Annotated in this window: 51 protein-coding genes and 1 pseudogene (1 of these 52 only partly in view); 33 read left to right on the plus strand and 19 right to left on the minus strand. The window is 48.2% G+C overall.

What is annotated here, in order from left to right; translation table 11 throughout:
* The 8 genes from OCV68_RS00855 to OCV68_RS00890 all read right to left on the minus strand — a co-directional run.
* The coding region (locus OCV68_RS00855; protein WP_262570153.1) for a cytidylate kinase-like family protein at positions 1-602 on the minus strand (602 nt) is incomplete at its 3' end.
* Positions 603-636: 34 nt separating this feature from the next.
* Entirely contained in the window at positions 637-1,347 is a 711-nt protein-coding gene (locus OCV68_RS00860; RefSeq protein ID WP_022475029.1) for an ABC transporter ATP-binding protein, read from the minus strand.
* A gap of 16 nt (positions 1,348-1,363) precedes the next feature.
* Complete coding sequence (locus OCV68_RS00865; protein ID WP_262570154.1) at positions 1,364-2,122, minus strand: ABC transporter ATP-binding protein; 759 nt, start codon at positions 2,120-2,122, stop codon at positions 1,364-1,366.
* The gene (locus tag OCV68_RS00870; RefSeq protein WP_394803483.1) at positions 2,119-3,216 is read right to left on the minus strand and encodes a branched-chain amino acid ABC transporter permease; all 1,098 of its coding nucleotides are present in this window, start codon (positions 3,214-3,216) and stop codon (positions 2,119-2,121) included. Before OCV68_RS00870 ends, OCV68_RS00865 begins: the two co-directional genes overlap by 4 nt.
* A 12-nt stretch (positions 3,217-3,228) precedes the next feature.
* Positions 3,229-4,113, minus strand: coding sequence for a branched-chain amino acid ABC transporter permease (locus tag OCV68_RS00875; protein WP_022475032.1), 885 nt, complete (start codon positions 4,111-4,113; stop codon positions 3,229-3,231).
* Positions 4,114-4,334: 221 nt separating this feature from the next.
* Complete coding sequence (locus OCV68_RS00880) at positions 4,335-5,522, minus strand: ABC transporter substrate-binding protein (RefSeq protein ID WP_262570158.1); 1,188 nt, start codon at positions 5,520-5,522, stop codon at positions 4,335-4,337.
* Positions 5,523-5,874: 352 nt separating this feature from the next.
* Positions 5,875-6,204 carry a branched-chain amino acid transporter permease gene (locus OCV68_RS00885; RefSeq protein ID WP_147622356.1) on the minus strand — a complete coding sequence of 110 codons (330 nt, stop codon included), beginning with the start codon at positions 6,202-6,204 and terminating at the stop codon, positions 5,875-5,877.
* Between the two features lie 15 nt (positions 6,205-6,219).
* Positions 6,220-6,942 (minus strand): AzlC family ABC transporter permease, encoded by a 723-nt coding sequence (locus OCV68_RS00890; RefSeq protein ID WP_262570159.1) that lies wholly within the window; start codon positions 6,940-6,942, stop codon positions 6,220-6,222.
* 253 nt (positions 6,943-7,195) lie between these two features.
* Between OCV68_RS00890 and OCV68_RS00895 the strand changes: the two genes are divergently transcribed.
* The 7 genes from OCV68_RS00895 to OCV68_RS00925 all read left to right on the plus strand — a co-directional run bounded on the left by OCV68_RS00895 (position 7,196) and on the right by OCV68_RS00925 (position 15,159).
* Positions 7,196-8,560, plus strand: a complete 1,365-nt coding sequence (locus tag OCV68_RS00895; RefSeq protein ID WP_262570161.1) for an MATE family efflux transporter — start codon at positions 7,196-7,198, stop codon at positions 8,558-8,560.
* Positions 8,557-9,351 (plus strand): glycosyltransferase family 8 protein, encoded by a 795-nt coding sequence (locus OCV68_RS00900; protein WP_022475037.1) that lies wholly within the window; start codon positions 8,557-8,559, stop codon positions 9,349-9,351. The genes OCV68_RS00895 and OCV68_RS00900 overlap by 4 nt, the downstream gene beginning before the upstream one ends.
* Positions 9,352-9,361: 10 nt before the next feature.
* Positions 9,362-10,189, plus strand: a complete 828-nt coding sequence (locus tag OCV68_RS00905) for a GNAT family N-acetyltransferase (protein WP_262570377.1) — start codon at positions 9,362-9,364, stop codon at positions 10,187-10,189.
* 23 nt (positions 10,190-10,212) lie between these two features.
* Complete coding sequence (trkA, locus tag OCV68_RS00910) at positions 10,213-11,568, plus strand: Trk system potassium transporter TrkA (protein ID WP_262570163.1); 1,356 nt, start codon at positions 10,213-10,215, stop codon at positions 11,566-11,568.
* Between the two features lie 42 nt (positions 11,569-11,610).
* Positions 11,611-13,044 carry a TrkH family potassium uptake protein gene (locus OCV68_RS00915; RefSeq protein WP_262570164.1) on the plus strand — a complete coding sequence of 478 codons (1,434 nt, stop codon included), beginning with the start codon at positions 11,611-11,613 and terminating at the stop codon, positions 13,042-13,044.
* 52 nt (positions 13,045-13,096) lie between these two features.
* On the plus strand, positions 13,097-13,399 hold the full coding sequence (locus OCV68_RS00920) for a hypothetical protein (RefSeq protein ID WP_262570165.1): 303 nt from the start codon (positions 13,097-13,099) through the stop codon (positions 13,397-13,399).
* Between the two features lie 485 nt (positions 13,400-13,884).
* Positions 13,885-15,159 (plus strand): adenylosuccinate synthase, encoded by a 1,275-nt coding sequence (locus OCV68_RS00925; protein ID WP_022475042.1) that lies wholly within the window; start codon positions 13,885-13,887, stop codon positions 15,157-15,159.
* A gap of 159 nt (positions 15,160-15,318) precedes the next feature.
* On the opposite strand, the gene htpG is transcribed toward OCV68_RS00925, so the two are convergent.
* Positions 15,319-17,223, minus strand: coding sequence for a molecular chaperone HtpG (gene htpG / locus OCV68_RS00930; protein WP_022475043.1), 1,905 nt, complete (start codon positions 17,221-17,223; stop codon positions 15,319-15,321).
* A 271-nt stretch (positions 17,224-17,494) separates the two neighbouring features.
* Between htpG and OCV68_RS00935 the strand changes: the two genes are divergently transcribed.
* The 13 genes and pseudogenes from OCV68_RS00935 (at position 17,495) to clpX (ending at position 29,973) form a co-directional block, all read left to right on the plus strand.
* Positions 17,495-18,298: an HAD family hydrolase gene (locus tag OCV68_RS00935; RefSeq protein ID WP_262570166.1), complete on the plus strand. Its 804-nt coding sequence runs from the start codon at positions 17,495-17,497 to the stop codon at positions 18,296-18,298.
* 27 nt (positions 18,299-18,325) lie between these two features.
* Positions 18,326-20,179: pseudogene (locus OCV68_RS00940) on the plus strand (TIGR03960 family B12-binding radical SAM protein); the annotation flags it as partial.
* A gap of 90 nt (positions 20,180-20,269) precedes the next feature.
* Complete coding sequence (locus OCV68_RS00945; protein WP_262570379.1) at positions 20,270-20,914, plus strand: TIGR03936 family radical SAM-associated protein; 645 nt, start codon at positions 20,270-20,272, stop codon at positions 20,912-20,914.
* 231 nt (positions 20,915-21,145) lie between these two features.
* Positions 21,146-21,490: a 50S ribosomal protein L19 gene (rplS, locus tag OCV68_RS00950; RefSeq protein ID WP_022475046.1), complete on the plus strand. Its 345-nt coding sequence runs from the start codon at positions 21,146-21,148 to the stop codon at positions 21,488-21,490.
* Between the two features lie 204 nt (positions 21,491-21,694).
* A complete protein-coding gene (lepB, locus tag OCV68_RS00955; protein WP_022475047.1) occupies positions 21,695-22,276 on the plus strand; it encodes a signal peptidase I in 582 nt (193 codons plus the stop codon).
* A gap of 100 nt (positions 22,277-22,376) precedes the next feature.
* On the plus strand, positions 22,377-23,291 hold the full coding sequence (ylqF, locus tag OCV68_RS00960; protein WP_262570167.1) for a ribosome biogenesis GTPase YlqF: 915 nt from the start codon (positions 22,377-22,379) through the stop codon (positions 23,289-23,291).
* A gap of 1 nt (position 23,292) precedes the next feature.
* Entirely contained in the window at positions 23,293-23,910 is a 618-nt protein-coding gene (locus OCV68_RS00965) for a ribonuclease HII (RefSeq protein ID WP_262570380.1), read from the plus strand.
* Positions 23,891-24,271 (plus strand): YraN family protein, encoded by a 381-nt coding sequence (locus tag OCV68_RS00970; protein ID WP_147622336.1) that lies wholly within the window; start codon positions 23,891-23,893, stop codon positions 24,269-24,271. The genes OCV68_RS00965 and OCV68_RS00970 overlap by 20 nt, the downstream gene beginning before the upstream one ends.
* 80 nt (positions 24,272-24,351) lie before the next feature.
* Entirely contained in the window at positions 24,352-25,845 is a 1,494-nt protein-coding gene (gene thrC, locus OCV68_RS00975) for a threonine synthase (RefSeq protein ID WP_262570168.1), read from the plus strand.
* A gap of 30 nt (positions 25,846-25,875) precedes the next feature.
* Positions 25,876-26,562, plus strand: coding sequence for a metallophosphoesterase (locus OCV68_RS00980; RefSeq protein WP_262570170.1), 687 nt, complete (start codon positions 25,876-25,878; stop codon positions 26,560-26,562).
* A 101-nt stretch (positions 26,563-26,663) separates the two neighbouring features.
* Positions 26,664-27,944, plus strand: a complete 1,281-nt coding sequence (gene tig, locus OCV68_RS00985) for a trigger factor (protein WP_022475053.1) — start codon at positions 26,664-26,666, stop codon at positions 27,942-27,944.
* 60 nt (positions 27,945-28,004) lie between these two features.
* Positions 28,005-28,595 (plus strand): ATP-dependent Clp endopeptidase proteolytic subunit ClpP, encoded by a 591-nt coding sequence (clpP, locus tag OCV68_RS00990; protein ID WP_022475054.1) that lies wholly within the window; start codon positions 28,005-28,007, stop codon positions 28,593-28,595.
* A 91-nt stretch (positions 28,596-28,686) separates the two neighbouring features.
* Positions 28,687-29,973: an ATP-dependent Clp protease ATP-binding subunit ClpX gene (gene clpX, locus OCV68_RS00995; protein WP_022475055.1), complete on the plus strand. Its 1,287-nt coding sequence runs from the start codon at positions 28,687-28,689 to the stop codon at positions 29,971-29,973.
* Between the two features lie 334 nt (positions 29,974-30,307).
* Here the strand turns inward: clpX and OCV68_RS01000 are convergent, their stop codons facing one another.
* The gene (locus OCV68_RS01000; protein WP_147622332.1) at positions 30,308-31,114 is read right to left on the minus strand and encodes an AraC family transcriptional regulator; all 807 of its coding nucleotides are present in this window, start codon (positions 31,112-31,114) and stop codon (positions 30,308-30,310) included.
* A 68-nt stretch (positions 31,115-31,182) separates the two neighbouring features.
* On the opposite strand from OCV68_RS01000, the gene OCV68_RS01005 reads away from it, so the two are divergent.
* Positions 31,183-34,647: a glycoside hydrolase family 2 TIM barrel-domain containing protein gene (locus OCV68_RS01005; protein ID WP_262570171.1), complete on the plus strand. Its 3,465-nt coding sequence runs from the start codon at positions 31,183-31,185 to the stop codon at positions 34,645-34,647.
* A gap of 159 nt (positions 34,648-34,806) precedes the next feature.
* Here the strand turns inward: OCV68_RS01005 and OCV68_RS01010 are convergent, their stop codons facing one another.
* The 3 genes from OCV68_RS01010 to OCV68_RS01020 form a co-directional block, all read right to left on the minus strand.
* Positions 34,807-35,547, minus strand: a complete 741-nt coding sequence (locus OCV68_RS01010; protein WP_022475059.1) for an N-acetylmuramoyl-L-alanine amidase — start codon at positions 35,545-35,547, stop codon at positions 34,807-34,809.
* 54 nt (positions 35,548-35,601) lie between these two features.
* Positions 35,602-37,956, minus strand: coding sequence for an ATP-dependent Clp protease ATP-binding subunit (locus OCV68_RS01015; protein WP_262570172.1), 2,355 nt, complete (start codon positions 37,954-37,956; stop codon positions 35,602-35,604).
* A gap of 97 nt (positions 37,957-38,053) precedes the next feature.
* Positions 38,054-38,200, minus strand: coding sequence for a hypothetical protein (locus OCV68_RS01020; protein WP_262570173.1), 147 nt, complete (start codon positions 38,198-38,200; stop codon positions 38,054-38,056).
* Between the two features lie 297 nt (positions 38,201-38,497).
* On the opposite strand from OCV68_RS01020, the gene eno reads away from it, so the two are divergent.
* Together eno and OCV68_RS01030 are read left to right on the plus strand one after the other, a co-directional pair.
* Positions 38,498-39,793 carry a phosphopyruvate hydratase gene (gene eno, locus OCV68_RS01025; protein ID WP_262570174.1) on the plus strand — a complete coding sequence of 432 codons (1,296 nt, stop codon included), beginning with the start codon at positions 38,498-38,500 and terminating at the stop codon, positions 39,791-39,793.
* A 99-nt stretch (positions 39,794-39,892) separates the two neighbouring features.
* Positions 39,893-40,273, plus strand: coding sequence for a metal-dependent transcriptional regulator (locus OCV68_RS01030; RefSeq protein WP_262570175.1), 381 nt, complete (start codon positions 39,893-39,895; stop codon positions 40,271-40,273).
* An 8-nt stretch (positions 40,274-40,281) separates the two neighbouring features.
* Here OCV68_RS01030 and OCV68_RS01035 read toward each other — a convergent pair whose 3' ends face one another.
* A complete protein-coding gene (locus OCV68_RS01035; RefSeq protein WP_262570177.1) occupies positions 40,282-40,464 on the minus strand; it encodes a hypothetical protein in 183 nt (60 codons plus the stop codon).
* A gap of 196 nt (positions 40,465-40,660) precedes the next feature.
* Here OCV68_RS01035 and OCV68_RS01040 point away from each other — a divergent pair, with 196 nt between their 5' ends.
* From OCV68_RS01040 to OCV68_RS01050, 3 genes are all read left to right on the plus strand, one after another.
* Positions 40,661-40,942: a DUF2325 domain-containing protein gene (locus tag OCV68_RS01040; protein ID WP_022475065.1), complete on the plus strand. Its 282-nt coding sequence runs from the start codon at positions 40,661-40,663 to the stop codon at positions 40,940-40,942.
* 63 nt (positions 40,943-41,005) lie between these two features.
* Positions 41,006-41,575: a DUF3793 family protein gene (locus tag OCV68_RS01045; RefSeq protein WP_147622322.1), complete on the plus strand. Its 570-nt coding sequence runs from the start codon at positions 41,006-41,008 to the stop codon at positions 41,573-41,575.
* Between the two features lie 17 nt (positions 41,576-41,592).
* A complete protein-coding gene (locus OCV68_RS01050) occupies positions 41,593-42,000 on the plus strand; it encodes a flavodoxin (RefSeq protein WP_022475067.1) in 408 nt (135 codons plus the stop codon).
* A gap of 325 nt (positions 42,001-42,325) precedes the next feature.
* Here OCV68_RS01050 and galT read toward each other — a convergent pair whose 3' ends face one another.
* Positions 42,326-43,822 carry a UDP-glucose--hexose-1-phosphate uridylyltransferase gene (gene galT / locus OCV68_RS01055; RefSeq protein WP_262570178.1) on the minus strand — a complete coding sequence of 499 codons (1,497 nt, stop codon included), beginning with the start codon at positions 43,820-43,822 and terminating at the stop codon, positions 42,326-42,328.
* A 112-nt stretch (positions 43,823-43,934) separates the two neighbouring features.
* A complete protein-coding gene (locus OCV68_RS01060; RefSeq protein WP_262570179.1) occupies positions 43,935-44,564 on the minus strand; it encodes an HAD family hydrolase in 630 nt (209 codons plus the stop codon).
* 256 nt (positions 44,565-44,820) lie between these two features.
* Here OCV68_RS01060 and OCV68_RS01065 point away from each other — a divergent pair, with 256 nt between their 5' ends.
* The 6 genes from OCV68_RS01065 (at position 44,821) to OCV68_RS01090 (ending at position 53,245) form a co-directional block, all read left to right on the plus strand.
* Positions 44,821-46,257 carry an ABC transporter substrate-binding protein gene (locus OCV68_RS01065; RefSeq protein WP_262570181.1) on the plus strand — a complete coding sequence of 479 codons (1,437 nt, stop codon included), beginning with the start codon at positions 44,821-44,823 and terminating at the stop codon, positions 46,255-46,257.
* 171 nt (positions 46,258-46,428) lie between these two features.
* A complete protein-coding gene (locus OCV68_RS01070; RefSeq protein WP_262570183.1) occupies positions 46,429-47,355 on the plus strand; it encodes a carbohydrate ABC transporter permease in 927 nt (308 codons plus the stop codon).
* A 16-nt stretch (positions 47,356-47,371) separates the two neighbouring features.
* Positions 47,372-48,304 carry a carbohydrate ABC transporter permease gene (locus OCV68_RS01075; protein WP_022475072.1) on the plus strand — a complete coding sequence of 311 codons (933 nt, stop codon included), beginning with the start codon at positions 47,372-47,374 and terminating at the stop codon, positions 48,302-48,304.
* A gap of 13 nt (positions 48,305-48,317) precedes the next feature.
* Positions 48,318-49,106 carry a sugar phosphate isomerase/epimerase family protein gene (locus OCV68_RS01080; RefSeq protein WP_262570184.1) on the plus strand — a complete coding sequence of 263 codons (789 nt, stop codon included), beginning with the start codon at positions 48,318-48,320 and terminating at the stop codon, positions 49,104-49,106.
* Positions 49,107-49,331: 225 nt separating this feature from the next.
* A complete protein-coding gene (locus OCV68_RS01085; RefSeq protein WP_262570186.1) occupies positions 49,332-51,959 on the plus strand; it encodes a putative bifunctional diguanylate cyclase/phosphodiesterase in 2,628 nt (875 codons plus the stop codon).
* A 257-nt stretch (positions 51,960-52,216) separates the two neighbouring features.
* Positions 52,217-53,245: a 3-deoxy-7-phosphoheptulonate synthase gene (locus tag OCV68_RS01090; protein ID WP_147622509.1), complete on the plus strand. Its 1,029-nt coding sequence runs from the start codon at positions 52,217-52,219 to the stop codon at positions 53,243-53,245.
* 120 nt (positions 53,246-53,365) lie between these two features.
* Here OCV68_RS01090 and OCV68_RS01095 read toward each other — a convergent pair whose 3' ends face one another.
* The 3 genes from OCV68_RS01095 to OCV68_RS01105 all read right to left on the minus strand — a co-directional run bounded on the left by OCV68_RS01095 (position 53,366) and on the right by OCV68_RS01105 (position 57,309).
* Positions 53,366-54,694: a sensor domain-containing diguanylate cyclase gene (locus OCV68_RS01095; RefSeq protein ID WP_262570188.1), complete on the minus strand. Its 1,329-nt coding sequence runs from the start codon at positions 54,692-54,694 to the stop codon at positions 53,366-53,368.
* Between the two features lie 238 nt (positions 54,695-54,932).
* The gene (locus OCV68_RS01100) at positions 54,933-56,318 is read right to left on the minus strand and encodes an MATE family efflux transporter (RefSeq protein ID WP_147622311.1); all 1,386 of its coding nucleotides are present in this window, start codon (positions 56,316-56,318) and stop codon (positions 54,933-54,935) included.
* 79 nt (positions 56,319-56,397) lie between these two features.
* Positions 56,398-57,309 carry an asparaginase gene (locus OCV68_RS01105; RefSeq protein WP_262570190.1) on the minus strand — a complete coding sequence of 304 codons (912 nt, stop codon included), beginning with the start codon at positions 57,307-57,309 and terminating at the stop codon, positions 56,398-56,400.
* A gap of 156 nt (positions 57,310-57,465) precedes the next feature.
* On the opposite strand from OCV68_RS01105, the gene OCV68_RS01110 reads away from it, so the two are divergent.
* A protein-coding gene (locus OCV68_RS01110) for a GTP pyrophosphokinase (protein WP_022475079.1) crosses the window boundary here: on the plus strand, positions 57,466-57,671 show its 5' end (the start). The gene runs 478 nt beyond the window's last position; only the first 206 of its 684 coding nucleotides appear in the window; it begins with the start codon at positions 57,466-57,468; its stop codon lies off the right edge, out of view.

Genomic DNA, 57,671 nt, shown 5'->3' on the forward strand with positions numbered 1-57,671 from the left:
TCAATGTAGCTCTCAATGATCTTGATACATCTGTCAAAGCCAAGCTGGCTGGTATTGAGGCACAGGTCGTAATTTCTCACGTCTGTCCACTCGTTGCCTGTGTGAGCCTTATAATAAGCGCTGCGCTCACGGTTAATCTTCTCAACCTGCTTTTCGGCTTCCTTGCGGTCATAGCCGCAGACCTTCATGGAATTGTTGATGCAGGTTTCCTTGTCAGCCCAGATGTAAATTCTCAGCACATTGGCTCTGTCAGCAAGGACAAAATCCGCACATCTTCCGATGATGATGCAGGGAGCTTTTTCATCTGCCAGGTTCTTTATGACCTTTGCCTGGAAGTTGAAAAGATTTTCCTGAGAGGTAAAATCGGATCTTTCCGGAGTGATAACATCACCGTCATAGACCTTTACCTTTTTGAAAAGTCCCGACTTTGCTTTTTCGTCAGCCAGACCGAAAAGAGCCTCGTTTATGCCGCTGTCCTCGGAGGCAAGCTTTATAAGATCCTTGTCATAATAGGGAATGGAAAGCTTTTCGCTGAGCGTTTTGCCGATGGAGCGTCCGCCGCTGCCGAATTCTCTTGCTATTGTAATTACAAGGTTGTCCATGATCCTTATCCTTTCTTTATAGGGTATCCCCATATTATTCGCCAAGATATGCTTTCTTTACGGAGTCGTTGTTCATAAGCTCGTGAGCGTCTCCCGAAAGAACTATCTTTCCTGTTTCAAGAACATATGCTCTGTTTGCGATGGAAAGTGCCTTTTTAGCGTTCTGCTCAACCAGAAGAACTGTTGTGCCCGATTCGTTTACCGAGCGGATAATATCAAATATCTCTGTTACATAAAGAGGGGAGAGACCCATTGAAGGCTCGTCCATAAGGATTATCTTAGGGTGGGACATAAGCGCTCTGCCCATTGCAAGCATCTGCTGCTCGCCGCCGGAAAGGGTTCCTGCGATCTGGGTGCGGCGCTCTTTAAGACGGGGGAAGCGCTCATAGACCAGTTCCAGAGTATCGGCGATCTCTTTCTTGTCCTTTCGGGTGTAAGCGCCCAGCTTAAGGTTCTCGAAAACCGTGAGCTGCTGGAAAATGCGTCGTCCCTCGGGAACGTGGGCGATGCCCATGCTTACGATCTTGTGTGCAGGAGTTTTGAGCAGATCCTTGTCCTCAAACTTTATGGAGCCTGATTTTGCGGGGACAAGACCTGTGATTGTGTTAAGGATAGTTGTTTTTCCTGCGCCGTTTGCGCCGATGAGTGCGATTATCTCGCCCTCGTTTACTTCAAAGGAAATGCCCTTGATAGCATTGATAACGCCGTAAAATACTTCAAGATTTTCGATAGTGAGCAATGACATTTTATGAGCCTCCTTATTATTCGCCAAGATATGCGGTGATAACTCTGGGATCGTTGAGAACGTCAGATGTCTTGCCATGAGCAAGCTCCTGACCAAAGTTCAGTACAGTGACTTCTTCGCAGATTCCCGAAACAAGCTTCATATCATGCTCGATAAGCAGGATAGTCATATCAAAATTTTCACGTACAAAGCGGATAGTGTCCATCAGCTCGGCAGTCTCGTTGGGGTTCATGCCTGCCGCAGGCTCGTCCAGAAGCAGGAGCTTGGGGGCGGTGGCAAGAGCACGGGCGATCTCCAGCTTACGCTGCTTTCCGTAGGGGAGGTTTGAAGCGATAACGTCTCTTTCCTCCTCAAGACCCATGACATTGAGAAGCTCCAGCGCTCTTTCTTCTATTTCCTTTTCTACCTTGAAGTATTTGGGGAGACGGAACACGCCCTCAAATGTGCTGTAGGAATGGTGATTGTGGAGACCGACCTTAACGTTGTCGATAACTGAAAGCTCCTTGAAAAGACGGATATTCTGGAATGTTCTTGCGATACCCGCAAGGTTTGCCTCAATGGTGCTCATCTTTGTGATGTTTGTGCCGTCAAGGATAATGGAGCCTGTGTCAGCCTTGTAAACGCCTGTCAGCATATTGAACACTGTGGTCTTTCCTGCGCCGTTGGGGCCGATAAGACCGTAAAGCTGACCTTTTTTGATAGTAAGATTAAATTCGCTTACGGCTTTAAGACCGCCGAAGGAAATGCTCAGATTTGATACCTCTAACATATTCATTCCGCAGCTTCCTCCTTATTCTTACCGAATTTGCTCTTGAATTTATAGGCGATTATCTGCTTATATTCTTGTGCCTTGGGAGCCCAGTTCATAAGCATTACGATGATAAGCACGATTGCATATACCAGCATTCTGTAGTCGCCGATGAAGCGGAGCTTTTCGGGGAGGATATACAGAACGATGGCTGCGATAACGGAGCCTCTGATGTTTCCGATTCCGCCGAGTACCACGTAAACCAGTATCATGATAGATGCGTTGTAGTTGAACTTGTCGCCTGCGGGGGTAAGTGTTGCGTAGTTGTGGGAGTAGAGCGCACCTGCTGCGCCTGCGAGAGAAGCGGAGATAGTGAATACCATGAGCTTGTACTTTGTGATGTTGATGCCCACGGATTCGGCAGCGATGCGGTTATCTCTTATCGCCATGATAGCACGGCCGTCTCTGGACTTGATAAGGTTCTGAACGATGAACAGTGTAAGGAGAACGAGGATAACGCCCACGGTGAAGTTTGCGTCCTTAGGTGTGCCCGAGATACCCTGAGCGCCCTTGATGATGACGTTTCCGTCAGCCTCAAGACCAAGCTCCATGGTGCTCTTGGTGGAGAAATGCCAGCCATTGGAGTCAACGCCGAAGTTGATGATGTTTACCACGTTCTTGATTATCTCGCCGAATGCCAGTGTTACGATAGCAAGGTAGTCGCCTTTAAGACGGAGAACGGGGATTCCGATCAGTATTCCGAAGACAGCTGCAAAAAATGCACCTACAAGAATTGCAAGAGTAAATCTCAGGGGAGCTGCTGTAATGGTGGATTCTGTAAGCTTTGAGAAGATCGCGCTGGTGTAGGCACCCACGCACATAAAGCCTGCGTGGCCAAGGCTCAGCTCGCCAAGGATTCCGACAACCAGATTAAGGGAAACTGCCATTATAACATAGATACAAACGGGAACGAGAAAGCCCTTCATGGAGCTTGAAAGATTGCCTGTTGCCTGCATTATCATCATTATTATGTAGAGCACGATAACGATGCCGTAGTTTATCAGGCTGTCCGTTGTGGACTTTGTAAGCTTTTTAGCAGGTTTTGTTTTAACGTTACTCATCATCAGCCCTCCTTATACCTTTTCCTGAATGTTCTTGCCGAGGATACCCGTAGGCTTTACCAGAAGAACGATAACGAGGATAGCGAACACGATAGCATCAGTGATCTGAGAGGAGATGTAAGCCTTGCCGATTATCTCGATAACGCCGATGAGCAGTCCGCCGATCATAGCGCCGGGGATAGAGCCGATTCCGCCGAATACCGCTGCAACGAATGCTTTGATACCGGGCATTGTGCCTGAATAAGGGGTAAGGTTGGGATATGCGGAGCACATGAGAGCGCCTGCAACTGCCGCAAGAGCGGAGCCGATAGCAAAGGTAAGGGTTATTGTGGCATTTACGTTGATGCCCATGAGCTGAGCCGCACCCTTGTCCTCGGAAACTGCCTGCATTGCCTTTCCTGCCTTTGTCTTGTTGACAAAGAGGGTAAGACCTACCATGATAACGATACAGGTGATGATAGTTACCACAGCTTCTCCCGTGATAGATACCTGACCGTCAAAAAGCTTTATGGGCTTGAGTGAAACTACCGATGTGAAGGACTTTGCGTCTGCGCCGAATATGAGCAGTGCAAGGTTCTGGAGCAGGTAGCTGACACCGATGGCTGTGATAAGCACCGCCAGCGAGGAGCTTACGTTTCTGAGAGGCTTATATGCCACCTTTTCGATAACAACGCCCAGGATCGTGCAGGCTATCATTGCGATAATGATGCTGACAATAGGGCTAAGGCCTGCGTTCTTCATGCAGAGGAACACCACATATGCACCTACCATGATAATGTCGCCGTGAGCGAAGTTCAGCATTTTTGCGATACCGTAAACCATTGTGTAGCCAAGAGCAATGATCGCATAAACGCTTCCCAGGCTGAGACCGTTGATCAAGTAATTCAGAAAGCTCATTTTCTCAATCCCCATTCTTATGTTTATTTTGTTTTGAGTTTTCGTTGAATCTTAAGTTTAAAAAACTCAAAAGCGGAAGGAAATATTCGGATTTCCTTCTGCTTTTCAGTTTTTTAAAGCTGAAAATACAAGTCCTTATAACCACATAAACCGCCGGTATCAAAATATCGACACCGACGGTAATATTATGCGGATAAAACTATCAGACTTTATAAGTCAGATCACATTGCCTTGTAGGAACCAGTGCCGTCCTCAGCAATGTCGATTACAACAGCCTTAGGAGCCTTGGAGGGCTCGCCGTCTGCACTCCATGTCATGCCTGTACCGGTAAGACCATCATATGTGATCTCGGTCATAGCAACCTTCATAGCATCGCAGATATCGGAAACGGACATATCTGGTGTTACGTTTGCCTTTTCGGCAGCAGCCTTGATGATGTACATTGCATCATATGTATCGGCAGCGAACTGGTTGGGAACCTCTCCGTACTTTTCCTGATAGGAGGTTACGAACTTCTGAGTAAGATCGTCCTGAGCATCAGCTGCGAAAGGAGTAAGAAGCATTACGCCCTTAGCAAGGCTGAGGTCGAAGTTTTCAACTGCAAGGATACCGTCAAGACCATCGCAGCCGAAGAACTTGGGAGAATAATCCATAGCAGCTACCTGCTGGAGGATAAGAGATGCTTCCTGATAGTAGATAGGAAGGAAGATAAGGTCAGCGCCTGCGTCCTTAGCCTTCTGGAGCTGAACGGTGAAGTCAGTCTTGGAGTCATCGGTGAATGCTTCTGCAGCAACTACCTCGAAGGGCTGATTTGCAGCTTCTGCAGCGAACTTCTCGTAAATACCGGAAGAGTAAACATCGGAGCTGTTGTAGATAACTGCTACCTTTTCAGCAAGGTTGTTCTGACCGATGTACTGAGCTGCGCCGACACCCTGGTTAGGATCGGAGAAGCATACTCTGAAAGCATTGTCATACTTGATACTCTCGATAGCGGAGCCGGAAGGAGTGAGCTGGAACATATTGTCGTTGTGGGACTCCTCAACTACTGCCTGGCAGGGAGTGGAGGTAACGGTACCCATGAGCATCTGCATACCCCAGTCCTTAAGGGTGTTGTATGCGTTTACGGACTTCTCTGCATCGTGAACATCGTCCTCGAACTTGAAGTCTATCTGGTAGCCGTTGATACCGCCTGCTGCGTTGATCTCCTCAACAGCCATCTCAGCAGCGTTCTTTACAGCCTGACCGTAAACAGCAGCGCCGCCTGTGATAGGACCGATACCGCCGATCTTGAAGGAAGCGCCTGTGGAAGCAGCATCGCCGCTTGTGGAATTATCGCCGCAAGCTGTAAAGAAAGGTACAGTCATGCAGGCAGCAAGACTAAGTGCAAGAATTTTCTTTGAAGTTTTCATTGTAAACCCCTTGTTTCTCCGTCGGTGGGATTTTTTACCGCATAGCATTACGACGGTTCATGCCAGCGGGGTAATCTTGTACGCAAAATCATGGATTGGAGCTGTAAAATACATCACAGACTGCACAGATTTTACATATACAACTTTAATTACACCTATATTTTACAATTTTTTGCCTTAAAAGTCAATGTTAAAAAAATGGTATTTTAAACTATATAAACGGTTGTATTGGTCAGTTTACACATATAATTAACGATATGTTAACTCTGTTTGGCTATACTTTTTCCATTTATCTGACTGGATATGACCTGAGATGATGATACAAAGTCATTATGAATATTTGCACTTTAAATTATGCAAAAACAAATCTTATGAGCAGCATATAGCATATGGTTCCCGCCGCAATGGAGAGAAACATATTTTTCTTCCGGAAGTGAAGCCCTGCCGTAAGTCCTCCTGCGATAAATTCGGGCAGTCCGAAAGGGTATGATGTGACCGAAACGGACTTGTAGCAGTATATTGCCAGAAGCCCCGTAACGGCGCAGGGAAGCACCTTTCCAAGATATTTTATGTAGTTCGGCGTTTCCTTTCCCGCAGGAAAGATGATGAACGGCAGGAACCTTGTGCAAAGTGTTCCGAGAGTAACAGCCCCTATTGTGATTATCTGCTGTGCGATAGTCATTTCCTTATCCTCCTTTTATGATCTGTCGGGCTTTTTCAGCATTTCCTCTGGCAGATCGAGCTTCTTCCTGAAAATGGTCAGGGAGAGCAGAATGGCTATCATTGAGGGAATGATGAAGTTATCGCTGCCGAAGATCACCAGACACAGCGTCGTAAGCCCCAGTCCCAGCAGTGCGGGGAGGTGGACACGGCGTGTCATGAAGCGGTCGGTGAAGATGACTGTGAACAGGGCTGTCATAACGAAATCAAGCCCCTTTGTATCAAAGGTGATAAGGTTTCCCAGCAGTCCTCCGAGGGTTGCACCGAAAACCCAGTATGCCTGATTGAACAGGGTCACAAAGAACATGAACCAGCCCTTGTCAACGCCCTCGGGAGCGTCAACGGAGCAGTTTATTGAAAAGGATTCATCGCACATTCCGTAGATAAGGTATATCTTACGAAAGTCCTTGACGTTGTACTTTTCCAGCATGGAAATGCCGTAGAAAAGATGACGGGCGTTTACCATAAGCGTTGTGACAAAGGCTGCCAGCGGGTCAAATTTGCTCAGCAGCATGGTCGCTGCCACAAATTCCATAGAGCCTGCAAATATGGTAACGCTCATTATCATCGGATAAACGAATGAGAACCCCAGACTGTTCATATAAACGCCGTAGGCGATGCCCAGAAACAGGAAGCCTGTAAGTATGGGAAGAGTGTAGGGAAAAGCCGCTTTTGCAGCTTTTGCTTTAACACCTTGCATAATGGGGAAGATCCTTTCTTGCCGTAAAAAAAAGACACCTACAGATGTGGTGTCACTTTTTTGCGCCGCTTTAAATGCTATTTAAATATAGCACATATGGGGAATAATGTCAAGATACCTCTGAAAAACAGGCTTTATGCCGTAAATCTTAACGGTCTGACAGCGGTTATACGCCGCCGCACGCTTGACAATTTCTTCCGATTTGGTATAATATACTTATATATAAAGTAAATAGTAAGGATGATATTTCCAGATGATGACCCCCGAAGAGAAAAGACATGATATGCTCCACTCTCCCGTTGAGCTTCTTGTCTGCAAAATGGCAGTGCCTACGATAATAACCATGCTTATCACGGCGCTTTACAACATGGCTGACACTTATTTTGTGGGCAGGCTCGACACCGTTTCCACGGCTGCTGTGGGACTGGCTCTGCCGCTTATGAACGTTATACAGGCAATAGGCTTTTTCTTCGGTCACGGTTCGGGAAACTATATGGCACGAAAGCTGGGCGAGGGCGATGTAAAGGCTTCCGCACAGATGGCTGACACGGCAGCGGTGCTGTCCCTTATGATGGGCGTTACACTTTCGCTGCTGGGCTATATGAATATCCGCCCGCTGTCGCAGCTTCTGGGAGCAACGCCCTTGCTTATGGAAAGCACGGTGGAATACGTATCGGTGCTGCTTATCGGTATTCCCTTTGTAATGGCATCATTTACAATGAACAACCAACTGAGATTTCAGGGCAACGCTTTCTATGGCATGATAGGCATGGCAAGCGGAGCGGTGCTGAATGTTATCCTTGACCCCGTTTTTATCTTCATTTTGGGCATGAAGGTCCGTGGAGCTGCTCTGGCGACTGTTTCAAGCCAGATCATCTCCTTTATAGTGCTGCTTGTAATGAGCGGACGTATCCCTTTCCGCAAGCCGGATTTTGTATTGAACGGCGAAATAGTTTCGGCAATATTCCGCTTCGGCACGCCCTCGCTTTTCAGGCAGTCCATCATGAGCGTGTCCATTATCTGCCTGAACCACGCAGCGGGAAATTTCGGCGAGGCTGTTATTGCGGCGGTGTCGGTTGTTAACAAGATAGTTATGATAGGCGCTTCCGTGGTCATAGGCTTTGGTCAGGGCTTCCAGCCCGTGTGCGGATTCAACAACGGTGCAAAGCGGTATGACAGGATAAAGCGTATGTATCTTTTCTGCATAAAGGCATCGACCCTGTTCATGATGGTGTTCGGCGCAATAGTGTTTGTGTTTGCACCTCAGCTGGTGGCATTCTTCCGTGATGATCCCGACGTTATCAGCGCAGGCACGCCGCTTCTCAGGTTCCAGTGCGTAACGGGATTTTTGCAGGGCATCATCATCATGACGAATATGATAGTCCAGAACATGGGAAAAACACTGCTTGCAAGCTTTCTTGCCATTGCAAGGCAGGGCGTTTTCTTCATTCCGCTGGTGCTTATACTGCCGCAGGTTTTCGGACTTACGGGACTTCAGATGACACAGTCCGTCGCAGATGTGCTTACGGCGGCGTTTACGGCTATATTTACCGTAAAGACACTCAGAAGCCTTGACAAACTTATAGAGGAAAATCAGAACAAAGGGGAAGTTATATGAATATTCTGGTCACACTTAACCGAGGTTATCTTTACCAGCTCTGCGTAATGCTTTCATCGCTCATAAAGTCAAATCCCGACACGGAATTTGATGTTTACGTTATGAACGCTTCTCTTACCGAGGCGGATTTTGAGGCTGTCCGTCAGCGTATCCCTGCCGATAAATGCAGGCTCATTGACATAAAGACAGGGGAGAACGAATTTGCGGACGCCCCCATTACCGACAGATATCCCCGTGAGATGTATTTTCGGATATTTGCCGCAAAGTACCTCCCCGAAAGCCTTGACAGGATATTGTATCTTGACCCCGATATCGTGGTGCTGGGTTCCGTAAAGGAGCTTTACGAGACCCGGCTGGACGGCTATTATTATGCTGCGGCTTCCCACGTAAATGAAGTCATGCGAATGATAAACAAAATACGCCTTGGCATGGACGATGAAGGCCCTTACATAAATTCGGGCGTAATGCTTATGAATTTAGATCTTCTCCGCAGCAGCCAGAGCGAGGAAGAGGTATATAACTACATCAGTGAGAACGAAAAGCTGCTTATCCTGCCCGATCAGGACGTTCTCAGCGGGCTTTATTCCGATAAGATATATCCCCTTGAACCGCTCAGATACAATATGACCGAGCGGCTTATGATGTATCATATGATGACCCCCGAAAATGTGCGGAACATTTCTGCCATAGTCCATTACATCGGCAGGAACAAGCCGTGGAAGGATTCTTACATCGGCAAGCTTGGCGTGTTCTATGAGGAAGCGTCCAAGGATATTCCGCCTATTGAATAAGGAGCTTTGCATGGGATATTTTGAGCTGTTTGGGGATTGCTATCCCGAACTTCAATTAAACAGGGGGATGTTTGTTCAACTGCTCGATATCGGCGGCTGCACTGCTTTTGAGCATAAGGAAAACGGCGGTATCGTTGGCTTTGCGGCGGTAAAGGATAACTGCCTGCGGCTGATATGCGTTTCGGAAAAGTACCGCCGACAGGGTATAGGTTCGGAGCTTTTGGCTCAGGCGGAAGAGCATATAGGCAAAGAACATAATGAAGTCATTCTCGGCGGAGCTTCGGGGCTTTTTATCGGAGCACCCGTTTCAAAGGGGAATTTCGACAAGCGGAGCTTTCCGTTTTTTGAAAAGCGTGGATATGTTTTTGATGACGGCTGCGCTGAAATGGAGCTTCTGCTTGATGATTTTTCCGCATCTGAGCATGATCTGCCCGTTGCTGAGAATGTTACCTTCGGATATATTGACGGCACTTCGGAAGCGCTGAAAAAAGCCGTGGAGGAGACTGTTCCCGACTGGGTGCAGTATTTCGGCGGCTCAAAGGTGTTCTGCGGCTTCTGCGGCGGAGAGATAGCCTCTTTCTGCATAACAGAAGAGTGGGAGCCTTCCGTTGTCTCCGACGGAGTGCATCGGACAGGTGCTGTGGGCTGTGTTGGCACTGTTCCACGGTTCAGGCGGCAGGGAATAGGACTTAAAATGGTCGCCCTTGCGGCGGAAGAGCTTAAAAAGCAGGGCTTCGGCAAATGCTTTATCCATCACACAGGTGTGTATGACTGGTATGAAAAAATAGGCTGCCGCACTGTGCTTTGGGAGCTTTTCGGCAAAAAAGCATTATCATGACTTGAAAGGAAGCATAAGTATATATGAATATTATCATTGTGGGCTGCGGAAAGGTAGGACAGGCGCTTGCCGAACAGCTCAATGAGGAAGGCAACAACATCACGGTCATTGACCTTAACCCCAAAAAGGTGAACTCGGTCTCCGCAAGGCTGGATATAATGGGCGTTGTGGGAAACGGCGCTACCCATATGACCCAGCAGGAGGCAGGCATCAAGCGTGCAGACCTGCTCATTGCGGTAACTGCGTCAGATGAGCTGAATCTGCTGTGCTGCCTTATCGCCAAAAAAGCAGGTAACTGCCAGACCATAGCCCGTGTAAGAAGCCCCGAATACAGCACCGAGGCGCCTTATCTTAAAGAAGAGCTTGGACTTGCAATGGTCATCAACCCCGAATATGCTGCGGCTCAGGAGATAGCCAGAGTTCTGCGCTTCCCCTCCGCCATAAAGATAGACACCTTCGCAAAGGGCAGGGTGGAGCTGCTTAAATTCAGGCTCCCCGAAAACAGCCGCCTTGCGGGCTGCTCCGTAAAGGAGATAGTTGCAAAGCTCCACTGTGATGTACTCGTATGCACCATCGAGCGTGGGGACGACGCATTCATTGCAAATGCGGACTTCGTTTTCCGGGAAAAGGACGTTATCTCAATAGTCGCTTCTCCCAGAAATGCCAATGAGTTCTTCCGCAAAATAGACTACAAGATAAATTCCGTCAAGGACGTTATGATAGTCGGCGGCGGCGAGATTACCCATTATCTCTGCGATATCCTCCAGCGCTCTGGCATTGCCATCAAGATAATAGAAAAGAATGCGGAAAAGTGCGAGGAGCTTTGCACCACATGGCCCGATGTTTCCGTAATAAACGGCGACGCTGTGGATCAGGAGATACTTCTTGAAGAGGGACTGGCAAACTGCGGCGCATTTGCGGCTCTTACCAATCTTGACGAGGAAAATATCCTGCTTTCGCTTTTTGCAAAGAGCGCAGGCAAGGGAAAGCTCGTCACCAAGATAAACCGTATCGACTTTGACACGGTAATCAAGAAGCTTGACCTTGATTCCATAATCTACCCCAAGAACATCACCTCCGATATGATAGTGCGGTATGTCCGTGCAATGAAAAACACCATCGGCAGCAACGTTGAGACGCTTTACAATATCATCAAGGGTAAGATAGAGGCGGCGGAGTTTATCGTCAAGGAAAACTCGCCTATTGCGGGCGTTCCTCTTGCGGAGCTTAAATTCAAGGATAACGTGCTTATCGCAGCTGTTCTCCGTGAGCGCAAGGTCATAATCCCGAGAGGTCACGATATCATTCAGCCCGGGGACGCAGTTGTTGTTGTCTCCAACCTTATGCAGCTCCATGATATAGCGGATATTTTAAGATAAGGAAGGAGTTTGGCTTTTGCTCTTGCAAAGGCAGCCACACATATGAATTTTAAAATGATTCTCAATATCCTGGGCTGGATACTTATTTTTGAAGCGCTGTTTTTTTTAGTGCCAATTATAACCGCTGTGGTTTACGGCGAGGCAGTGCTGGCGGATTTTCTCATATCCGCAGGGCTTTGCCTTATATGCGGCGGACTGCTTATAATGAAAAAGCCGGAAAACAAGGCACTTTATTCCCGTGAGGGCTATGTTATAGTGTCCCTCAGCTGGATAGTGCTCAGTCTTTTCGGCGCACTGCCCTTTTATATCTCGGGCGTGATACCCAATTTCGTTGACGCACTGTTCGAGACGGTCTCGGGCTTCACCACAACGGGAGCAACAGTTCTCGGAGAGGTAGAGACACTTCCCAAAGCCATACTTATCTGGCGAAGCTTCACCCACTGGGTAGGCGGCATGGGCGTGCTGGTCTTTATAATGGCGTTCGTTCCCCTCAGCGGCGGACAGAATATGCACATCATGAAAGCGGAAAGCCCCGGCCCCTCGGTAAGCAAGCTTGTTCCCAGAGTAAAGACCACCGCAATGATACTTTATTCCATATACTTTGTGCTGACCTTTGCTGAGTTCATTGTTCTGCTCATAGGCGGAATGAGAGTGTTCGATGCACTGAACACCGCTTTTTCCACAGCAGGCACAGGCGGATTCGGCTTCAGGAATGACAGCTTTGCAAGCTTTTCTCCCGCACTGCAAATTATCGTTACGGTATTTATGCTCATATTCTCCATAAATTTCAGCTCCTATTATCTGCTGATAACAGGCAAGCTGAAAGAGGTGTTCAACAGCGAGCTGAAAGTGTTTGCGCTTATCGTCATTTCCGCCATAACCGTCATAACTTTGAACATCAGGCACCTTTTCCCCAGTGTGGGAGATGCTTTGAGAAATGCTTCATTCACCGTGGCTTCAATAGTTTCCACAACGGGATTTTCCACAGCTGACTTTGACATGTGGCCCGAGCTTTCCAGAACTATCATCGTGCTGATAATGTTCATCGGCGCCTGCGCAGGAAGTACGGGCGGCGGCATAAAGGTATCGAGAATAATCATTCTCTTCAAGAGCATGGCAAAGGAACTCAGCGTTATGATCCACCCCAAGCAGGTGCGTAAGATAACCGTTGATTCCCACGCCATCGACCACGAGACCGTGCGCTCGGTAAATGTGTATATGGTCTGCTATATAATGGTTTTCGTTATCTCAATGGGCGTTATGTCCTTCGATAACTATGACCTGATAACGAACTTCACCGCTGTAGCCGCAACGCTCAACAACGTTGGCCCCGGCCTTGAAATGGTCGGCCCCACTCAGAATTTCGGCTTTATGTCCTCGCCTACAAAGCTAATACTTATCTTTGATATGCTGGCAGGCAGACTGGAGCTTTTCCCCATGCTGCTCCTGTTTGCTCCCGCAACATGGAAAAAATAATATCCGAACACCTCCGTGTTTTCATCATAATATGAAATACGGAGGTGTTTTTATGGATATAGCTTATGAGACCGCTGTTATTTTCATATTTTCGGCTGTTATAATGTGCCTGTCGGCAGTGTCGGCTCTGCGGGGAGCGGAAAAGTCCTTCGGTCAGAGGATACTTATATTCGCCGACGACAGCGCAGATAATATAGAGCTTTTGCTCCGCCGCCTTGCCACAGCGGAATGTGATATAATCGTCTGCTGTGCCGATGAAAACAGCGAAACGGCCGAGATATGCCGCCGCTTTGCCTGTGACAACGGCATCCCAAGGCTGTGCACCGTCTGCAATACATCGGGGGAGAGAACATAGGAGATCGTATAAAGTCACCGAGCCGCAAATGAAATAATCTTTGCATAAATAGCCCACGGGTGGAAGCGGCGACACGCCGTCCTGCATTTTAGATGATATCCACAAACAATAGTTACCGAGCCTCAAATGAGAGTTTTATTGCTGTAATTTCTAACGAGGTGGCTGCGGCGACACGCTGCATACCTATATTTTAAATAATGCCATAAATAATAGTTACCGAGCCGCAAATGAAATAGTCCCCATATATTAAAGTACGGGTGGAGGCGGCAACATGCCGTCCTGCATTTCAGAAAATATCTACTAATAACAGTTACCGAGCTGCAGATGAAATAGTCCCAACTTAAATAACTTACGGGTGGAGGCGGCGACACGCCGCTTTTTACTTTTTTACTATTGACAGAGGGGAGACAATTTGTTATAATAATATAGTAATGCGGAAAATCCGCTTCCTGAAAATATTTCATTCAAGAAATGAGGAATTTTAAATGTCTGCTAATATCGTAATCGGTACCCAGTGGGGCGACGAAGGCAAGGGAAAGGTAATTGATATACTGGCTTCCCGTGCAGATGTTGTTGTACGTTCCCAGGGCGGCAACAATGCGGGTCACACTGTTGCAAGCAACGGCGAGACCTATAAGCTTCACCTTATCCCCTCAGGTATTCTCTATAAAAACACCCTCTGCCTTATCGGCGCAGGCGTAGTTCTTGACCCTAAGGATCTTCTCGGCGAGATCGACGACCTCTCCAAGAGAGGGATCTCCTTCGATAACCTGAAGATCGACCCCAGAGCGCACATCATTATGCCTTGGCACATCGCTCTTGACGGACTTTCCGAAAAGTTCAGAGGCAATAAGGACATCGGAACCACTCACCGTGGAATCGGCCCTACCTATATGGATAAGTACGAGAGAAGCGGTCTGAGATTTTACGATCTGGTTCACCCCGACATCTTCCGTGAAAAGGCTAAGAGCGTGGGCGAGCTTAAGAACGCTATCATCACAAAGGTTTACGGCGGCGAGGCTATCGACCTTGACGCAGTTATCGAGGAATATATCGGCTACGGTCAGCGTCTGGCTAAGTACATGGACGACGTTTCCGTTCTTACCTATGAGGCTAAGAAGGCAGGAAAGACTATCCTCTTCGAGGGCGCACAGGCTACTCTCCTTGATATCGACTTCGGTACATATCCTTACGTTACAAGCTCTCATCCCCTGTCCGCAGGCGTTTGCACAGGTACAGGCGTAGGCCCCATGACCATTGACGCTATCTACGGCGTTGCAAAGGCATATACCACAAGAGTCGGCAAGGGTCCTTTCCCCACAGAGCTTAACGACGAAACAGGCGATTATATCCGCAATAAGGGCGGCGAGTTCGGTACCATCACAGGCAGACCCAGAAGAACAGGCTGGTTCGATTCTGTTATCGTTCGCCACGCAGTTCGTGTAAACGGTCTTTCTTCCCTCGTTATCAACAAGCTTGATACACTTGCAGGTCTTGACACACTCAAGGTTTGCGTAGCATATAAGAAGCCCGACGGCACTATCATCAAGGACTTCCCCCCCACACTTGAGGGACTTGAGGGCTGCGAGCCTGTTTATGAGGAGTTTAAGGGCTTTAGCGAGGATCTCTCCGCTTGCAGAAAGTTTGAAGAGCTTCCGGAGGTTTGCCGCAAGTACATCTCCCGCCTTGAAGAGCTTTGCGAGTGCCCCATCAGCATGGTAGGCGTTGGCCCCGACAGAGCACAGGTGATCGAGAGATAATCACAGCTTATAAGCCATATGGCATGAAAAAACTGAGAAGGAGTTTTCCTTCTCAGTTTTTTTGTATAGTAGCCTCAGTTAAGCTTACTATACAAAAATATCCCGACAGCGGTAAAACTGTCGGGATATTCACGTTTACAATATATTTATGCACACAGCTTATTCAGCCATAAGTGCGCATATCTTGTTGGAAAATTCAACAGGGTCTTCGATCTGCATACCCTCGATGAGAAGTGCCTGATCGTAGAGGATAGATGCGTAATCCTTGAACTTTTCCTTGTCCTCGCCGTAAAGCTTCTGCATTGCGGCAAATATCTTGTGGTTGGGGTTGATCTCCAGGACTTTTTCGGACTTGACTTTCTCGTTCTGAGGATTCTGGTTGAGTATCTTCTCCATTTCAAGGGAGATCTGACCGGAGCTGGAGATGCAGACAGGGTGAGATTTCAGCTTGTCGGATATCTTTGTTTCCTTTACCTTGCCATCAAGAGCTGCGGTGATGAATGAGAGCATATCCTTGTTTTCCTCGGCAAGCTTCTTGGTCTCTTCCTTTTCAGCCTCGGTGTCAATGCCAAGATCACCCTCGGAAACGTTCCTGAACTCCTTGTCGCCGTGGCGCATGAGCACCTTGACAGCAAACTCGTCCACGTTATCGGTGAGGTAAAGTATCTCATAACCCTTGTCACGAAGCAGCTCGGTCTGGGGGAGAGCCTGTATCTTCTCAACGCTGTCGCCTGCAGCATAGTAGATGTACTTCTGCTCTTCCTTCATTCTGGAAACATACTCATCAAGGGTGGTGAGCTTGTTTTCGTGGGAGGAGGTGAACATCAGCAGATCCTCAACAGCGTCCTTGTCTCTGCCGTAATTGTCGTAAACGCCGAACTTTATCTGGATACCGAAGGTCTTCCAGAACTGCTCGTACTTTTCACGCTCGTTGTTGAGCATCTTTTTCAGCTCGCTCTTGATCGTCTTTTCAATGGACTTTGCAATGGTTTTGAGCTGGTGATCGTGCTGAAGCATTTCACGGGAGATGTTCAGCGACAGGTCTGCGGAATCTACCAGACCTCTTACAAATGAGAAGTAGTCGGGGAGCAGGTCAGCGCACTTGTCGGAGATAAGCACGCCGCTGGAATAAAGCTGCAGACCCTTTTCGTAGTCCTTGGAGTAGAAGTTGAAAGGCGCTCTTGCGGGAATGAACAGCAGGGAATCATATGTAACGGTACCCTCGATCTTTGAGTGGATATATTTGAGAGGGTCGGTGTAGTCGAAGAACTTTTCCTTGTAGAAGTTGTTGTAATCCTCGGGTTTAAGCTCGTTCTTGTTCTTTCTCCAGAGGGGGACCATGCTGTTGAGGGTCTCGTTCTCGATAACGGTCTCGTAAGCGTCGTCGGAATAATCGTCCTCCTTGGCGTCAGCCTTTCTCTTAGTCTTTTCCACGTCCATCTTGATGGGGAAGCGGATATAGTCGGAGTATTTCTTTACAAGCTCCTTGATGGTGGAGGCTTCAAGATACTCGTCATAGCACTCGGTTTCGGTGTCGTCCTTGAGGGTCAGGCGAATTTCTGTACCAACGCTGTCCTTGTCGCACTCTTCAATAGTGTAGCCGTCAGCGCCGCTGGACTTCCACATATAAGCCTTGTCGGAACCGTAAGCCTTGGAACGGACCTCAACTTCCTTTGCTACCATGAAAGCGGAGTAGAAGCCTACGCCGAACTGACCGATGATATCAACATCGTCTGTCTTTTCGTTCTCGTTCTTGAACTTGAAGGAGCCGCTGTTTGCGATGATACCAAGGTTGTTTTCCAGCTCATCGGCGGTCATACCGATACCGTTATCGGAGATAGTGAGCACCTTGTTTTCCTTGTCGGCAGTTATCTCAATCTTGAAATCGTCCTTGTTCATGCCAACCTTGTCATCAGTAAGAGACTTGAAATACAGCTTGTCGATAGCATCGCTGGCGTTGGAGATAAGCTCACGGAGGAATATTTCCTTATGAGTATAAATGGAGTTGATCATCATATCAAGCAGACGCTTGGATTCTGCTTTGAACTGTTTTGTTTCAGCCATAATAACACATCCTTTTATGTAAATGTACTGTTCCCGAACGGAAGCAGTGGATTTTAGCACTTTCATCTTGTAAGTGTTAGCACTCTTTCTTTTTGAGTGCTAACATTAGTATATACCTTTCCTTTGGCAAAATCAAGAGCGGAATGCCAAATTTTACATTTTGTTCATATTTGGCATATCAGCGGCGCATTGCTGTTTATAATTATCCGTTGAATTATTCCCTGCGATATGCTATAATTATTCGGAAACTTTTTTGAAGAGAGGATCTCAGATGATAAAATTTATCGCCGCCGATCTTGACGGCACACTTCTGAACAGCAGTCATGCTCTTCCCGACGGCTTTATGGAGCTGGTGGAAAAGCTTTATGATATGGGCATCACCTTTGCCGCCGCTTCCGGCAGGCAGTATTACGGCGTGGAAAAGCTTTTTATGCCCGTGCGTGACAAGATGATGTTCATTGCCGAAAACGGCGGCGTGGCATATGAAAAGGGTCAGCTTATCTACTCCCTGCCCATGCCCGCCGATGATGTTCTTGCCATGGTGCATGAGGCGGAGAAGCTTTACGACAAGGGTGTGCGTATTCTGCTTTCGGGAGAGAACTGCGCATATGTGGCTGACAGCGACAAGGATTTTTCCGACAGCTGCAACACCTACTGCGCCCGCCTGAAAACGGTGAATGACTTCAGCGTGATACCGGACGACGACAGGATAATCAAGATAGCACTTTTTGACAAGAACGCCGAAACGCAGGTCTATCCTGCAATGAAGCGCTTTTCCGATGATTTCAACGTTATCCTTTCAAACACCTGCTGGGTGGATATCGTGGGAAAAACGGTCAACAAGGGCACTGCCGTAACAAAGCTTATGGAAAGGCTTGGCGCAGGCTATGACGAGGCAATGGTTTTCGGCGATTATCTTAACGACTATGAGATGATGAGCTGCTGCAAATACAGCTTTGCCATGGAAAATGCTCACCCGCAGCTTAAAAGTGCGGCGCATTATATTGCCCCCTCAAATGATGATAACGGCGTTGTCCGTGAGATAAAAGCTCATATCCCCGAGCTGAAAATATGACGTGGAATATTACAAAAGGAACTGATAATGGAACTTAAAGATAAAATTCAGAAGCAGCTGCTTAAAGTTAAATCCCCCTCAAGATACATCGGCGGAGAGTTCAACAGCGTTGTAAAGGATAAAAGCAAGGTAGATGTGCGCTTTGCTTTCTGCTTCCCCGACGCATACGACGTGGGAATGTCCCACATCGGCATGAAAATACTCTACTCCCTGAAAAATGCCCGTGAGAACTGGTGGTGCGAGCGTGTTTTTGCGCCGTGGCCCGATTACGAGGCGCTCATGCGTGAAAATGACATACCCCTTTACGGTCTGGAGAGCCTTGACCCCATAAAGGAGTTCGATTTCATCGGCTTTACTATTCAGTACGAGCTTTGCTACACAAATATCCTGAATATGCTTGACCTGGCAGGTCTGCCTGTGCCGGCGGCTGAACGCAGTGAAGATGACCCCATTGTAATTGCGGGCGGCCCATGCGTATGCAATCCCGAACCCCTGTGTGATTTTATCGACCTGTTTGTTATCGGCGAGGGCGAGGAAGCCAACCTTGAGCTGATGGAGCTTTACGAGCAGATGAAAAAGTCGGGCGAATACACAAAGCAGAGCTTCCTTGAAAGGGCTGCACAGATAGGCGGCATATATGTTCCGTCCTTCTATGACGTTTCCTACAAGGAGGACGGCAGGATAGAAAGCGTTGTGCCCAACCGTGCAGGCGTGCCAGAAAAGGTTACAAAGCGCATCATTGCCGACTTTGACAAGGTGTTCTATCCCGAAAAGTTCGTTATTCCCTTTTCCGAGATAGTTCACGACCGCTCCGTGGTTGAGGTGCTGAGAGGCTGCATACGTGGCTGCCGTTTCTGTCAGGCAGGCTTTATCTATCGTCCGTTCAGAGAGAAAAGGGCGGATACTATATTAAAAGAAGCCAAATGCCTTTGCAGCTCATCGGGCTATGAGGAGCTGTCACTTGCATCGCTGAGCACCAGCGACCATTACGATATCGAGGGCGTGCTTTCCAAGATGACGGGCTACACCGAGGGCGAGAGGATAAATCTTGCGCTGCCCTCCATGCGTATCGACCGCTTCAACAAGGAGCTTATGGAGCAGCTTTCCAAGGTAAGAAAAAGCGGACTTACCTTTGCGCCGGAAGCGGGAACGGCACGTCTCCGTGATGTTATCAACAAAAATCTCACGGAAGATGAGATAATGTCTGCCTGCTGCACGGCTTTCGAGGGCGGATATGCGGGAGTAAAGCTTTATTTCATGCTGGGACTTCCCACCGAAACGGACGAGGACATCATCGGCATAGCCGACCTTGCCAAGCGCATAGCAGACCTGTACTTTAATATGAAGGACAGACCGAGAGGTCAGAAGCTGAGCATTTCCATCAGCTGCGCCACCTTTGTGCCAAAGCCATTTACACCTTTCCAGTTTGAGCCGCAGATATCCGTTGACGAGATAAACCGCCGCCAGAAGCTGCTGCTTGACTGCGTAAAGGGCAAGCGATACATCAACGTAAGCTACCATAATTACAAGATAAGCGTTCTTGAAGCGGCTCTTGCCAAGGGCGACAGGCGGCAGGGAGCGGTAATAAAGCGTGCATGGGAGCTGGGCTGCAAGTTTGACGGCTGGGACGAGCTTTATAACTTCGATGCGTGGATGCAGGCGTTTGCCGATACGAATACCGACATTGAGTTCTATTCCCATCGTGGCTCCGCATATGATGAGCAGATGCCATGGGAGCACCTTGACTATATGGTCACAAAGGAGTTCCTTATCCGTGAGAACAAAAAGGCTCACGAGGGCATTGCAACGAAAAACTGCCGTGAGGGCTGCTCGGGCTGCGGCGTGAACAAGGCTGCGGGAAAAGAATGCTTTGCCGATGAAAAGAGCGGCGCACTCACAAGCTCCGTGCCTGCTCAGGCAACAGCCGAAGTGCCTCACGGTGAGCCGCTTGCAAACAAGAAGCCTGTTCGTGTGTTCTTTGAGAAAAAGGGGAGAGCGGTCTATATCTCTCACCTTGACCTGCTCAGAGCCATGCAGAGGGCACTTAAAAGGTCGGAACTGCCTGTGTGGTATTCCGAGGGCTTCAATCCAAGAATATACCTGAACTTCCCCCTTGCCCTGTCGCTGGGCGTTGAGGGCACAAGGGAGCCGATGGACTTTTACATCGTGGAGGATATTTCCTTTGAGGAGATAGTCAGCAGGCTGAACGGCGAGCTTCCCGAGGGGCTTTGCGCTGTGGGAGCGGCTGCACCCGTTCATCTCAACAAGGAGATAGGCTTTGCGGAATATACCCTGACCTACAGCGGCAGCATGGCTGATGTAAAGGCTGCCCTTGACAGCTTTATGGCGCAGGAAAAGATAGAAGTGGAAAAGCGCTCCAAGAAAAAGGGCATGATAACTGTTGATATCAAGCCGTATGTGGAGATAAAAGGCGTTTCGGAGGGCGACAGCGTGTATGTTGATATAAGGCTGCCTGCGGGGCTGGAGCTCAACCTGAATGCGGCTATTTTTACCGACGCATTTGCGGCTTACTGTGCCGAAAATAACGTTAAGGCAGAGCTTATATGTGCAAAACGCACAAATATATTGTGCGCAGACGGTTCTGCATTTGAATAATCGGACGAAATTTTATTTGTGAGCAAAAACACTTGAAATCTAAGAATAAATGTGTTAAAATAAATAAGCATTTAAAATCCGCCGAAGTATGCCCTCGGGAGGAAAAGGCGAGATTAGTGCTGCGGTTTTCCGCAACATTAAAAGGACAGTCCGCTGCTCTGTCCCGCCGTGCGCCATTGGCGGGGTAACAAACGGGGTAAGAATGTCTTGAAGATTTAGGAGGATATTAAAATGGACGCATTAAAGCTTATCAGCGAATCCAGCATGAAGAGCGAAGTTCCCGCTTTTGAAGTGGGCGACACTGTAAAGGTACACGTAAGAATCAAGGAAGGCCAGAAGTACAGAATCCAGGTTTTCGAGGGCACCGTTATCGCTAAGAGACACGGCGGCATCCAGGAGACCTTTACCGTTAGACGTGTAGCTCACGGCTGCGGCATTGAGAGAGTTTTCCCTGTACATTCTCCCGTTGTTGACAAGGTTGAGGTCGTTAGACACGGTAAGGTTAGAAGAAGCAAGCTTTACTACCTCAGAGACAGAGTCGGCAAGGCTGCCAAGGTCAAGGAGAACATTCAGTAATCCTGCTGCGCAGTATCTTTATATGATGAAAGGAATAAGACTCCTTTCAATTAACCTGAAAAAGCAGTGCAGAGTGGGCTTGTTTGAGCTTGCCCGCTCTGTATAATATGCTTTTATCGGTTGTTTGGGGGCTTATTGCAAGTCCCTTTTTTGCTGTTTGGGAATGTACACGTCTGAGGATATCAACGAAAGGAATGAGCAGCTATGGCTAAGTATCAGATAAATTACGAAGCGCTGGACGCAGACAAAAACAAGGAAAACGGTACTCCCTACGAGGAATTCCTCGAGTGGGTCGAGACCATAATTTTCGCATTCTTTGCGGTTATCCTTATCTTTACGTTCCTGCTCAGACAGGCAAACGTTGACGGCGAATCTATGGTGCCTACTCTTCAGAACGGAGAGAAGCTCATAGTTCACCATCTTTTCTATACACCCGAAAAGGGTGATATCGTTATAGTTGACAGCTCCAACCTCGGCAAGCCTATCGTAAAGAGAGTTATTGCAGAGGGCGGCGATACTATTGATATCAACTTTGATACAGGCGCTGTTACCGTAAACGGTGAAGTTCTTGATGAACCTTACATCAACGACCTTACCAAGCGTGATGAGGACGGTCAGGTTTATCCTTTGACTATCCCCGACGGCTACTATTTTGTAATGGGCGACAACAGAATGAACTCCCTTGACAGCCGAAGCGCTGCCGTGGGTCTTGTTCCTGAGGACGAGATCATGGGCAAGGTAGTGTTCAGGATCTGGCCCTTTGACAGAATAGGTACGGTCAGCTGAGTGTACTTATAAAGATTTTGGAGGAAAGTCAGACGGAAAGACAATCGCCTTTCATCTGCTTTCCTCTTTTAGTTTAAAACGGTTTTAAGGAGTGAGGCAGATGAACGAGATACCGTCAATACAGTGGTTCCCCGGTCACATGACCAAAACAAAGCGCATGATGGAAAAGTGTCTGCCTTTGGTTGACGCAGTGGTCGAGGTCATCGACGCACGAGTTCCCATGTCAAGCCGAAACCCCGATATAAATGTCCTTACCGCAGGCAAGCCCAGGATCATCGTGATGAACAAGTGCGATGCTGCCGATGAGAAGGTCACTTCCCAGTGGATAGACTATTTCCGCAGGCAGGGCATTATGGCGATAGCTGCCGACTGCCGCACCGGAAAGGGTCTTAACAGATTTGTCCCCGCAGTGCGTGAAGTTCTGGCTGACCTTATTGCAAAGAATACCGCAAAGGGCATGGCAGGCAAGGTGCTGCACCTGATGGTGGTGGGTATCCCCAACGTGGGGAAATCCTCGTTCATCAACCGCATGGCAGGGCAGAAAAAAGCCAAGGTGGAGGATCGCCCCGGCGTTACCCGTGAAAAGCAGTGGGTAATGCTGGATAACGATATCGAGCTGCTGGATATGCCCGGTGTTCTCTGGCCTAAGTTCGAGGATATGTCCGTAGGCGAAAAGCTGGCGTTCACAGGCGCTGTCAAGGACGATGTTGTGGATACAGAGCTGCTGGCGTGCAGACTTCTGATAAAGCTCAGGGAGATAGCTCCCGACAGCCTGACGGAGCGCTACAAGATAAAGCTTGACACTCCCGAAGAGGACGAAATGGTCGAAAGCGGAGAGGCTATGGGCTGTATAAACGGCTACGAGCTTCTTATGAGAGTCGGCAAGGCAAGAGGAATGCTCATCTCAGGCGGTGAGATAAATACCGAGAGAGCCGCAGCTGCCGTTCTGGACGAGTTCAGAGGCGGAAAGCTGGGACGCATTACCCTCGAGACCCCTGCGGATTTTGGTGACTGATATGGAAACTCAGCAGTTATTTGAATATGACAAGGAGATAAGAACGCTCCACCCCATATTCTGCGGGCTTGATGAAGCAGGCAGAGGGCCTCTTGCGGGAGATGTTTATGCGGCGGCTGTGGTTTTTGATGACGGCGTGTGCATAGATGGTCTCAACGACAGCAAGAAGCTTACGGAGAAAAAGCGTGAGCTGCTCTTTGACGAGATAATCAACAAAGCTAAGGTGTTCTGCATCGCTACCGCCTCTGTGGAGGAGATAGAGGAGCTGAATATCCTGAATGCCGCCATGCTTGCCATGAAAAGGGCATATGAGGGGCTTGACATAAAGCCTGATTACGCTCTGGCTGACGGCAACAAGTTCCCGCCCCTGGGCATTGCGGGGGAGGCTGTGGTAAAGGGAGACGGAACGTCTGCCAGCATTGCCGCCGCTTCCGTTCTGGCAAAGACTGCCCGTGACAGGTACATGAAGGATATCGCCGAGCAGTACCCTCAGTGGCAGTTTGAACGCCACAAGGGCTACGGCACAAAGCTCCATTATGAGATGCTGGACAAATACGGTCCGTCTCCCGTGCACCGTATGTCTTTCCTGAAAAAATACTATGCAGCAAAGCAGAAGTGAGATAGGAAAGCTGGGGGAGGAGCTTACAGCCTATTATCTGAAAAGATCGGGCTATGAGATACTCCGCAGGAACTTTCGCATAAAGGGCGGGGAGATAGATATTATCGCCTCAAAGGACGGCATTATCGCTTTTGTTGAGGTTAAGACCCGTGACATCAGCGCATTTGAGCATGGCGCTCAGGCGGTGAATGTCAGGAAGCGGAGCCTTATTATCCGTGCCGCTCAGGAGTATTCCTACAGATATCCCCACGAAATGCAGCCCAGATTTGACGTTGCCGAGGTGACTGTCAGGGAGGGCAGGGCTGTGGGACTTAAATATTTTGACAATGCTTTCTGTGCCGAAAGTGATTCTTCTCTTTAAAAGCCTAAAAAGCATATCTGCGGCGGACGCCGCTTCAATAATAAAAATTATCGGGATATCCCGAAGAAAAAGGTGATAAAATGTTTTACAAAAGCACAAGAAACAGCGGCGTAAGCATCAGCTCCGCCGAAGCTATTGTTCAGGGAATTTCCGCAGACGGCGGACTTTTTGTGCCCTCCGAAATTCCTCAGATGTCAATGGACGAGATCGTAAAGCTTGGCGATATGAGCTATGCTGAGAGAGCAGCTGTTGTTTTCAGCAAGTTCCTTACCGACTTTACCGATGCTGAGCTTAAGTACTGCACTGAAAGCGCTTACAACGACAAGAACTTTGCTTCCGCAGATATCGCTGAGATATCCCATCTTTTTGACGGTACATATGTTCTTGAGCTGTGGCACGGCCCCACCTGCGCATTCAAGGATATGGCTCTCCAGATCCTTCCTTATCTTCTCACCACATCTCTCAAGAAGATAAAGATGAACAAGAAGGTAGTTATCCTTGTTGCTACTTCGGGCGATACAGGAAAGGCTGCTCTCGAGGGCTTTGCCGATGTTGAGGGTACCTCCATCATGGTATTCTATCCTCAGGACGGCGTATCCGCTATGCAGAAGCGTCAGATGGCTACTCAGGACGGAAACAACGTTACCGTATGCGCTCTCAACGGCAATTTCGATGATTGCCAGAACGGCGTAAAGGCTATCTTCACCAATGAAGAGATCAAGCAGAAGCTTGCAGACGGCGGCATGATGTTCTCCTCCGCAAACTCCATCAACTGGGGCAGACTTGCACCTCAGATAATCTACTACATCTCCACCTATGCAGAGCTGGTAAAGGACGAGCAGATCAAGGCAGGAGACAAGATCAATATTGTGGTTCCCACAGGAAACTTCGGAAATATCCTTGCAGCTTACTATGCAAAGCACATGGGTATGCCCGTCAACAAGCTCATCTGCGCTTCCAACGCAAACAACGTTCTTACCGACTTTATAAATACAGGTATCTACGACAGAAACAGAAAGTTCATCACCACTGTTTCTCCCTCAATGGATATCCTTATCTCCTCCAACCTTGAAAGACTTCTCTACATTCTCTGCGGCGAAAATGACGCTCAGATAAGAGAGTGGTTCGGCAAGCTGGCTTCCGAGGGCAGATATGAGGTAACCGACGACGTTAAGGCAAAGCTCAAGGCTGACTTTGCGGCAGGCTTCTGCGACGACGCTCAGACCAAGGCTGTCATCAAGGAGATCTACGACAAGTATTCCTACACTCTCGATACCCACACCGCTGTTGCAGTAAAGGTTTACGAGGATTACAAGAAGGCTACCGGCGACAACACCAAGACTGTTATCGCTTCCACCGCAAGCCCCTACAAGTTCAGCACAGCTGTTCTTGAAGCAATAGAGGGCAAGGTTTCCGATATGGACGAGTTCGACAAGGTTGAGCGTCTCCACGAGGTTTCCGGCTATGATGTTCCCAAGTCTCTTGCAGAGCTGAAGAACAAGCCTATCCGCTTCACAGGAGCTATCGGAAGAGATGAGATGAAGGATTTCGTTCTCAAGTCCCTTTCCCTTTGATATTGAACGAACGCAGCAGAGGAGGATGAAATGGCGCTTTTTACAATGGGTGATCTGCACCTTTCCTTTGCCGTAAACAAGCCGATGGATAAATTCGGAGGCTGGGAGAATTACGTGGAGCGCATCTCGGAAAACTGGGAAAAGACCGTGTCCCCCGAGGATACGGTGGTAATTCCCGGGGATATATCATGGGCGATGAATTTCAGGGAAGCGCTTCCCGATTTTGACTTCATACATAAATTAAAGGGCACAAAGATAATTTCCAAGGGCAACCACGATTACTGGTGGAACACTTATGCCAAGATGAACCGATTCCTTGAAGAAAACGGTTTTGACAGCATAAAAATTCTGCACAACAATCATTTTGCATATGATACATACGGTATCTGCGGCACAAGAGGCTGGATAAACGACAACAGCGAGCCTGCCGATGCCAAGGTGCTTGCAAGGGAAGCGGGCAGGCTGGAAACGTCCCTCTGCTCGGCTGAGGCGGCAGGGCTGGAGCCTATCGTGTTCCTGCACTACCCGCCCATATACGGCACGGAGTACAATTACGACATACTGGACGTGATGTACAGGCATAATATAAAAAAGTGCTATTACGGCCATGTTCACGGCAGAGCCCATCAGTACGCCGTGTGCGGCGAGCGTGACGGCATTGATTTCCGCCTTGTATCCGCCGATTATGTGCAGTTTTGCCCTGTGAGGATATTATAATTTGTGCAAAATGCAGAAATTGCATATTTGCTATAGCTTTATTAAATTTTGTATGGTATAATCTTTTTATATGCTTTGTATTAAAATGGAGGATGTTGTAAATGAGCTTAAAATCTACAAATAAAATCGAAACAAACACATATGAACTTGAAATTGAGGCTTCCGCTGAGGAATTTGAGGCTGCCGTTCAGGCCGCTTACTTAAAGGCTAAGAATAAGATCAACGTTCCCGGATTCAGAAAGGGCAAGGCTACCCGTAAGATGATCGAAAATCTCTACGGCGAGAGCTGCTTCTATGATGATGCTGTAAATGCTATGGTTCCCGAGATCGTTGGCGGCGCTATCGACGAGGCTAAGCTTACTCTCGTTGACAGACCCGAGATCGACGTTACCGCTCTTTCCAAGGAGAACGGCGTTTCTTTCAAGGTAAAGTGCATCACCAAGCCCGAGGTTGAAATTTCCGACTATATGGGTATAGAAGTTGAAAAGCCCGCCAAGACTGTAACCGATGAGGATGTTGAAAAGCAGCTCAAGGCTATGCAGGAAAAGAACGGCAGACTCGTTACCGTTGAGGACAGAGCAGTCGAGAACGGCGATACCGTTGTTATCGACTTTGAGGGCTTCATGGACGGCAAGGCATTCGACGGCGGCAAGGAAGACGGCTTCGAGCTTAAGATCGGCTCCGGTCAGTTTATCCCCGGCTTTGAGGAGCAGATCGTTGGCAAGAACACCGATGAGGAGTTCACCATCAACGTAACATTCCCCGAGAACTATCAGATGGAAGAGCTTGCAGGCAAGCCCGCTGAGTTCAAGATCAAGCTCCACGAGATCAAGAAGACTGAGCTTCCCGACCTCGATGACGATTTCGCAAAGGATACTTCCGAGTTCGACACTCTCGACGAGCTGAAGGCTGATATCAAGAAGAAGCTTGAGGACAACGCTGAGAAGGCTGCCGACGCAGAAGTTGAAAACAAGATCTATGATACAATTCTTGCAAACATGAAGGCTGAGATCCCTCAGGTTATGTTTGAGCACAAGATCGACGATATGGTAAGAGATTTCGAGATCAGACTTTCCCAGCAGGGACTTGACCTTGATATGTACCTCTCCTTCGTTGGCATGGATAAGGCGGCTTTCAGAAAGACCTTCGAGGAGCAGGCTCAGAAGACCGTTAAGCTCAGACTGGCTCTCGAGAAGATCGCTCAGCTTGAGAACCTCACCGTAAGCGACGATGAAGTTCTTGAGGAGCTCAAGAAGATGTCCGAGACCTACAAGGTTCCCGTTGAGCAGCTCATGAATGTTGTTAGTCCTGAGACTCTCAAGACTGACATGGTTGTTACAGCAGCTTCCAAGCTCGTAAAGGAAAAGGCTGTAATCAAGTAATCTACGGGGTAATTTGAATTTGACGTATTGGGGTTTCGTTATTTAGTGGAGGTATAGTTAATGAGTTTAGTACCATATGTAGTAGAGCAGACCAACCGCGGCGAGCGCAGCATGGATATCTACTCCCGCCTTTTGAATGACAGAATAATCATTCTGTCTGAGGAAGTAAATAACACCACAGCCAGCCTCGTTATTGCTCAGATGCTGTTCCTTGAGGGACAGGATCCCGAAAAGGACATCTCCTTCTACATCAACAGCCCCGGCGGCGTCATTACTGCTGGTATGGCAATATATGACACCATGCAGTATATCAAGTGCGATGTGTCAACCATTTGTATGGGTATGGCAGCTTCGATGGGCGCATTCCTGCTTTCATCAGGAACCAAGGGCAAGAGACTTGCTCTTCCCAACTCTGAGATCCTTATCCACCAGCCTCTCATTGCAGGCGGCGGAATTTCAGGTCAGTGCACCGATATCAAGATCCATTCAGACCACATGGTTTATACCAGAAACAAGCTGAATGAGATACTTTCCAAGAATACAGGAAAGCCTCTTGATGTTATCGAGCGTGATACTGAGAGAGATAATTATCTCACTGCTCAGGAAGCAATGGAATACGGTCTTATCGACAAGGTCATCGAGCACAGATAAAGATAAGAGAGATAGCTCCGCCGTCTTTACGGAAATGTCCGTATGGGCAGCGGAGCTTTATTTTAAAACCCCTATGAAAGGATTGATACGGATGCCCGCAGACAGAAACTTTAAAAGATGCAGCTTTTGCGGCAAGACTGAGCCTGAGGTTCAGAACCTCTTTTCAGCAGGCAACGCAAACATCTGCGACGAGTGCATTATTTACTGCTATGAAATGCTCATGAATAATGAGGCACTCGGATATGTTCCGTCTCCCGATCATCTTGAAAAGTTCGGCAAGCCTTCCAAGGCTCTCAGCCTTAAAAAGCCCCTTGAAATAAAGAAGATCATGGACGAATACATCATCGGTCAGGACGCTGCAAAGATAGCTCTTGCCGTTGCGGTGTATAACCATTACAAGAGAATAAACAGCCTTTCCGACAAGGACGACAACGCTGTTGAGCTTCAGAAGTCAAACGTTATCCTTCTGGGCCCCACAGGTGTCGGTAAGACGCTGCTTGCTCAGACCCTTGCAAAGATACTTGACGTACCCTTTGCAATAGCCGATGCGACCACCCTTACCGAGGCAGGTTACGTTGGCGATGACGTTGAGAACGTGCTTCTCAGACTTATTCAGGCGGCTGATTATGATATCCAGGCTGCCGAGAGAGGCATCGTTTATATCGATGAGATCGACAAGATCGCAAGAAAGTCGGAGAATATGTCCATCACCCGTGATGTAAGCGGTGAGGGCGTTCAGCAGGCTCTGCTCAAGATAATCGAGGGTACAGTTTCCAACGTTCCTCCTCAGGGCGGCAGAAAGAACCCTTATCAGGAGTGCCTGCACATCAATACAAAGAATATCCTCTTCATCTGCGGCGGTGCGTTTGACGGACTGGAGCAGACGATCAAGAAGAGAATTGATTCCTCTACACTGGGCTTCGGTGCAGATGTAAGAAGCAAGTCCGAAAAGGAAGTAAACATCTTCAAGGACGTTACTCCTCAGGACCTGGTAAAGTTCGGCATGGTTCCCGAGCTGGTGGGCCGTCTTCCTGTTATCACAGTGCTTGACGAGCTGGACGAAGCTGCCCTTGTAAGAATACTCAGCGAGCCTAAGAACGCTCTGGTAAAGCAGTATCAGAAGCTGTTCGAGCTTGACGGCATTGAGCTTGTGTTTGATGATGCCGCACTTACTGCCATTGCAGAAAAGGCTATCAAGCAGAAAACAGGCGCAAGAGGCCTCAGAGCTATCGTTGAAGGGCTTTTACAGGATACTATGTTCACAGCTCCTTCCGATGAGAATATTGTCAAGGTGACTATCACTGAGGCGTGCGTAACAGAGGGCGCAAAGCCCCTTATCGCCACAGGCACCAAGCCTGCTCAGAAGAAAAAGGCATAAGAATTATAAAAATGACCGACCTGAAACGCAACTTGATTTGTTTGCGTTTCAGGTCGGATTTTTTTATGTGTAATACTAATCTTCAATCAACCTATAGACAAATCCTCGGATAGAATAAGCCCATTCTTCGTCAAGCTCCCTTGCCAGGCGGCAAGCCCGCCTGCGGTCACTTTCCTTGACTGGTCTTATTCTATCTGTGGGCTTTATCTACAGAACGATTGAAGATTAGTATAAATCAGTTTCAAATATTTATATTTTTACTTTGGGGCGAAAAAGCTTATATTGACAAAGGGTGGATTTTGCGGTATAATTCAGTTAAATCATACAAAATTTTTCACGAGGACATAAACTTTTTCGGAGAAACTCCCTCCTGGGCACGGAACAGCTTGCAGAAATAACTGGCATCGTGATATCCCACCGCCTCCGACACCTGAGAAACGGTCATGTTTCCCTTGGTGAGCAGCTGCTTTGCATAGGAAAGCCGGCGGCAGTTGATGTACTGGAATGGACGCATATCGGTCTTGCGCTTGAAAATTCGGCACAGGTACTGGGGGGAAACTCCTGCGGCAGCGGCGATATCCTCCATGGCTATCTCTTCCGACAGATGAGCGGAGATGTATTCCTCCGCCAGCTTGAAAGCGGAAAATTCCGAGGGTGTTCCCGCAGGCTTCATGCGGCTTATCTGGTATTCGGTAAGAAATCGGTACATATAGGAATCCGCACGGAGAGAGGCGTTTTCGTTATTGCGCTTGAGAATGGTGTAGATGGACTGCCATGCACGCTCCATTTCGCTTGGATCCTCATGGAATGCGGTGACGGCGTTTTTCAGCCCGAACTGCTCCAGCAGTGCAGCGCAGCCGCAGCCTGAAAATGTTACCCATTCAAGCGACCACACATCGCCCAGAGCGTAGTATTCGTGTGGCACATCGGCAGGGAGAAAAAAAGACATTCCCTTTGTTATCTCCGTGTTTTTTCCCTCTGTGACAAGAACGCCTTTGCCCTCGGTGCAGTAGTTTATCTGGGGCTGAGGGTATCCGTCCTTGCGTATGCAGTGATATTGCAGGTCGCACCAGCCCACTCCTGCGGCAGTCAGCAGCGACTTGTTAGGGTTCTTGGCTATGGGGTAAATGGCTTCGTCCATGTCCGCACGTCCTTTGGTTTAAAATTTTTACATAGTAAATTATAATATATATGGAAGGAAAAATCAATATGAATCTCAACGAAATCTCAAAAGATCATCTTTTCTGTGACGGCTGGGAATTTTCAAAAAATCCCATTGATACCGAGTATTCCTCTGACCTTAAATGGACAAGAGTGGATATTCCCCACGACTGGATGATCTATGAAACAAGAAATCTTTACGAGACCTCCACAGGCTGGTACAGAAAAAAGTTCAGCTATGAAAAGCTTGACGGCGTTCGCACCTCCATTCGCTTCGAGGGCGTTTATATGGACAGCAAGACCTACGTTAACGGTGAACTGGCAGGGGAGTGGAAGTACGGCTATTCCACATTCGAGTTTGACATTACTGACCTGCTCCGTGACGGCGAGAACGAGATAACCGTTCGTGTTGATTACCGCTGCCCCAACTCCAGATGGTACTCGGGCGCAGGAATTTACCGCCGTGTATGGCTGAGAAATTACCCCGACTGCCATATCACAAGTGACGGTGTTTATATCTCCGCCGATATTGAGGGCAATGTTACAGTTTCCGCCGAGGCAGTTCGCCCCGCAGGCGTTACCGTCGAGGGGCTTTCAATAAGAGAGACCGTTTATGATGGCGACAAGGCAGTATGTTCTTCCGAATATCCCTGCTGCGCATATGACAGGACACGTATCCCCGAGGCTATCCGCAGCGACAAGGTGAACTACTCCGTAAATACCATAACAATGCACGTTGACAAGCCCGTGCTGTGGGATATCGACGATCCTCACCTTTACACCATGGTAACAGAGCTTGTAAAGAACGGCGAGACCATACAGACCGTAAAGAACCGCTTCGGCTTCCGCAAGGCTGAGTTCACCACCGACAAGGGCTTCTTTCTTAACGACAGGCATGTAAAGCTCCACGGCTGCTGCGAGCACCATGACCTTGGCTCACTTGGTGCTGCCGTTAACCGTGCGGCTATCGTAAGAAAGCTGAAAAAGCTCAGAGTTATGGGCATCAACGCTATAAGAACCAGCCACAATATGCCCGCTGTTGAGCTTATGGAGCTGGCAGATGAAATGGGCTTCCTCATTCTCTCCGAGGGCTTTGATATGTGGGAGAGACACAAGACCGACTATGACTATGCAGGATTTTTCCACGAGTGGGCTCCCACAGATGTTGCTTCATGGGTACGCCGTGACCGAAACCACCCCTCAGTTATCGGCTGGAGCATAGGAAACGAAATATATGACACCCACGCTGACGAAAGAGGTCAGGAGATAGCTTCATGGCTACTGGGACTTGTCCGTGAGCATGATTACAGAGCAAACGGATATGTTACCATCGGCTCCAACTTCATGCAGTGGGAGGGCGCACAGAAGTGTGCGGATATCGTAAAGCTGGCAGGCTACAACTATGCCGAGAGACTTTACCATGAGCAGCACGAAAAGCACCCCGACTGGATGATCTACGGCAGTGAGACCTCCTCCGTTGTGCAGAGCCGTGGCGTATATCACTTTCCCCTTGCACAGTCCGTCCTCTCCGATGATGACGAGCAGTGCTCCGCCCTTGGCAACAGCACCACAGGCTGGGCTGCAAAGAACACCGAGGCGTGCATCATTCCCGACCGTGACGCCGAGTTCTGCGCAGGTCAGTTCATCTGGACAGGCTTTGACTACATCGGTGAGCCTACTCCATACGATACAAAGAACAGCTACTTTGGTCAGATAGATACCGCAGGCTTCCCCAAGGACAGCGCATATATCTTCCGTGCCGAGTGGACAGATTATAAGAAGTCTCCTTTCGTTCATATCTTCCCTTACTGGGATTTCATCGAGGGTCAGGAAATCGATATAAGAGTTACCACCAACGCCCCCAGAGTTGAGCTTTTCCTCAACGGTGAAAAAATTGCCGAAAAGGATATCGACCATGTAAAGGGCACGGAGCTTACCCTCAACACCATTGCAAAATACACCAAGGGCGAGCTGCTGGCGATTGCTTACGACGAGAGCGGCAATGAGATCGCACGTGATGTTCAGCGCTCCTTCGGCGATACCGCTGAGATACGCCTTATCCCCGAAAATGATACTGTCAAGGCAGACGGCACCGACCTTGCATTTGTTGAGATATCCGCATTCGACGCAGAGGGCAACCACGTTGCAAATGCCAACAACCGTGTATTCGTTGAGGTAAGCGGCGCAGGCAGACTTGTGGGACTGGACAACGGCGACTCCACCGATTACGAGCAGTACAAGGGAACCTCCCGCAGACTTTTCTCAGGCAAGCTTATTGCAATAATCGCAGCCAAGGAGGAAGCAGGGGATATCACCGTCAAGGTAACCTCTCCCTCTCTCCCCGACAGCACAGTTACCCTCAAGGCTGTTCAGGCTGATAAGGTGAGCGGTATCTCCGCAATGGAAGAGAACACTCACAGAAATGCCGAGTGCCCCGATGAGACTATCGACATTCCTGTCCGCAAGATAGAATTTGTAAGCGACTCCAGAACATTCACTCCCGACTGCAAGGAGATGAAGTTCAGAGCAAAGGTATATCCCGCAAATGCGACCTACGCAAATGATATTGAGTTTAGGATCACAACAGTTCTCGGCATTAAGTCCAATATCGCCGAGATAGTTTCCGTTGAAAACGGCGAGATTACAGTTCGCTGCAAGGGCGACGGCGAGTTCTTCCTGAGAGCGCTCTGCAAGAACGGCACAGAGAAGTACCATATCCTTACCGCCCTGAAGCTCACAGGCGAGGGACTGGGCGCAGCTTCCTTCAATCCCTACGAGCTTGTACTTGGCGGACTTCACACCGTTCAGACCGATAACATCAGCAACGGCATCGAAAGAGGCGCAGGCTTTGCAAATGAAAACAGCTGGTTTGGCTTCGAGAACGTTGACTTCGGCAGCATAGGAAGCGACACTGTAACAGTGCCCATCTTCGCAAACTGCACCACACCCGTAAAGATCCGCTTCTATGACGGTATCCCCGGCGAGGGCGGCGAGATGATAGGCGAGTTCAGCTACCATGAGCCTCCCCAGTGGCTCACCTATATCCCCAACACCTTCAAGCTCAATAAGGTGCTCAAGGGTATGCACACCTTTGTAATGGAGTCCGATGACGGCTACAACGTTCAGGGCTTTGTATTCCGGAAGCCCGACAAGGAGTTCGGCGAGATAAACGCTGCGGACAATGAGAGCGTTTACGGTGACAAGTTTACCGCCGAGCCTGACGCAGTTACAGGAATAGGCAACAACGTTATGCTGAATTTCGGCGAGTTTGATTTCAGCGAGAAGCAGCCCACAAAGATAATCATCACAGGTAAGTCCCACCTGCCCCTCAACAGTATTCACGTTATCTTCACAGGCGACACCGAAAAGCGTGTTCTTGCCGAGTTCAAGGGTGCAGATGAATACACTCCCAGAGAGTTTGCTCTTGAAGGAATAAGCGGCAAGTGCAAGGTAGCGTTTGCATTCCTCCCCGGCAGCGACTTTGACTTCAAGTCCTTTAAGTTCGAGGCGTGATATGAGCTTTCTTACGGAAGAAAACATCGGATATATCCCCATAGTGATATGCGCAGTCATATTGATAATTGCGGGAGCGGTATATCTGATAGTTCAGCATTTTAAGGATAAATAAACAAAAGCGGAGCATTTCAGTAAAATGGAATGCTCCGCTTTATTTTATGTCAGCGTTATAAAATCCTTTGCCGCATATCCCGTTGTGTCACCGCATTTAACAATGTACCAGTTCCCGGATTCACCGTAAATATTTACATGACCGCCGTCAGGTATCTTTCCCACAATGTAGGATTCCGTTGAGGGATAGCTGCGGATATTAAGGTTGGAGCCGTCAGTTGCGGCTACTCCCGTTCTCACAGGTCCGGGCTCCACAAAGGGTATGCCGAAATAATCGCATAATGACTGCACCAGTGTGCGGGCAATGGTCTCCAGATTGTTTTTCAGCCACGCTTCGTCCTCAAAATTGTCGTGATAGCCCAGCTCAGCCAGCACCGCCACTGCCTTTGTCCTTGTCACCTCCGCAAGAGATGTGGTGGGTATCGCCGACACCTTGGCGGGGATAGGATAAATAGTCTCCATATTGTTTGCGATAATGGTTGCAAGCCGCCTGCTGTACTCGGAGTAGGGGGAGTAGTATATCTCAACGCCCCGTGTAACATTGGCATACTGACCGCCCCCCGCATTGGTATGCAGCGCCAGATGAACGTCATGCCAGCCGTTGTTGGAGTCCTGTATCGCTCCGTTAACGTTCCTTGCAGGATCGTTCCGTGTAAAGCTTATGCCCGATGACAGCAGATAGGGCTCCATCAGGTCGGCAAGCAGATTCATATACTGTTCCTCGTTGCCCTCCGTGGCGTACTTGTTCCACTCCTGAGTCGAGGGGCTTAAAAAGACATTAGGCAAATTTATGACCACCTTTCATGTGCTTTGGTCATATATATGCGCTGTGTCGGTGTATTATACCTTTTGGTCGGAGGCAAAGCGGAAGCCGTTTTCATCGGCTGTGAGGATAACGTTGTCGCCCTTGCATATTTCTCCGCCGATAAGCTTCATGCTGAGAAGATTTTCTATCTGCTCGGTGATGATGTGCCGCAGGGCACGGGCTTCGGGACGCTTTCCGTTCTCGCCGCAGCTTATGAGCTTCGTCACCGCTTCGGGGGCAAATTCAACGGAGATATTCATGGCAAGCGCACGTGTTCTCAGCTCGTCAAGTAGCTTCCGTGCAAGGCTTTCCGTCTCGTTTCCGTCCAGCTTGCCGAATACGATGGTCTCGTCAATGCGCCCAAGCATTTCGGGACGGAAAAACTTTTTCAGCTCCTTTGTGACCTCAGCTTTTATGCGCTTGTTTTCCTCCGCAGCTGTCATTACGCTGCTGCCGAAGCCAAGGGAGCTTTTGTCCGTCAGCTCCTTTGCGCCGATGTTTGAGGTAAGGATTATCACTGTATTTGCAAAGGATATCCGCCGTCCCTGACTGTCGGTGAGAATGCCGTCCTCCAGTATCTGCAGGAGAATGTTTGAAACATCTGGGTGGGCCTTTTCGATCTCGTCAAAAAGTATGACGGAATAGGGCCTGCGGCGCACCTGCTCAGTCAGCTGACCGCCCTCGTCATAGCCCACATATCCCGGGGGAGAGCCGATGAGCCGTGAAACGCTGTGCTTTTCCATATATTCGGACATATCAAAGCGGATAAGCGCCTTTTCGCTGTCAAAAAGACTGGCGGCAAGGGCTTTGGCAAGCTCGGTCTTTCCCACTCCCGACGGGCCCGAGAATATAAATGAGCCTACGGGACGCTTGGGGTCTCTCAGCCCCGCCCTGCTTCGGCGGACGGCATTTGCCACGGCGGATACCGCTTCATTCTGTCCGATAACACGCTTGTGAAGCTCCTCTTCAAGCCCTATGAGCCGCTTGCTCTCATCTTCCGATATCCTGCTGGCGGGAATGCCTGTGGCGGCGGAAAGTATCTCCGCAATGTCCTCGGCTGTGACTGTGGGCAGAGCTGTGTTTTCGGAAGCGACAGCCTCCGCAAGTGAGCCTTTTTTCGGCATATTTCTGTCGATAAGGGCGGTAAGCTCCTCCGCAAGACCGTTCAGACCCTTTTTGCCGTTCCTTATATGCACCTTGGAAGCGGCTTCGTCGATAAGGTCAATGGCCTTGTCTGGCAGGCAGCGGTCATTCACATACCGAACGGACATATCCACCGCCGCCTGAATCGCTTCTGATGAGATATGCACCTTATGATAGTTTTCGTAGCATGGGCAGAGACCTGTCAGTATCTTCACAGCGTCCTCGGGTGAGGGCTCGCTCACCATGACCTGCTGGAAGCGCCGCTCCAGGGCAGAATCCTTGCCGATGAACTTGCGGTATTCGTCAAAGGTGGTGGCGCCGATTATCCGCAGCTCTCCACGGGCAAGCTGGGGCTTCAGGATATTTGCGGCATCAATGGCGCCCTCTGCCGCACCTGCTCCCACAATGGTGTGAAGCTCGTCAATAAAAAGGATAATGCTGCCGTTTTCGATCACCTCGTCGATGCAGAGCTTTATCCTGTCCTCAAAATCGCCCCTGTACTTTGCGCCAGCAAGCATAGAGGTAAGGTTAAGGGCAAAAATGTGCTTTCCCCTCAGGGTGTCGGGCACATCTCCCGATACGATGGCTGCCGCTACGCCCTCCGCAACGGCTGTCTTGCCCACGCCGGCTTCTCCCACAAGGCATGGGTTGTTTTTTGTGCGGCGGGACAATATGCGTATCACCCGAGCTATTTCTTTGTCACGGCAGAAAACAGGGTCGCACTTGTTTTCCGCAGCCGCAGCGGTCAGATCTTTGCCGTACTTTATAAGGGTGGGCGCTTTTGTGATTGGCGGAAAATACTTCATATCCAGCCCCGAAAGCCCCCTGCACGTTCCCAGAACTGAGGCGGTGCTTATGCCCATGTCCGTTATGATGCTTACGGCGGTGCAGTTTTCCTCTTTTAGCATTGCGGCGAGGATATGCTCCGTGCCCGCAGGCTTTTCGGCGGTAGCCCCTGCATTACGGCAGGCGGCGGAGATGATCCGTGCCACAGCAGGGGTAAATGAGTCGCTGTCAACCACCGACGGCTCTCCACGGCCGATGAGACGGATTATTCTCCCCAGTATCTTTTCCTCGGTAGCACCGCAGGAGCGCAGGATACTTGCGGAGGTGCTTCCCGTTTCCGAGGCAAGGGCAAGGAGCAGATGCTCGCTGCCCACATAGGTGTGTCCCAGCTTTCCTGCACGCAGAAAAGCCTTATTTATTACAGTGTTTGCTTTTCGTGTCAATAGTTCGGGATTATACATCAGTTCCAACATCTCCTATAACAAGGTATAATATGCTTGCTGTTATATTATGGACTGATTTTCCCGAAATAACTGTCGGATTATGGTTATCACAAAATTAGTCTATCTCGCACATGGAGGGGGAGATGTCTATGGAGCTGCTGCTGACTGTCACTGTGTTAAAAAATGCCTCGTCCGAGCCTTTGGACAGAACGGCTTTTTGTATGTAGTCATCATCAATATAAGAACCCGTCTTCACAAGCATATGCGCACGTCTTTTCGGCAAATTTTGCCGCAGACTGCGTTAAAAATCCTTGCCGGGCGAAAGCCCGCCTGCGGATTTTTGCCTACTCTGCAACAAAATTATGCTCGAAAATCCGCACACGTTTCTTATGAAGACAGGTTCTAAAAAAATACAACTGTGGAAATTTTTTCATATATCAAGATAATTTCAAATAAAATGACATTAAATTAGCGTTGACTAACTCAAATATGCGTGATATAATATATACGTTAGCGGAGGCTAACGTATAATGCGAAATATAATACGGAGGTAAAAGCTATGGTTTATACAGCTATTGAAAAGGTTATAGGCAGAGAGATCCTTGATTCCAGAGGAAACCCCACAGTTGAGGCTGAGGTTTATCTTGCTGACGGTACTGTCGGCAGAGGTACTGCTCCCAGCGGTGCTTCCACAGGTGAGTTTGAGGCTCTTGAGCTTCGTGACGGCGACAAGTCCAGATACGGCGGAAAGGGCGTTTCAAAGGCAGTTGAGAACATCAACACTGTTATCAACGACGCTGTAAAGGGCATTGACGCTTCCGATACATATGCGGTTGATAAGGCTATGATCGACGCTGACGGCACAAAGGATAAGTCAAAGCTCGGCGCAAATGCTATCCTTGCTGTTTCCATTGCGGCTGCAAGAGCAGCTTCCATTGCTATGGGTGTGCCTCTTTACAGATTCCTCGGCGGCGTAAGCGGCAACAGACTTCCCGTTCCTATGATGAACATTCTTAACGGCGGCGCTCATGCAGCAAATACCGTTGACGTTCAGGAATTCATGATAATGCCCGTAGGCGCTCCTTCCTTCAAGGAAGCTCTCAGACAGTGCGCAGAGGTATTTCATGCTCTGGCAGCACTTCTTAAGTCCAAGGGCCTTGCTACTTCCGTAGGTGACGAGGGCGGCTTTGCTCCTGACCTTGGAAGCGATGAAGAAGCTATCCGGTACATTCTCGAAGCTGTAAAGAACGCAGGCTATGAGCCGGGCAAGGATTTTATGATCGCTATGGACGCTGCTTCCAGTGAGTGGAAGGGTTCAAAGAAGGGCGAATACATTCTCCCCAAGGCAGGCACAAAGTTCACATCTTCCGAGCTTATTGCTCACTGGAAGCAGCTTGTTGAAAAGTATCCCATCATCTCCATCGAGGACGCTCTGGACGAAGAGGACTGGGAAGGCTGGCAGGAGCTTACCAAGGAGCTTGGCGGCAAGGTACAGCTGGTCGGCGACGATCTGTTCGTAACCAACACCGAGAGACTTGCAAAGGGCATCAGCCTTGGCTGCGGCAACTCTATCCTTATCAAGCTCAACCAGATCGGTTCTGTTTCCGAAACACTTGAAGCTATCAAGATGGCTCACAAGGCAGGCTACACTGCAATTTCTTCTCACCGTTCCGGCGAGACTGCCGATACAACAATCGCAGACCTTGCAGTTGCTCTCAACACCTGCCAGATCAAGACAGGCGCACCCAGCAGAAGTGAGCGTGTTGCAAAGTACAACCAGCTCCTCAGAATTGAAGAAGAGCTTGGTGCAAGTGCAGTTTATCCCGGAATGGCTGCATTCAATGTAAAGAGATAAAAGCAATAGAACTATAGATACGAGACACTGTAAAATAGCTCGGATATGATCCGACATCATATCCGGGCTGTTTTGCTGTATTGGAGAGGAGACGGATATATGAGCAATCTCGGACAGTCAGGCGAGGACTATCTTGAAACTATCCTTGTTCTCGGCAACCGCAACGGAGAAGTGCGTTCTGTTGATATCGCCCGTGAGATGAACGTTACCAAGCCCAGCGTATGCCGTGCAGTGGGACTGCTTAAAAACGGGGGATTTATCCGTGTTGATGACAACGGATATATCACCTTCACCGATGACGGAAGAAAAGCGGCGGAAAGCGTTTATGAGCGCCATACGGTGCTTACAGACTGGCTCATCGGCATAGGGGTTGACGAAAAAACAGCTGCGGAGGACGCCTGCCGCCTTGAACATAATATCAGCGCCCAGTCCTTTGACAAGCTCAAAAAGCATATCAGAAAGTATCATAAGGCATTATGATATCAAAACTATTCGTGCGAATGAGGCTCTGAGTGGTAAACCTTCAGCGAAGGCGCATGAGTCCCTGCAATAATGGGATTTGCCTTTTCGTTCCCGTGCTTTGCCTTGCCCTGTATTTCAGGCACGGCAGCAGCTTCATTGCGTGGCTTTACATGGGTGCGGCTGATACGGTTCATTCCCTGCTTTGACATATTATCACTTCCTTGTATTCGGATATGTGATTATTATTTCACGGAGAGCATGAATTACCCTTTGATATCACAGGAAAAATTACTATAAAAAATTATTAAGTTACCCTTGACTAACTAAAAAATATATGATATACTATAGTTAGTTAGCAAAGGCTAATCGAGATAGATCAAATTTTTATAAAGGAGGAAAATAAAAATGAGCGTAGTTGTAGTAGGCGGAAACGACAGAATGGCTACAAGATACAAGGATATCTGCAAGTCATATAACTGCAAGGCAAAGGTTTTCACGCAGATGCCTTCCGACTTTGAAAACAAGCTTGGCACACCCGATCTGATGGTAGTTTTCACAAGCACCTGTTCACACAAGATGGTAAACAGCGTTAATCAGAAGTCCCAGAAGCACGATATTCCCGTTGCAAGAATACACAGCGCAAGTGTAAGCGCACTCAAGAGTATTCTTGAGCAGTACTGCTGCTGATTTTTTTACAGCATGCAGTTAGCGAAAGCTAATCATATCAATCAAACAAAAGGCGGTGCCAAAATGTCAGAACGTGAATTGAAATTCGAGCGCAAGCTTGCAATGCACACAGCTCCCACATTGCTGGGAATAAAATGCGCAGGTCTGCTTTCACTTTCTATGGACGAATTTGATGTTGAAGCACATCTTGAATTTTTCAACCGCAGGGCGGTATCAAGAGGGCTGAAAATAAAGCAGCTGTGCTGCTGCAAAAACAGAGCCCTGATCTTACTTTACAGCGAAAAGCTTATGGAAAAACGGCTTTCCGACTGTACGGCAAAACAGCTTCTCGCAGGCTATGGATACGGCGAGAATTTATCTTTTGATGAATGTCTTGACAGACTTTCGGAAAGAATATGTGAGCATGGGGATTTCCCTCATGAGATAGGTGTTTTTCTCGGATATCCCTTTGAAGATGTCAAAGGCTTTATCGAGAACAACGGCGGAAACTTCAAGCTTTGCGGCTGCTGGAAGGTTTACGGCAACGTGGAAGCGGCGGAGCGTACGTTTGCAAATTACGGAAGGTGCAGAAAATTTCTGTGCAATAAATTAAATGAGGGCATTGATATCTATCAGGCGCTCAGAATATCTTGATAAAAGGAGATCTTTCAATGAAAATTGCAGTTATTTACTGGAGCGGTACAGGCAATACCGAAATGATGGCTAAGGCTGTTGCAGAGGGCGCAGGCGCAGAGCTGTTCAGCGTTTCCGATTTCAGCGGCAATATCGCAGATTATGACAGACTTGCATTCGGCTGCCCCGCAATGGGTTCCGAAGTTCTGGAGGAAGATGAGTTCGAGCCTTTCTTCACAGGCATCGAGAGCATGCTCTCCGGCAAGAAGATCGCTCTCTTCGGTTCTTACGACTGGGGCGACGGCGAGTGGATGAGAACCTGGGCAGACCGCTGCACAGCAGCAGGCGCTGAGATCGTTGGCGGCGAGGGACTTATCGTTAACCTCACTCCCTCCGATGAAGATCTTGCAAAGTGCAAGGCTCTCGGCGAGGATCTTGCCAAGTAATTTTCTCTCATAAAAGCATATTTAATAGCCTATTCCAATACTCTTTTGTTATAATACTAATCCTCAATCAACCTATAGACAAATCCTCGGCTGAAATAAGCCCATTCTTCGTCAAGCTCCCTTGCCGGGCGACAGGCCCGCCTGCAGTCGCTTTCCTAGACTGGTCTTATTTCATCTGTCGGCTTTGTCTATAGAACGATTAAAGATTAGTATAAAAATCATTTCCCATTTTCCTTTTTTGATTTTCACTGTTCTTAAAAGGACAGAAATAACCCCTTCCGATCTTTGATGTGTACGTCAAAGTCGAAGGGGATTTTTTTGTTATTTACTTGTTGAGGTATTCAACAAATCTGTCAAAAGCAGCTTCTCCCTCGGGAGTGCGCTTGTAAACGCCTGCGTGCTCCAGGACTTTTGCAAATACCTTTCCTATCTCGTCACGAATGACATCGTGAACGTTGTCGGCATTGACAGTCCTTCTTGAACAGAATTCCTCAGCCCAGTCGGCGTGCTTTTCAAGAACAGGGTCGCTGCGGACTGCGCTTACGCCCTTTGTCACAAGCACATCTGCCAGCTGCTGCATCTCGTTTTTAAGACGTGCGGGGAGAACTGCCAGACCCATGACTTCGATAAGACCGATGTTCTCCTTTTTGATGTGGTGCAGCTCTGCGTGAGGATGATATACGCCCAGAGGGTGTTCCTCGGTGGTGATGTTGTTTCTCAGCACCAGATCAAGCTCGTACATATCGCCGTTCCTGCGGGCAATGGGAGTGATGGTGTTGTGAGGCTCGCCGTCAGTTTCCGCAAAGATGAAAGCAGCCTCATCGGTGTAGCCTCTCCACTTGGTAAGGATAATGTCTGCCAGCTCCACAAGTCTGCCTGTGTCGGCGCTTCTGAGCCTTATAACGGACATGGGCCACTTTACTCTTCTCACTGTAACATCTTCAAAGCCCTTTATCTTGTATTCCTTTTCGATATTTGCCTTTGCCATTGCAAAGGTGTAGTTTCCGCCCTGGAAATGCTCATGGCTCAGGATAGAGCCGCCTACGATAGGCAGATCTGCATTTGAACCGATGAAATAGTGGGGGAATTTGCTTACAAAGTCAAAGAGCTTTTCAAAAGCTTTCTTGTCGATGACCATAGGAGTGTGCTTGGTGTTGAAAAGAATGCAGTGCTCGTTGTAGTAAACGTAAGGGGAGTACTGGAAGCCCCATGGCTCGCCGCAGATATCTACAGGGATAATTCTGTGGTTCTGGCGTGCAGGGTGATTGAGGCGGCCCGCATAGCCCACATTCTCGGGACACAGCAGGCACTTGGGATAGCCGCTCTGCTTGGCGTTCTTTGCGGCAGCTATTGCCTTGGGGTCCTTTTCGGGCTTCGAGAGGTTGATGGTGATATCAAGCTCACCGTATTCGGTCTCAGTCTTCCACTTTATATCCTTTGCAATGCGGTAGCGGCGGATATAATCGGTGTCACGGCTGAGCTTGTAGTAATTGTCGGTAGCGGTGACAGGGGAGACAGCATAGTCAGCCTTGAACTTTGCAATGACCTCCGAGGGACGGGGAGTAAGGCAGGCCATGAGCTTTGTATCAAAAAGGTCACGGTAAGCGATGCTGTCGGGAATGATATTCTTCGAGCAGGCAAAGTCCAGCAGACCCTTGAGTATCTCTTCAAGCTCCATGTCAGGGATATTTTCAGGCTCCTCATAATCGTCCAGACCCAAAGCGGCAAGGATAGAGTTTATCGCAAATATTCTGTCATCTGCGGTGATAAGACCTGTTTTGAGACCGTATGCCGCAAGAGCGGCAATGTAAGTGTTTATCATGATATCTTCCCCTTCGTGTGATATTTTGTGCGCAGTGATTTTATTAAATTATATCACACTGCCAATGGGAAATCAATGGATTTTAGTTTCAGACATATGGAAAAAAGTAACATTACTCCACACATTCGGTGAGCTTTGCGAAGCTGTATATTTTCAGGTCATACCTGTCCGCCGTGCCGAAGCCGTAGGCGGCGTGAATGAACCTTGCGCCTGCCGCATATGCGCTGTCGCAGTCAAGCTGAGTGTCGCCCATATATGTTCCGTCGGCAACGTGGTTTTTCTCCATTATCAGGCGGATATTCTCGCTTTTGGGCAGCTTGTTGTCGCCCCAGCAAAGGTGGTCGGTGATGTATTTTTCAAAGCCGTAGAATTTCAGAAAGGCTTCTATATAGCCCGACTGGCAGTTGCTTACTATAAACAGCCTGTGGTTTGCGGAAAGCCTTTTCAGCGTTTCCTCCAGCCTGTCATATAAGATGCCGCCGTGTATGGAGAGATATTCGTTTTCATATTCGCAGCAGCGCTCCATGAGCTTCAGTCCCTTTTCGGGTTCATTGTCGCCGAAGAATTTCAGGGCGATAGCGTCCATGGTCTGACCCATAACGCTTTTAACGTCCTGCTCGGTAAAGGTAACGTTGCTGCCGTTCCTGCGCAGCTCCTCGTTCCATGATGCGGCTACATTTGCGGCACTGTCCCAGAGAGTACCGTCCATATCAAAAATAAGGCTTTCTGTTTTAAGCTTCATATTTATTTCCTTTCAAGTGAGTTATTGTACCTATAAAATTTATCACACCGCACTTTTGTTGTCAATATTACAGCACTGATATTTACACAGATTTCGATTTTAGACGGAACTGTAAAATCCGTATTCCTGCTTTTTGCGTCAAAGGAAAACTGCGTGAAACCTCTGTAAAAGTGATTGACTTTGCTTTTTTCGGGTGATATCATGACAGTGCGATCAGAAAATGATAAGCAAAGTCAGATACGAAAGGAAAAATTTTATGAGAAATTCGGTTCTTAAAAATCAGTCAAAAAGACTTGCACTTGTGATGGCAGGCATTTTTGCGGTAAGCATGACAGGCTGTGCAGATACATCATCTGCCGACACAGCTTCCTCCGAGACAACAACAAAGACAGCTTCCGCTGACACTTCATCCGCAGATACCTCCGCTGCTTCTTCCGACAATGCGGATAATACAGCAGATTCAACACCCGCACAGGATATTACACTTGATATGTACTTCCCCGTTTCAGTAGGCGGCGGACCTGATGTGCTCATCTCCAACCTTTGCGATGAGTTCCACAGCGAATATCCCAACATCACCGTAAATCCCGTTTACGCAGGCACATATGCAGAAACAAGAACAAAGGTTCAGGCTGCTATCAAGTCAGGCAACACTCCCGCTCTGGCACTTATGTTCTCCATCGACCTTTACTCCCTGCTTTCCATGGACGCTATCTACGATATCAACAGCTTTGCGACTTCCGCAGAGGATCAGGAATGGCTCAACGGCTTCTATGACGGCTTCATGCAGAACAGCCGCAGCGGAGACCTTACCTACGGTATCCCCTGGCAGAGAAGTACGATTATCCTTTACTACAATAAGGACGCTTACAAGGAAGTAGGACTTGATCCCGAGGCACCTCCCAAGACATGGGACGAGCTTATGGACTATTCCAAGAAGCTGACCAAGACCGAGAACGGCACAACAACACGCTACGGTATCCAGATCCCCTCCGACAAGGCAGGATACGCTTACTGGATGCTCCAGACCTTCTGCAACCAGCAGGACGGCTTCAATATCATGAACGACACAGGTACAGAGGTTTACTTCAATGATGAAAGAACTATCAGAGGTCTTGAATTCTGGAAGAGCCTTTCCGATGCAGGCGTTCAGGCACCCGGCACTACCGCATGGTCAACCACTCCCTCCGACTTCCTGGAGCAGAGAGCCGCAATGATCTACACCACCACAGGCAACCTTACCAATATCAAGAACAACGCTACATTTGATTTCGGCACAGCAATGCTTCCCGCTGATACCTCTTACGGCTCACCCACAGGCGGCGGAAACTTCTACCTCTTCAAGGGCGTTCCCGAGGAGCAGACACAGGCAGCTTACACCTTCATCAAGTGGATGACAAGCGACCCCGAGAGAGTTGCTCAGTGGAGCATCGACACAGGCTACGTTGCTACCCGTCCCGAAGCTTATGAGACCGAGAGAATGAAGCAGTACACCGCAGATTTCCCTCAGGCACTTGTTGCAAGAGATCAGCTTGAATACGGCCACGCAGAGTTCTCCGTTTACGACCAGGGCGCAGTTCAGGATATCCTTGATACCGCAATCGAGTCCGTAATGACAGGCGCTTCCGATGCCAAGACCGCTCTTGACAATGCCCAGTCTCAGGCAGACGAGATTCTGGCTCAGTATAGATAATCGAGCTTACTTCTAAGGTTTTTCTTCCTTTTTCCATATCCTTTCCTGAATACTGATCTTTGGTCAATCTTATAGTCGGACACGGCAGATAGAACGATCAAAGATCAGTATATATCGGCTCTCATCTGAAAAAGGTGGGAGCCAAAATTTAATCCGAAGGAGGAACAGTATTTGAACACCGTCACTGCGGCACCAAAGAAAGCCGCTCCAAGAAAAAAGCTGACAAAAAACGAAAAGAAACGGCTTTTCAAGGACACAGGAAAAGCATATCTCATGCTGCTGCCCGCTTTTATCTTTCTCTGCCTTTTTACCCTTTATCCCATAGGCAGCAGTATATATTCCAGCCTTTTCAAAGATGACCTGGCAGTTATAACCCCTAAGTTCGTTGGGCTGTATAACTACACTCACCTTGCAAAGGACGCAGTTTTTGTGCAGTCATTTAAAAACAATCTCCTCATTGCGGTGATAACCGTTCCCGTGAGCATCGCACTTTCCGCAATGATGGCTCTCTTTACCGAAAAGGTGAAGTTCAGCCGCTCCTTTGCCCGTCTTTCATTCTTCTATCCTACAGTGCTGCCCATGGTGGCCGTGGCAAATATCTGGCTTTTCATCTACACTCCGGGCTACGGTCTGCTGGGACATTTCTTCCCCAACCTCCGTGTGCTTTCCGACCCCAAGCTTGCTATCTGGGGCATAATCATAATGCTCATCTGGAAGCAGGCGGGATATCTTATGATATTCTACATAAGCGGAATGCAGGGAATATCCCATGAGCTGTATGAGGCTGCCAAGCTGGACGGCGCAAACGGCTTCTACGTCTTTTCAAAGATAACATGGCCGCTGCTGAGACCCACAACAATATACGTTTCAATAATCGCTCTGACAAATGCCTATAAGATGGTGGATCATCTTTATATCATGACCAAGGGCGGCCCAAACAACTCCACAAATATGGTGCTTTACTACATCTTCCAGACAGGCTTTGATTTCTGGGACGCAGGACGTGCCTCTGCCATGACTGTGGTGCTTGTTGTAATGCTGCTCATAGTAACAGGCGTGCAGTTCTTCACTCAGGACAGACGCACCTACTACAGCTGATGAAAGGGAGGATAATATGCCTGAAAATACTATTGCAGTTCTTTCTGCAAAACAGAAGGCTTCTGTGTTACAGAAGATGCAGATGAAAAAAGAAGAGCGTAAGCTTGAACAGTCAAAGTCACCTGCGGAAAAGGCGGAGATAACTCCCTTTTTCGTGCTGGCTGCTGTGATAATGCTTGCCATGGCAGTGATATCACTGATACCCCTGCTCTGGATGATAAGAACAGCACTTGTTCCCCGTGCGGATTCCCTTGATCTGTACAAGCTTTCCGTTCCAACGCTTGAAAATATCAAAAGAATACTTGACGCAGCGCCTTTCGGCACGTATTATATCAACACCATACTTATGGTGGCAGCAACGCTTGCAGTGCAGTTTTTCTCAGTCACCACCGCAGGCTATGCCTTTGCGAGAATAAATTTCATCGGAAAAAACTTTCTTTTCATGCTTTTTCTCACTCAGATGATGATATCCGCCGATGTGCTCATCATGCCGAACTACCGCTTCCTCAGCAGCCTGGGACTTGCCGATACAAAGATAGGCGTTATCCTGCCGTTCTTTGTTTCCGCCATGGGCATACTTATGATGAGGCAGACTATCAAGACCATTCCCTACGAGCTGGAAGAGGCTGCAAAGATAGACGGCTGCGGACTTCCCCGAATGATATGGAACATCTATATCCCTTTGCTGAAGCCTGTTTATATCTCTTTCGGACTTATCTCCGCTTCTTACCAGTGGAACAATTTCCTCTGGCCGCTGGTAATGATAAATTCCGAGAAGAACCGTCCCCTTACTCTTGGTCTGGCTATATTTGCAATGCAGGCAGAAACAGGTGCAAACTGGAGCGATGTGTGCGCCGCAACTCTTATCGTTGTGTTCCCTCTGCTGATAATCTTCATCATCTTCCAGAGACAGTTTGTTGAAAGCTTTGCCACATCGGGTATCAAGTAAAAGAGGTATAACTATGATCTACATAAGCACATATCCTCTCCCCGGGGAGAGACTTACGGAATTTGCCGATGCCCATGCCGAAGATATGGGTTACGAGCTTTTTTTCGATAATCTCAGCCGCCTTTCCGCAGGCAGCTACGAGGGTAGAATGAAAGAGCTTATAGAGCAGGGGAAAGTATCTGTCCACTGCCCCATGGAGGGCTGCGACCTGCTGGCGGACGACGGCACGGAGCTTATGCGCCATACTATAGATATGCACAAGCGCTGCTTTGAGCTGGCGCAGGCTGTGGGAGCGCCTTACGTTGTCATTCACCCATGCAGTCTGGAGCCTTTTGACAGCGAAAAAACGCTTATCCGCCGACTTCGTCTAAACGAAAGAATGTACATGACCGCAGGGCTTGCGGAGCCATACGGCGTAAAGATACTTCTTGAAAACATAGGCTCATGGCGTGAAAATAACCTTATGGTCACTGAGGAGGATTTCATCGCCCTTTCCAAAGGGGACAAGTGGGGTATGCTTCTTGACACGGGCCATGCAAACGTGAACGGCTGGGATATCCCGTCCCTTATCAGGACGCTGGGAAGCAGGATAAAGGGCTTTCATCTTCATGACAACGACGGCATGACCGACAGCCATCAGCCCATATATAACGGAACTATCCCGTGGAATGACGTCTTTGCTGCAATATCCGAAATGCCATCACCCCCCGACCTTACTGTTGAGTATAACCCCAAGTATGCCGATGATATCATGGCTGCTGTGGGGATAATAAGAAACGAGCTGCCGCACAAAGCGATATAATGCCAAGTGCGGCATTTTTTCGTTGTTCAAAAGAAGAATATGTAAACGTATTCAGCCGAATCTCTGTCTAAAATATATAGTCAATATTGCTAAAATGTCAGAAGCAAATATATGCAAATTCGGCAAACTTATTTAAAAACTATTGAACTATTTAATGCGTTCTGTTATAATATAAGTTAAATAAGTGTGACTTGAAATTACTTGAACAACGGAGGTGACCCTTATATGATGTCAGGCAGCAGTGACCGCTTGGATCTTACGGGTCTTGCTAAAAATTACGGATATTATTTCGGCGATGAGGAGATAGTGTCCGATTCCGAGGACTGGCTTTATATATGTGATTCCGAGACCTATGAGCTGCTGCTTTTCCAGCAGAAAAAGGATAATACCGTTACAAGCAAGCTGGGAGACTGGCACGGCAGAAAATGCTATGAATTTATCGAGGGCAAGGATCACCCCTGCGAGTTCTGTCCGTTAAAAAATCTCAGAAGAGATAACTATTATTTCTGGACCCATAAATGTGAGATGCTTGGCGTCGAAGCCTTTCTGAAAGTTATCGACATCGATTGGAACGGCAGGAGAGCTATGCTCCACACGGGCATAAACATAAATTCCCAGGCAAGGCGCAACGAGGTCATGACCGAGTATCTTCTCAGCCGAAATGCCCTTACAAGCGTTCTCAGCTGTCTTATGGACGAAAATCCCATTGAGGATAATTTCAAGAAGATCTGTGCCATAATCGGCACATTTTTCAGCGCTGACAGGGCTATCATCACCGACTACACTCCCAACAGGCTGAATGCTGGCTGGTCAAAGTCTGGGGAGCCTTTTACCCAGATAGCTACCGTTCTTACCGATGAAGAGAGAAAGAGCATATCCGATGCCACCATTCATCTGAGATATCTGCGCATAGAGGACGTTTCCACGGCTGACAAGCTTGACCCACGTATCCGTGAATACTGGACAGCCTGCGGCATTCGCTCCATTCTGCTTATCCCTATGCACTATAACGGCGACTTTATCGGTACAATAAGCCTCCATAATATCAGGAACCATTTTCCCTCGGTGGAGACCCTTAATCTTGTGGGAATGTCCGTAGCCAAGTGCATTCACGCATACTGCGTTGAAAGGGGAGCGGAGGAGAAGCTCTACACCGACCCTCTTACGGGAATACCGAACTTTGCGGCACTAAAGCACCGTGCGGCGGATCTTATGGAGCAGAATCCGGATGTCACGTATTTCTGCTGCGTTATGGATGTAAAGTTTTTCAGCCTTTTCAACAGGCGTTACAGCTATAAAATGGGCGACAAGGTGCTTATAACCATAGCACAGCTGCTTAAAAAATATATGTGTCCAGATGAGGCGTGCTGCCGCATTGCAGCCGACCAGTTCTGCTTCTTTGCGAAATACCCCAAGGACGACCCCGAGGGAAGAATACGCAGGCGCTTTGAACGGTTCAACGAGATAGTGCTGAATTCCGATGTTATGAAGTCGGTGAACTACAAGCTGGAGCTTCAGAGCGGCATATATGTTTTTGATGAAAGAATAAGCATATCCGAGGCTGTTGATAAGGCAAATCTTGCCAGAAGAAGCCTTAAGACCTATCAGAGCAGCGATATCGCTTTTTACAGCAGCGATCTTATGGACGGTCAGAAGCGTGAGACAGAGCTTATACAGGACTTCAAGTCCGCTCTTAAAAATCACGAGCTTTCTGTATTCTTCCAGCCCCAGTGCAACTACGCACAGAATAAGATGGTGGGAGCGGAAGCGCTGGTAAGGTGGCACAGTCCCAAGCACGGCAATGTATCTCCCGCTGAGTTCATACCTCTCCTTGAGCGCCATGGAATGATATATCAGCTTGACAGATATGTGTGGGAGAAGGTCTGCATATATCAGCGGAAATGGCTTGATATGGGTATGCACTGCCCCATATCGGTGAATGTTTCACGATACGACGTGCTGCGTGAGGATATCTGCAAGGAGCTTTGCAGCCTGCTGGAGAAGTATAATATCCCCAAGGAGCTGCTCCCCATTGAGATAACCGAAACAGCATACATAAAAAATTCCGACGAGCTTATAAACGTGGTCAACAGGTTAAAGAATTTAGGCTTTACCGTTGAGATGGACGACTTCGGCAGCGGATATTCTTCGCTCAATGCCCTGAAGGACGTGGCGGTTGACCTTATCAAGCTCGATATGAAGTTCCTTGATGCCAAGGACACCAGCGGAAAGGGCGGAAGTATCCTCAACTGCATTGTCCGAATGACAAGGTGGCTGGGACTGGAAGTTCTTGCAGAGGGCGTTGAGACCAAGGAGCAGGCAGAATATCTAAAAAATATCGGCTGCGATTTTATGCAGGGCTATTATTTCTCACGCCCCATTCCTGCGGACGAGTTTGAGCAGAAGCTCATTTCCTCACGGACGGAAAGCAGTGAAAACCTCAGCAATAATGGTATCACCGATGTGGCTGAGCTTATGGATTCCGTTATGTCAAATCCGCTGTTTTTCAACCTTATGGGAGCGGCTGCCATTGCCGAGAGCGACGGCAGCAACCTTGAAGCGCTGATGATAAACGACAGTTTCTTTGAGATGATTGGCTGCACAAGAGAAGAATATCAGCCTTATTTCAGGCATATGGACATGTACAATAAGCTTGTCGGAGATCGAAACGGAGCGGTAGAAAGCTTCAGGCACAGCATCAGGAACAAGCTTCCACATGATTTTTGCATCACGGCAGATGACGGCTCTGTCCGCAGCATAAGAATGTTCTGCCGCAGGCTTTTCAGCGACGGCGAAAAGGATATTTTACTTCTGCTGTTCGATGACATTACCGATCAGAGCGATATTCAGTAATATAACAAGGGCGGTCATTCGGCCGCCTTTTTGCTTTGCAGGAGGAAAACTCCTATATTAAAAAATAAAAAAAATGTCTAAATATGTGCTTGACAATCATTGTTCTATGTGCTATAATTAGTCACAGATCGAAATTGTCACACATTAAAGCAATGGGGCTTTAAAGTGGGATATAAATATAGCTGATATAGAGACAGGCTTTCGCACCGCCCTCCGACCGCATGGGGCAATATTTTTTAAAGGAGTCACCCACTATGATGAATATGGATTTCGTCAGGAAGCTGCCTATCCCTCAGGATATCAAGAAGCAGTTCCCTATCCCCGAAGAAGTAAAGAAGATCAAGGCTGAAAGAGATGCCGAGATCGCTGATATTTTTACAGGCAAGTCTGATAAGTTCCTGCTTATCATCGGTCCCTGCTCTGCCGACAGAGAGGACAGCGTTCTTGATTACGTTAACCGCCTTGCAAAGGTTCAGGATAAGGTAAAGGACAAGATACTTATTATTCCCAGAATTTATACCAATAAGCCCAGAACCACCGGTCAGGGCTATAAGGGAATGGTACATCAGCCCGACCCCACCAAGGGCGAGGATATGCTTGAGGGCCTTATCTCTATCAGAAAGCTTCACACAAAGGCTCTTACCGAAACAGGCCTTGTGTGTGCAGATGAAATGCTCTATCCCGAGAACCACAGATATCTTTCCGATATCCTTTCCTACGTTGCAGTAGGCGCACGTTCCGTTGAGGATCAGCAGCACCGCCTTACCGCCAGCGGTCTTACTATCCCCGTTGGTATGAAGAACCCCACCAGCGGCGACTATTCCGTAATGCTCAACTCCATTATCGCAGCTCAGTCCCAGCACACATTCCTCTACAGAGGCTGGGAAGCACGCAGCAAGGGCAATCCTCTTACCCATGCTATCCTGAGAGGTTATGTTGATAAGCACGGCAACTCTCACCCCAACTACCATTACGAGGATCTTGCACTGCTTTACGAGATGTATGCAGCAAAGAATCTTGAGAACATGGCTGTTATCGTTGATGCAAACCATGCAAACTCCAACAAGAAGTATCTGGAGCAGATAAGAATATGCAACGAAGTTCTTCACAGCTGCCGACACAGCAATGATATCAAGAAGCTTGTCAAGGGCTTCATGATCGAAAGCTACATCGTTGACGGCTGTCAGAAGGTGGAAGAGGGAACATACGGCAAGTCCATTACCGACCCCTGCCTCGGCTGGGAGAAGTCCGAAAAGCTCATCTACGATATCGCAGACCAGCTTTAATACTAATCTTTAATCGTTCTATAGACAAAGCCCATCGTATGGCGTTCATACGGTGGGCTTTTTGCAATATGAAAGCCCGAAAATATCATATGATACTTTCGGGCTGAGCTTGTATTATTGTCAGAAGATTATTTTTTCCACATACATTCTGTTTTTGCCGTCTGTTTTTGTCTTGTAGAGCACTCGTTCTGCGGTGATGAAATAGTCCTTCATATTCACCTTGCTGCTGTTGTGAGTCCATGCAGCGCCTACGCTGAATGTGATGCCGATGTCGCTGACGGTATTGCCTGAGGTGAGCTTTATTGTCCTGCACGCTGCCTGAAGCTTTTCGTATCTGTCATGCAGATCAGGCTCGGACATATTTTCGGTGTATATCACGAACTCATCATCGGGGAATTTGAACACAACAGAGTCGCTGAATACATCGCCTACTATCTCAGCCGCAAGGGCCACCGCATTGTCAGCGGCTTCCTTGCCGTACCTGCTGTTAAAGTCGCCGAAATCGTCTATGTCAGCAAAAAGCAAAGCGCCCTTTGTGCCCTCGTGGGATATCTTTTCGCTTATTTGGGCAATAGCGTCCCCCGCAGCGGGAAGAGTGCCGTACGGCGCATTGTATTTCTCGGCGATAAGGTCTGCCTTGATACCGTTCTGCTCGGTTATATCCTCTATCCTGCCCACGATCTTCAGCACAAAGCCAAATTCATCGGCAATGCTTGAATAATGCACTCTTGAATGGATATATTCTTCCGTTACGTTGTCAAGATACCTGATATCTATAAAGCCCTTGCATTCCTTGCGGCAGCATCTCATAAGTATGTAGTAGAAATATATAGCATCATCGGGATATATCCTGTTGCTGCGCCTGAGGTACATTCCGTAGTTTACTATCTCATGGGATTTTCCCGCCTTGGGGAAAAATGTCATGTTATCATTGAGAAGCGAATATTCAAAAAGGAAGGCGCTGCTGGTTTCCTCAAGTATCCTGTAGCGCTCCTTGCTTATGTTGTACTTATGCTCCAGCTCCTTGCGGCGTGAGATATCGTTGATGGAAGCGAGGAAAACGGGATTATCACTTTTGATGAAATCCACAGTTCTTGCACGTATGCAGAACCAGCCGACAGAGCCGTCATATCTGTAGCCCCTTACCTCACAGTAAAAGTCGGAGTGATTCCTGATACAATCCTGCGCCAGACCGAAAATGCGCTGCTCGTCCTCTTCAAAAAGGGTAACGGTAACGTTTTCAATATAAGGGGTGTATTGTTCGAGGGTGTAGCCCACATTATCGAAATATCTTTCGTTAAGGTACAGCGCCCTGATCTTATTTCCGCAAACCTCAAAAACACTGAGTCCGTCATACATACTGTTAAAGAGAGAAAAATAAATGTCTTTACAGTTGTCAGCGGGAACAATGATGGACGGGTCGGTTATATCGGTATTTTTTTTATCCATGGCGCAGCTCCTTCACATATTTATTCTGTCAATTTTACCGCTTTTTCCATTATACCACGTCAAGCCCCAAAAATCAACAGTTATTTCAAAAAAACTACATATTATTTAATTGCAGTGCCTCATTTTGTGTCATAACAACGAAAAATGATACAAGATGACATTGATTTGATGACGTATTTGTTATGAAAATAAAAAAGTCAGGCACACTCATTAGTATGCCTGACCATTTTATTCGGAGTTATTCGGAGGGCTGACCCGTCATTTCGTACTGAACCTTTACCCTGTGCCTTGCCCAGATAAAGCAGATGATGTGCACCGTAAAGGTGATTATCCATGTGATAGGGTAGGAGAGGTAAACCGTTTCTATCCTGTGATATTCGGGTATCCGGAAAACTGTTGCTATCCATAAAAGTCTAAGTCCGCAGGCGCCTACAAGGGATACTATCATGGGCATTATCGAGTAGCCGATGCCCCTCAGAGCGCCCACCATAACGTCCATTATGCCGCACAGTGCGTATGTTCGAGATATTATTCCCAGTCGAACCATTCCCGCAGCAATTACCTCGGGATTGTTGGAGTATATGCTCAGCAGCTGCTCGCCGAAGATTACCGCCAGATTTCCCAGCACCACTCCCACAGCGATAACGCACGCCTCGCCACGGATAACTATTTTATTTATGCGCTCATATTTTCCTGCGCCGAAGTTCTGGCTCACAAAGGATATAGTCGCCTGATAGAATGAGTTCATTGCCACATAAACAAAGCCCTCAATGTTGGCGGCGGCTGAATTTCCCGCAACCACTATGTTTCCGAAAATATTTACGGAGGACTGGATAACTACGTTTGAAAGGGCGAATACGATCCCCTGAAAGCCTGCGGGGAGACCTATCCTCATTATCATGCCAAGCTTTGCGCCGTCAATGCGCAGTTTTTTGAGGATAAGCTTGATAGCGCCCGTTTCCTTCATAAGGCACCTTACTACCAGCACAGCCGAGATCGTCTCGGAAATGATGGTCGCCAGCGCAACACCTGCCACGTCCATTTTGAACACTATAACAAAGATAAGGTTCAGGATAATGTTGATGATGCCTGCCGCAATAAGGTAATAAAGCGGTCGCTTTGTATCGCCCACAGCCCTCAGCAGAGCGCTTCCGAAGTTATATACCATGTTGGAGGTCATACCGATGAAGTATATCCGCAGATAAAGGGAAGCAAGGTCGATAACCTCTTCGGGTGTCTGCATCCATTCCAGCATCTGCCTTGCGCCCAGTATGCCAACCACAGTAAGAAAAATTCCGCTGATAAGGCTTATTGCCATTGATGTATGTACCGTGTCGCTCAGGTCTTCATCACGCTTTGCTCCATAGAATCGTGCGGCTGTAACGTTTGCACCTATGGACAGCCCCACAAAAAGGTTTGTCAGCAGATTTATAAGCGCTGTGTTCGAGCCGACAGCCGCCAGAGAGTTATCGCCTGCGAATTTTCCCACGACCACAATATCTGCGGCATTGAAAAGCAGCTGCAGAATACTTGAAAACATAAGCGGGATAGTAAACGCCAGCATTTTTTTCAGTATTGAGCCGCTGCACATATCTATTTCATATTTCTTTGCTTCGGAACCCATTTGACCACACTCCCTTGTGCTTCCGATAAAAAAAGACACTAATTATTATAGCATTGACAGGGAAAAATGTCAAGAAACGTCATATCTCCCCGAACATAAGCCTTGCCAGCGCACCCTCTGCCGTAAGGTCGCCCCCTGAGATAACGCCGATATCCTTTGCCTGTGTTCCGACCTTATACACGCCCATGGAAACCCCCTCGAAAAGGCACTGGGATATGAGCACGCACTTTACTCCGCCCGATATGGATCTTTTTATTGCAGGCAAAAGCCTTGTGGGAATGGCACCGATGCCGTAGCCCTCGATGACAATGCCGTCATACAGCTTTGCGGCGGTTTCTATCTCCTCGGGTCTTGTCATGGGGGTTATCTTGATAAGCCCTGCCTTGTGGCTGAAATCACTGCGGAAGATATATTTGCCGTCTGGCTTTTTTTCGCTGCATATGAGCTTGCCGCCTGATATTGACCCCGAGTATTTTCCGCTGGGGGAGATGAATGCGTTGTCGTTTCTGGTGTATGCCTTGTATGCCCTGCCGCCCCTGATGAGCTTGTCTCCGAAAAGGATATGAACTCCGCCGATATTTTCACAGGCTGCATTCAGTGCGTTGAGCAGGTTTGCTTTTCCATCGGAATCATCTGCAAAAAATGGCCTCTGAGAGCCTGTGATGATAACGGGTATGGGGCAGCCGTCCATCATTCTGTCAAGTATGGCGGCGGTGTATGCCATGGTATCCGTGCCGTGGGTGATGATTATTCCGTCAAAGCCCCCACGAACCGCTTTATCGGCGGCGATGCCTATGTTCCTGATATCATCGCAGGATATTTCGGTGCTGTCTATGTTCATAAGCTGCTCCGTGCATATGTTTTCGGAAGCAAGACCCAGCACCTCAAGCATCTTTTTCATCTGCTCATCTGACGATGCGGGAACAAGCCCTTTTTCGGTCTCCACAGATGATATGGTCCCGCCCGTTGCCAGCCATTTTATCTTCTTCATTTTCGCTGCCCCCTTGTACTTATCTTTTCCTATTTTAACACAAATAATTTCCCATATAAACATTGACACAGCCAAAATAATATGATAAAATTATTAAGAAAAGTAAATCCTGAACATCACGAAATATTCGTTCTGAAATAAATTTGGAGTGGGAACATGAACACTGAGATCTTCAAGCAGATGAGCAATGCGGACATAAATACCATAATCGACGGCAGTCAGCCCTTTGTAAAGCTTATGACATATTACGGCTGTGCTCTCCGTGAGGTGGAGACAAAGCTTCAGGTCTTAAATGACGAGTTCAAGCTTACCCATGACCGCAACCCCATAGAATCCATAAAGTCACGCATCAAAACGCCACA

The organism is Huintestinicola butyrica (assembly GCF_025567215.1).
GTDB classification, from domain to species: domain Bacteria; phylum Bacillota; class Clostridia; order Oscillospirales; family Ruminococcaceae; genus Huintestinicola; species Huintestinicola butyrica.

Excerpts from the sequence above, each read along its gene's own strand:
- OCV68_RS01030 (WP_262570175.1), top strand. The coding sequence starts at position 39,893 with ATGAGCAATCTCGGACAGTCAGGCGAGGACTATCTTGAAACTATCCTT.
- OCV68_RS01000 (WP_147622332.1), bottom strand. The coding sequence starts at position 31,114 with ATGGACGAAGCCATTTACCCCATAGCCAAGAACCCTAACAAGTCGCTG.
- OCV68_RS01020 (WP_262570173.1), bottom strand. The coding sequence starts at position 38,200 with ATGCTTGTGAAGACGGGTTCTTATATTGATGATGACTACATACAAAAA.
- OCV68_RS01015 (WP_262570172.1), bottom strand. The coding sequence starts at position 37,956 with ATGTATAATCCCGAACTATTGACACGAAAAGCAAACACTGTAATAAAT.
- OCV68_RS01100 (WP_147622311.1), bottom strand. The coding sequence starts at position 56,318 with ATGGGTTCCGAAGCAAAGAAATATGAAATAGATATGTGCAGCGGCTCA.
- thrC (WP_262570168.1), top strand. The coding sequence starts at position 24,352 with ATGTTTTACAAAAGCACAAGAAACAGCGGCGTAAGCATCAGCTCCGCC.
- clpP (WP_022475054.1), top strand. The coding sequence starts at position 28,005 with ATGAGTTTAGTACCATATGTAGTAGAGCAGACCAACCGCGGCGAGCGC.
- OCV68_RS00895 (WP_262570161.1), top strand. The coding sequence starts at position 7,196 with ATGATGACCCCCGAAGAGAAAAGACATGATATGCTCCACTCTCCCGTT.
- OCV68_RS00870 (WP_394803483.1), bottom strand. The coding sequence starts at position 3,216 with ATGAGTAACGTTAAAACAAAACCTGCTAAAAAGCTTACAAAGTCCACA.
- htpG (WP_022475043.1), bottom strand. The coding sequence starts at position 17,223 with ATGGCTGAAACAAAACAGTTCAAAGCAGAATCCAAGCGTCTGCTTGAT.
- trkA (WP_262570163.1), top strand. The coding sequence starts at position 10,213 with ATGAATATTATCATTGTGGGCTGCGGAAAGGTAGGACAGGCGCTTGCC.
- OCV68_RS01050 (WP_022475067.1), top strand. The coding sequence starts at position 41,593 with ATGAAAATTGCAGTTATTTACTGGAGCGGTACAGGCAATACCGAAATG.
- OCV68_RS01095 (WP_262570188.1), bottom strand. The coding sequence starts at position 54,694 with ATGGATAAAAAAAATACCGATATAACCGACCCGTCCATCATTGTTCCC.
- OCV68_RS01075 (WP_022475072.1), top strand. The coding sequence starts at position 47,372 with ATGCCTGAAAATACTATTGCAGTTCTTTCTGCAAAACAGAAGGCTTCT.
- OCV68_RS01080 (WP_262570184.1), top strand. The coding sequence starts at position 48,318 with ATGATCTACATAAGCACATATCCTCTCCCCGGGGAGAGACTTACGGAA.
- eno (WP_262570174.1), top strand. The coding sequence starts at position 38,498 with ATGGTTTATACAGCTATTGAAAAGGTTATAGGCAGAGAGATCCTTGAT.
- tig (WP_022475053.1), top strand. The coding sequence starts at position 26,664 with ATGAGCTTAAAATCTACAAATAAAATCGAAACAAACACATATGAACTT.
- OCV68_RS00890 (WP_262570159.1), bottom strand. The coding sequence starts at position 6,942 with ATGCAAGGTGTTAAAGCAAAAGCTGCAAAAGCGGCTTTTCCCTACACT.
- OCV68_RS01090 (WP_147622509.1), top strand. The coding sequence starts at position 52,217 with ATGAATATGGATTTCGTCAGGAAGCTGCCTATCCCTCAGGATATCAAG.
- OCV68_RS01045 (WP_147622322.1), top strand. The coding sequence starts at position 41,006 with ATGTCAGAACGTGAATTGAAATTCGAGCGCAAGCTTGCAATGCACACA.
- OCV68_RS00880 (WP_262570158.1), bottom strand. The coding sequence starts at position 5,522 with ATGAAAACTTCAAAGAAAATTCTTGCACTTAGTCTTGCTGCCTGCATG.
- rplS (WP_022475046.1), top strand. The coding sequence starts at position 21,146 with ATGGACGCATTAAAGCTTATCAGCGAATCCAGCATGAAGAGCGAAGTT.
- lepB (WP_022475047.1), top strand. The coding sequence starts at position 21,695 with ATGGCTAAGTATCAGATAAATTACGAAGCGCTGGACGCAGACAAAAAC.
- OCV68_RS01040 (WP_022475065.1), top strand. The coding sequence starts at position 40,661 with ATGAGCGTAGTTGTAGTAGGCGGAAACGACAGAATGGCTACAAGATAC.
- OCV68_RS00860 (WP_022475029.1), bottom strand. The coding sequence starts at position 1,347 with ATGTCATTGCTCACTATCGAAAATCTTGAAGTATTTTACGGCGTTATC.
- OCV68_RS00935 (WP_262570166.1), top strand. The coding sequence starts at position 17,495 with ATGATAAAATTTATCGCCGCCGATCTTGACGGCACACTTCTGAACAGC.
- OCV68_RS01105 (WP_262570190.1), bottom strand. The coding sequence starts at position 57,309 with ATGAAGAAGATAAAATGGCTGGCAACGGGCGGGACCATATCATCTGTG.
- OCV68_RS01035 (WP_262570177.1), bottom strand. The coding sequence starts at position 40,464 with ATGTCAAAGCAGGGAATGAACCGTATCAGCCGCACCCATGTAAAGCCA.
- galT (WP_262570178.1), bottom strand. The coding sequence starts at position 43,822 with ATGATAAACACTTACATTGCCGCTCTTGCGGCATACGGTCTCAAAACA.
- OCV68_RS00885 (WP_147622356.1), bottom strand. The coding sequence starts at position 6,204 with ATGACTATCGCACAGCAGATAATCACAATAGGGGCTGTTACTCTCGGA.
- OCV68_RS01060 (WP_262570179.1), bottom strand. The coding sequence starts at position 44,564 with ATGAAGCTTAAAACAGAAAGCCTTATTTTTGATATGGACGGTACTCTC.
- OCV68_RS00970 (WP_147622336.1), top strand. The coding sequence starts at position 23,891 with ATGCAGCAAAGCAGAAGTGAGATAGGAAAGCTGGGGGAGGAGCTTACA.
- OCV68_RS01085 (WP_262570186.1), top strand. The coding sequence starts at position 49,332 with ATGATGTCAGGCAGCAGTGACCGCTTGGATCTTACGGGTCTTGCTAAA.
- OCV68_RS01005 (WP_262570171.1), top strand. The coding sequence starts at position 31,183 with ATGAATCTCAACGAAATCTCAAAAGATCATCTTTTCTGTGACGGCTGG.
- OCV68_RS00875 (WP_022475032.1), bottom strand. The coding sequence starts at position 4,113 with ATGAGCTTTCTGAATTACTTGATCAACGGTCTCAGCCTGGGAAGCGTT.
- OCV68_RS00905 (WP_262570377.1), top strand. The coding sequence starts at position 9,362 with ATGGGATATTTTGAGCTGTTTGGGGATTGCTATCCCGAACTTCAATTA.
- OCV68_RS00925 (WP_022475042.1), top strand. The coding sequence starts at position 13,885 with ATGTCTGCTAATATCGTAATCGGTACCCAGTGGGGCGACGAAGGCAAG.
- OCV68_RS00865 (WP_262570154.1), bottom strand. The coding sequence starts at position 2,122 with ATGAATATGTTAGAGGTATCAAATCTGAGCATTTCCTTCGGCGGTCTT.
- ylqF (WP_262570167.1), top strand. The coding sequence starts at position 22,377 with ATGAACGAGATACCGTCAATACAGTGGTTCCCCGGTCACATGACCAAA.
- OCV68_RS00915 (WP_262570164.1), top strand. The coding sequence starts at position 11,611 with ATGAATTTTAAAATGATTCTCAATATCCTGGGCTGGATACTTATTTTT.
- OCV68_RS01065 (WP_262570181.1), top strand. The coding sequence starts at position 44,821 with ATGAGAAATTCGGTTCTTAAAAATCAGTCAAAAAGACTTGCACTTGTG.
- OCV68_RS00980 (WP_262570170.1), top strand. The coding sequence starts at position 25,876 with ATGGCGCTTTTTACAATGGGTGATCTGCACCTTTCCTTTGCCGTAAAC.
- OCV68_RS00900 (WP_022475037.1), top strand. The coding sequence starts at position 8,557 with ATGAATATTCTGGTCACACTTAACCGAGGTTATCTTTACCAGCTCTGC.
- OCV68_RS00965 (WP_262570380.1), top strand. The coding sequence starts at position 23,293 with ATGGAAACTCAGCAGTTATTTGAATATGACAAGGAGATAAGAACGCTC.
- OCV68_RS00920 (WP_262570165.1), top strand. The coding sequence starts at position 13,097 with ATGGATATAGCTTATGAGACCGCTGTTATTTTCATATTTTCGGCTGTT.
- clpX (WP_022475055.1), top strand. The coding sequence starts at position 28,687 with ATGCCCGCAGACAGAAACTTTAAAAGATGCAGCTTTTGCGGCAAGACT.